Source organism: Brasilonema angustatum, assembly GCF_059505445.1.
The window spans coordinates 46,129-103,799 of sequence record NZ_JCACKO010000154.1 but is presented as its reverse complement, the minus strand read 5'-3'; the positions used below and the strand labels follow the sequence as shown (position 1 = coordinate 103,799).

At 42.1% G+C, this 57,671-nt stretch carries 50 protein-coding genes and 1 riboswitch (1 of these 51 running past the window's edge); of the genes, 26 read left to right on the top strand and 24 right to left on the bottom strand.

The genetic code is table 11. From position 1 onward, the window contains the following. From AC5JM2_RS34100 to AC5JM2_RS34085, 4 genes are all read left to right on the top strand, one after another. Positions 1-161: the 3' portion of a PQQ-dependent sugar dehydrogenase gene (locus AC5JM2_RS34100; protein ID WP_495840358.1), read on the top strand. It extends 1,249 nt beyond the left edge of the window; 161 of the gene's 1,410 nt are visible here — the last part of the coding sequence; its start codon lies beyond the left edge, outside the window; it ends in the stop codon at positions 159-161. A gap of 369 nt (positions 162-530) precedes the next feature. Further along, entirely contained in the window at positions 531-1,472 is a 942-nt protein-coding gene (locus AC5JM2_RS34095; protein ID WP_495840356.1) for an SMP-30/gluconolactonase/LRE family protein, read from the top strand. After that, positions 1,469-2,533: a DUF4380 domain-containing protein gene (locus tag AC5JM2_RS34090; RefSeq protein ID WP_495840354.1), complete on the top strand. Its 1,065-nt coding sequence runs from the start codon at positions 1,469-1,471 to the stop codon at positions 2,531-2,533. The genes AC5JM2_RS34095 and AC5JM2_RS34090 overlap by 4 nt, the downstream gene beginning before the upstream one ends. A gap of 256 nt (positions 2,534-2,789) precedes the next feature. Next, positions 2,790-3,587 (top strand): sulfite exporter TauE/SafE family protein, encoded by a 798-nt coding sequence (locus AC5JM2_RS34085; protein ID WP_495840352.1) that lies wholly within the window; start codon positions 2,790-2,792, stop codon positions 3,585-3,587. Here AC5JM2_RS34085 and AC5JM2_RS34080 read toward each other — a convergent pair. Further along, positions 3,570-4,238 carry a cadmium resistance transporter gene (locus AC5JM2_RS34080; RefSeq protein WP_495840390.1) on the bottom strand — a complete coding sequence of 223 codons (669 nt, stop codon included), beginning with the start codon at positions 4,236-4,238 and terminating at the stop codon, positions 3,570-3,572. The two genes, AC5JM2_RS34085 and AC5JM2_RS34080, sit on opposite strands and share 18 nt — an antisense overlap. A gap of 67 nt (positions 4,239-4,305) precedes the next feature. On the opposite strand from AC5JM2_RS34080, the gene AC5JM2_RS34075 reads away from it, so the two are divergent. Then, complete coding sequence (locus AC5JM2_RS34075; RefSeq protein ID WP_495840350.1) at positions 4,306-4,989, top strand: cadmium resistance transporter; 684 nt, start codon at positions 4,306-4,308, stop codon at positions 4,987-4,989. A 228-nt stretch (positions 4,990-5,217) separates the two neighbouring features. On the opposite strand, the gene AC5JM2_RS34070 is transcribed toward AC5JM2_RS34075, so the two are convergent. The 5 genes from AC5JM2_RS34070 to AC5JM2_RS34050 form a co-directional block, all read right to left on the bottom strand. After that, positions 5,218-6,186 (bottom strand): GNAT family N-acetyltransferase, encoded by a 969-nt coding sequence (locus tag AC5JM2_RS34070; RefSeq protein ID WP_495840348.1) that lies wholly within the window; start codon positions 6,184-6,186, stop codon positions 5,218-5,220. Between the two features lie 19 nt (positions 6,187-6,205). Further along, positions 6,206-6,787, bottom strand: a complete 582-nt coding sequence (locus tag AC5JM2_RS34065) for an aspartyl/asparaginyl beta-hydroxylase domain-containing protein (protein WP_495840347.1) — start codon at positions 6,785-6,787, stop codon at positions 6,206-6,208. Positions 6,788-6,803: 16 nt separating this feature from the next. Further along, the gene (locus AC5JM2_RS34060; RefSeq protein ID WP_495840345.1) at positions 6,804-10,232 is read right to left on the bottom strand and encodes a type 2 lanthipeptide synthetase LanM family protein; all 3,429 of its coding nucleotides are present in this window, start codon (positions 10,230-10,232) and stop codon (positions 6,804-6,806) included. Between the two features lie 419 nt (positions 10,233-10,651). Then, on the bottom strand, positions 10,652-10,987 hold the full coding sequence (locus tag AC5JM2_RS34055) for a hypothetical protein (protein WP_495840343.1): 336 nt from the start codon (positions 10,985-10,987) through the stop codon (positions 10,652-10,654). A 30-nt stretch (positions 10,988-11,017) separates the two neighbouring features. Then, positions 11,018-11,353 (bottom strand): hypothetical protein, encoded by a 336-nt coding sequence (locus AC5JM2_RS34050; protein WP_495840341.1) that lies wholly within the window; start codon positions 11,351-11,353, stop codon positions 11,018-11,020. A gap of 159 nt (positions 11,354-11,512) precedes the next feature. Here AC5JM2_RS34050 and AC5JM2_RS34045 point away from each other — a divergent pair, with 159 nt between their 5' ends. After that, the gene (locus AC5JM2_RS34045) at positions 11,513-11,791 is read left to right on the top strand and encodes a hypothetical protein (protein ID WP_495840339.1); all 279 of its coding nucleotides are present in this window, start codon (positions 11,513-11,515) and stop codon (positions 11,789-11,791) included. Between the two features lie 100 nt (positions 11,792-11,891). On the opposite strand, the gene AC5JM2_RS34040 is transcribed toward AC5JM2_RS34045, so the two are convergent. From AC5JM2_RS34040 to AC5JM2_RS34010, 7 genes are all read right to left on the bottom strand, one after another. Beyond that, entirely contained in the window at positions 11,892-13,625 is a 1,734-nt protein-coding gene (locus tag AC5JM2_RS34040; protein ID WP_495840388.1) for a diflavin flavoprotein, read from the bottom strand. Between the two features lie 49 nt (positions 13,626-13,674). Next, positions 13,675-14,208, bottom strand: a complete 534-nt coding sequence (locus AC5JM2_RS34035) for a phosphate-starvation-inducible PsiE family protein (RefSeq protein WP_210613495.1) — start codon at positions 14,206-14,208, stop codon at positions 13,675-13,677. A 232-nt stretch (positions 14,209-14,440) separates the two neighbouring features. Further along, positions 14,441-16,171, bottom strand: a complete 1,731-nt coding sequence (locus AC5JM2_RS34030; protein ID WP_495840337.1) for a diflavin flavoprotein — start codon at positions 16,169-16,171, stop codon at positions 14,441-14,443. Between the two features lie 385 nt (positions 16,172-16,556). Further along, positions 16,557-16,994 carry an RrF2 family transcriptional regulator gene (locus tag AC5JM2_RS34025; protein ID WP_495840335.1) on the bottom strand — a complete coding sequence of 146 codons (438 nt, stop codon included), beginning with the start codon at positions 16,992-16,994 and terminating at the stop codon, positions 16,557-16,559. A 252-nt stretch (positions 16,995-17,246) separates the two neighbouring features. After that, positions 17,247-18,239, bottom strand: a complete 993-nt coding sequence (locus tag AC5JM2_RS34020) for a LysR family transcriptional regulator (RefSeq protein WP_495840334.1) — start codon at positions 18,237-18,239, stop codon at positions 17,247-17,249. Positions 18,240-18,586: 347 nt separating this feature from the next. Continuing rightward, complete coding sequence (locus AC5JM2_RS34015; protein ID WP_495840332.1) at positions 18,587-21,937, bottom strand: ATP-binding protein; 3,351 nt, start codon at positions 21,935-21,937, stop codon at positions 18,587-18,589. Beyond that, the gene (locus AC5JM2_RS34010) at positions 21,927-22,181 is read right to left on the bottom strand and encodes a helix-turn-helix domain-containing protein (RefSeq protein WP_495840330.1); all 255 of its coding nucleotides are present in this window, start codon (positions 22,179-22,181) and stop codon (positions 21,927-21,929) included. The genes AC5JM2_RS34015 and AC5JM2_RS34010 overlap by 11 nt, the downstream gene beginning before the upstream one ends. Before the next feature lie 431 nt (positions 22,182-22,612). Here AC5JM2_RS34010 and AC5JM2_RS34005 point away from each other — a divergent pair, with 431 nt between their 5' ends. The 3 genes from AC5JM2_RS34005 (at position 22,613) to AC5JM2_RS33995 (ending at position 24,566) form a co-directional block, all read left to right on the top strand. Continuing rightward, entirely contained in the window at positions 22,613-22,735 is a 123-nt protein-coding gene (locus AC5JM2_RS34005) for a hypothetical protein (protein ID WP_495840329.1), read from the top strand. 46 nt (positions 22,736-22,781) lie between these two features. Continuing rightward, a complete protein-coding gene (locus AC5JM2_RS34000; protein WP_495840327.1) occupies positions 22,782-23,507 on the top strand; it encodes a cadmium resistance transporter in 726 nt (241 codons plus the stop codon). A 636-nt stretch (positions 23,508-24,143) separates the two neighbouring features. Further along, positions 24,144-24,566, top strand: a complete 423-nt coding sequence (locus AC5JM2_RS33995) for a YidH family protein (RefSeq protein ID WP_495840325.1) — start codon at positions 24,144-24,146, stop codon at positions 24,564-24,566. A 386-nt stretch (positions 24,567-24,952) separates the two neighbouring features. On the opposite strand, the gene AC5JM2_RS33990 is transcribed toward AC5JM2_RS33995, so the two are convergent. After that, on the bottom strand, positions 24,953-25,423 hold the full coding sequence (locus AC5JM2_RS33990) for an RrF2 family transcriptional regulator (protein ID WP_495840323.1): 471 nt from the start codon (positions 25,421-25,423) through the stop codon (positions 24,953-24,955). A 451-nt stretch (positions 25,424-25,874) separates the two neighbouring features. Between AC5JM2_RS33990 and cysE the strand changes: the two genes are divergently transcribed. Next, a complete protein-coding gene (cysE, locus tag AC5JM2_RS33985; RefSeq protein WP_495840321.1) occupies positions 25,875-26,600 on the top strand; it encodes a serine O-acetyltransferase in 726 nt (241 codons plus the stop codon). Positions 26,601-26,861: 261 nt separating this feature from the next. Beyond that, positions 26,862-27,839: a 50S ribosomal protein L11 methyltransferase gene (locus tag AC5JM2_RS33980; protein WP_495840319.1), complete on the top strand. Its 978-nt coding sequence runs from the start codon at positions 26,862-26,864 to the stop codon at positions 27,837-27,839. A gap of 79 nt (positions 27,840-27,918) precedes the next feature. On the opposite strand, the gene AC5JM2_RS33975 is transcribed toward AC5JM2_RS33980, so the two are convergent. From AC5JM2_RS33975 to AC5JM2_RS33965, 3 genes are all read right to left on the bottom strand, one after another. After that, complete coding sequence (locus tag AC5JM2_RS33975; RefSeq protein WP_495840317.1) at positions 27,919-28,737, bottom strand: hypothetical protein; 819 nt, start codon at positions 28,735-28,737, stop codon at positions 27,919-27,921. A 1,227-nt stretch (positions 28,738-29,964) separates the two neighbouring features. Next, on the bottom strand, positions 29,965-30,234 hold the full coding sequence (locus tag AC5JM2_RS33970) for a peptidoglycan-binding domain-containing protein (RefSeq protein WP_495840315.1): 270 nt from the start codon (positions 30,232-30,234) through the stop codon (positions 29,965-29,967). A 129-nt stretch (positions 30,235-30,363) separates the two neighbouring features. Next, positions 30,364-30,537, bottom strand: coding sequence for a hypothetical protein (locus AC5JM2_RS33965; RefSeq protein ID WP_495840313.1), 174 nt, complete (start codon positions 30,535-30,537; stop codon positions 30,364-30,366). 26 nt (positions 30,538-30,563) lie between these two features. Here AC5JM2_RS33965 and AC5JM2_RS33960 point away from each other — a divergent pair, with 26 nt between their 5' ends. Next, on the top strand, positions 30,564-31,802 hold the full coding sequence (locus AC5JM2_RS33960; RefSeq protein WP_495840312.1) for a protein kinase domain-containing protein: 1,239 nt from the start codon (positions 30,564-30,566) through the stop codon (positions 31,800-31,802). Between the two features lie 41 nt (positions 31,803-31,843). Here AC5JM2_RS33960 and AC5JM2_RS33955 read toward each other — a convergent pair whose 3' ends face one another. Both AC5JM2_RS33955 and AC5JM2_RS33950 read right to left on the bottom strand, forming a co-directional pair. Beyond that, positions 31,844-32,266, bottom strand: a complete 423-nt coding sequence (locus tag AC5JM2_RS33955; RefSeq protein ID WP_495840310.1) for a hypothetical protein — start codon at positions 32,264-32,266, stop codon at positions 31,844-31,846. Continuing rightward, positions 32,259-32,600 carry a hypothetical protein gene (locus tag AC5JM2_RS33950; RefSeq protein WP_495840308.1) on the bottom strand — a complete coding sequence of 114 codons (342 nt, stop codon included), beginning with the start codon at positions 32,598-32,600 and terminating at the stop codon, positions 32,259-32,261. Before AC5JM2_RS33950 ends, AC5JM2_RS33955 begins: the two co-directional genes overlap by 8 nt. A 199-nt stretch (positions 32,601-32,799) precedes the next feature. On the opposite strand from AC5JM2_RS33950, the gene cas10 reads away from it, so the two are divergent. The 8 genes from cas10 to AC5JM2_RS33910 are packed head-to-tail and all read left to right on the top strand — an operon-like array spanning position 32,800 to position 41,655. Then, a complete protein-coding gene (cas10, locus tag AC5JM2_RS33945) occupies positions 32,800-35,139 on the top strand; it encodes a type III-A CRISPR-associated protein Cas10/Csm1 (protein ID WP_495840306.1) in 2,340 nt (779 codons plus the stop codon). Positions 35,140-35,143: 4 nt separating this feature from the next. Beyond that, positions 35,144-35,605, top strand: a complete 462-nt coding sequence (gene csm2, locus AC5JM2_RS33940) for a type III-A CRISPR-associated protein Csm2 (RefSeq protein ID WP_495840304.1) — start codon at positions 35,144-35,146, stop codon at positions 35,603-35,605. Then, entirely contained in the window at positions 35,602-36,669 is a 1,068-nt protein-coding gene (gene csm3 / locus AC5JM2_RS33935; RefSeq protein WP_495840302.1) for a type III-A CRISPR-associated RAMP protein Csm3, read from the top strand. Before csm2 ends, csm3 begins: the two co-directional genes overlap by 4 nt. Then, on the top strand, positions 36,666-37,736 hold the full coding sequence (gene csm4, locus AC5JM2_RS33930) for a type III-A CRISPR-associated RAMP protein Csm4 (RefSeq protein ID WP_495840300.1): 1,071 nt from the start codon (positions 36,666-36,668) through the stop codon (positions 37,734-37,736). The genes csm3 and csm4 overlap by 4 nt, the downstream gene beginning before the upstream one ends. A 13-nt stretch (positions 37,737-37,749) precedes the next feature. Continuing rightward, positions 37,750-39,036, top strand: a complete 1,287-nt coding sequence (gene csm5 / locus AC5JM2_RS33925; protein ID WP_495840298.1) for a type III-A CRISPR-associated RAMP protein Csm5 — start codon at positions 37,750-37,752, stop codon at positions 39,034-39,036. A 15-nt stretch (positions 39,037-39,051) separates the two neighbouring features. Continuing rightward, positions 39,052-39,828 (top strand): CRISPR system precrRNA processing endoribonuclease RAMP protein Cas6, encoded by a 777-nt coding sequence (gene cas6, locus AC5JM2_RS33920; protein ID WP_495840296.1) that lies wholly within the window; start codon positions 39,052-39,054, stop codon positions 39,826-39,828. A gap of 3 nt (positions 39,829-39,831) precedes the next feature. Further along, positions 39,832-41,088: a TIGR02221 family CRISPR-associated protein gene (gene csx2 / locus AC5JM2_RS33915; protein WP_495840294.1), complete on the top strand. Its 1,257-nt coding sequence runs from the start codon at positions 39,832-39,834 to the stop codon at positions 41,086-41,088. A 45-nt stretch (positions 41,089-41,133) separates the two neighbouring features. Continuing rightward, positions 41,134-41,655 carry a hypothetical protein gene (locus tag AC5JM2_RS33910; RefSeq protein WP_495840292.1) on the top strand — a complete coding sequence of 174 codons (522 nt, stop codon included), beginning with the start codon at positions 41,134-41,136 and terminating at the stop codon, positions 41,653-41,655. Here AC5JM2_RS33910 and cas6 (AC5JM2_RS33905) read toward each other — a convergent pair. Together cas6 (AC5JM2_RS33905) and AC5JM2_RS33900 are read right to left on the bottom strand one after the other, a co-directional pair. After that, positions 41,647-42,759: a CRISPR-associated endoribonuclease Cas6 gene (cas6, locus tag AC5JM2_RS33905; protein ID WP_495840290.1), complete on the bottom strand. Its 1,113-nt coding sequence runs from the start codon at positions 42,757-42,759 to the stop codon at positions 41,647-41,649. The genes AC5JM2_RS33910 and cas6 (AC5JM2_RS33905) overlap by 9 nt on opposite strands. Before the next feature lie 242 nt (positions 42,760-43,001). Next, positions 43,002-43,931, bottom strand: a complete 930-nt coding sequence (locus AC5JM2_RS33900) for a Tll0287-like domain-containing protein (RefSeq protein ID WP_495840289.1) — start codon at positions 43,929-43,931, stop codon at positions 43,002-43,004. 300 nt (positions 43,932-44,231) lie between these two features. Here AC5JM2_RS33900 and AC5JM2_RS33895 point away from each other — a divergent pair, with 300 nt between their 5' ends. Continuing rightward, positions 44,232-45,602: an NAD(P)/FAD-dependent oxidoreductase gene (locus AC5JM2_RS33895; protein WP_495840287.1), complete on the top strand. Its 1,371-nt coding sequence runs from the start codon at positions 44,232-44,234 to the stop codon at positions 45,600-45,602. A 400-nt stretch (positions 45,603-46,002) separates the two neighbouring features. Here the strand turns inward: AC5JM2_RS33895 and trpD are convergent, their stop codons facing one another. Both trpD and AC5JM2_RS33885 read right to left on the bottom strand, forming a co-directional pair. Further along, a complete protein-coding gene (gene trpD / locus AC5JM2_RS33890; protein WP_495840285.1) occupies positions 46,003-47,097 on the bottom strand; it encodes an anthranilate phosphoribosyltransferase in 1,095 nt (364 codons plus the stop codon). A 139-nt stretch (positions 47,098-47,236) separates the two neighbouring features. Continuing rightward, positions 47,237-48,802: a cation:proton antiporter gene (locus tag AC5JM2_RS33885; RefSeq protein WP_495840283.1), complete on the bottom strand. Its 1,566-nt coding sequence runs from the start codon at positions 48,800-48,802 to the stop codon at positions 47,237-47,239. A 214-nt stretch (positions 48,803-49,016) separates the two neighbouring features. On the opposite strand from AC5JM2_RS33885, the gene AC5JM2_RS33880 reads away from it, so the two are divergent. The 5 genes from AC5JM2_RS33880 (at position 49,017) to AC5JM2_RS33860 (ending at position 56,628) form a co-directional block, all read left to right on the top strand. After that, positions 49,017-49,394: a hypothetical protein gene (locus AC5JM2_RS33880; protein ID WP_495840282.1), complete on the top strand. Its 378-nt coding sequence runs from the start codon at positions 49,017-49,019 to the stop codon at positions 49,392-49,394. Positions 49,395-50,143: 749 nt separating this feature from the next. After that, positions 50,144-50,263, top strand: a riboswitch (cyclic di-AMP (ydaO/yuaA leader). A 263-nt stretch (positions 50,264-50,526) separates the two neighbouring features. After that, a complete protein-coding gene (locus tag AC5JM2_RS33875) occupies positions 50,527-50,772 on the top strand; it encodes a hypothetical protein (RefSeq protein WP_495840280.1) in 246 nt (81 codons plus the stop codon). A gap of 26 nt (positions 50,773-50,798) precedes the next feature. After that, a complete protein-coding gene (locus AC5JM2_RS33870) occupies positions 50,799-52,100 on the top strand; it encodes an SLC5/6 family protein (RefSeq protein WP_495840278.1) in 1,302 nt (433 codons plus the stop codon). A gap of 250 nt (positions 52,101-52,350) precedes the next feature. Next, positions 52,351-54,846, top strand: a complete 2,496-nt coding sequence (locus AC5JM2_RS33865) for a glycogen/starch/alpha-glucan phosphorylase (RefSeq protein ID WP_495840386.1) — start codon at positions 52,351-52,353, stop codon at positions 54,844-54,846. Between the two features lie 486 nt (positions 54,847-55,332). Further along, positions 55,333-56,628, top strand: coding sequence for an HhoA/HhoB/HtrA family serine endopeptidase (locus AC5JM2_RS33860; protein WP_495840276.1), 1,296 nt, complete (start codon positions 55,333-55,335; stop codon positions 56,626-56,628). A gap of 193 nt (positions 56,629-56,821) precedes the next feature. Here AC5JM2_RS33860 and AC5JM2_RS33855 read toward each other — a convergent pair. Next, positions 56,822-57,671, bottom strand: an 850-nt coding sequence (locus AC5JM2_RS33855) for a hypothetical protein (RefSeq protein ID WP_495840274.1), incomplete at its 5' end; no start/stop codon positions are given.

Genomic DNA, 57,671 nt, shown 5'->3' with positions numbered 1-57,671 from the left:
TAAAAGAACTCAGACTTTTTGACGGCAAACGAGAAACTTCTTTTCTCAAAATCGCTGGCAGTGAACGTTCTGATATCCGGTTTGGCATAGACGAAGCAGGAGAAATCTATGTGACGTCTAAGAGTGATGGTAAAGTAAGAAAACTTGTTCGATCACTATAATCACTTAACAGTGAACAGTAAACAGTAAACAGTAAACAAAGGGTGGACGAGTCCGTTTCCTACCTGATAACTGGTAACTGATAACTGATAACTGATAACTGAGTTGGTCATTATCAAAACCGCTATCAAAGAAGCAAATAACAAATTTTTATGCAAAAGAAACGAATCAAATGTTTGTTGGCTCAGATCTTGCACCTCCGGCTGATACGCCTTGAACTGAAGTTCAAGGCTAATAACCCAAGTCCGTTAAAACGGACTGAAAAACTTACCCAGTCCGTTTTAACGGACTTGGACTTTGAGCCAAGAAATTTATTTCTTGGCGGACGAAAAGTATGGTGCAAGATCTGAGTTGGCTTAAGGTAGGTGATTGTGAAAAAATTTTCTTTACGAATAGCTGCCTACAGTTTATTAGTGAGCATTTTGACCGTACAACAGAGTCAGGGAAAAGCGATCGCTAATTTACAAACCATCATGAGCAGCAACACCAAGCTAGAAAAGTTGGCTGATGGTTTAAAGTTTACAGAAGGACCCGTCTGGCATCCGCTTGGCTTTTTACTCTTCAGTGATATTCCCGCTAATACTATCTATAAGTGGACAACTGACAGTAAAATATCCATCTATCGTCGTCCTGCTGGCAATCCCAACGGCAATACGTTCGATAGGGAAGGACGTTTAATTACTGCTGAACATGACCGCCGGCTTGTACGCACAGAAAAAAACGGTCAAATAACCGTTTTGGCTGAACGCTACCAGGGTAAGCGTCTCAATAGCCCCAACGATGTTGTAGTCAAGTCAGATGGTAGCATTTACTTCACTGACCCGCCCTATGGTATTAGTAAGGAGAAGGAAGAACTTGGCTTTTATGGTATCTATCGCTTGAAACCAGATGGAACCTTGACTTTGCTCAACAAAGATATGGTGCGTCCTAATGGACTCGCGTTCTCTCCTGATGAGAAAAAACTCTACGTTAGTGATTCAGAAAAAGGACACATCCGTGTTTTCGAGGTTAATTCAGATGGCACATTAACTAACACCAGGGTTTTTGCAGAGTTAACTGGACCCAAAGACAAAGGTGTACCCGATGGCATGAAGGTAGATGCCCAAGGCAATATCTACTGTAGCGGTTCAGAAGGGGTGTGGGTTTTCTCGCCAACAGGTCAGCTTCTGGGTAAAATTCTCGTGCCAGAGGTGGTAACAAATTTAGCTTGGGGTAACAAAGACTACAAAACACTTTACATCACAGCAGGTCAGAGTGTTTATCGTATTCGTCTCTTAGTGGCGGGAGTGCAACCGCCCAAGGATGAACGATGAAGGCTAAAACGTGGAATCTATTTTGCTTCGCTTTATTACTAACGGTTTTTATTGTGGGTTGGGGACAAGTCACTGCGAAGATCCCGAACCAAAAAGCTCCATCACAGTATGCAAAAATTACGGTAGTAAAGACTAATTACCAAGGCTGGCGAGACTCCTGGGTTTTGAGTAATGGTCAAGTAGAAGCAATTATAGTACCAGCAATCGGGCGGGTCATGCAGTTTCGATTAATAGATGGAGAAGGTACATTCTGGGAAAATCCGAAAATGTTTGGCAAAGCCCCCAATCCCGCATCAGAAAAATGGGTTAATTTTGGGGGTGATAAAACTTGGCCTGCTCCTCAGTCGGACTGGACAAAAATCATGGGGCGAGATTGGCCTCCACCGACAGGTTTTGATTCCATACCAGTTCAGGCAAAGGTTGACGGCAGCGAAGTGACGCTAATTTCTCCCATAGATCCACTTTACGGCATTCGGACTTACCGCAGGATTCGACTCCATCCACAAAAACCTGTGATGACTATTTCGACAAGTTATGAAAAGGTCAAAGGTGAGCCAAAAAAGATTGCGGTATGGGTGATTACACAGTTGCGTCATCCAGTGGGTGTATACGCTGCCCTACCCCAAGCTTCGATTTTTCCTCAAGGATATAACAGACAATCCGAGGAGTTACCAGCCAACTTAAAGGTGGAAAACGGGATGCTGTCATTGACACGTGATCCGAAAAAATCCCACAAGATAGGCTGTGATGCGAGTACGTTGTTATGGATTGGAGAAAAAGTTGTAGTCCGCATTGACTCACCCAGAGAACCTGGGGTTAGTTATCCCGATCAGGAAAGTAGTACTGAAATTTATACCAATTCAGCTCCAGATGCTTTCGTGGAGCTTGAATTTCTTAGTCCACTAAAAACCCTGCAAATTGGGCAAAGAATCAACCTTACCACTACATATACTTTACTTCGGCGCACAACCCCGAATCCTGAAGAAGAAGCTAGGAAAATTATTGGACAATCTGAAGTAACGGTTCCTAACCCAAGAAATATAGCGAAAGCTACTAAATAACTCTTCCCTCCTACCAACGAGTTTTGACTACATCCCGTTCACACAGCGCAAAAGAACTCAAGCTCTTTTTTATTATTTGTGTAAATAATAATATATTGTTCGTCTGTGCGATTACGCTAGACGTTCGCTCACTTTTTGAGTTAAAGTACGGTAAGGACATAGAATTATTGTATTTATCAAGCGAAAGGGGTTTGCATCTACCAAGCTGACTTCCGGTCAGAGATAAAACACCTTTAACCCTTTCTAGAACAGCAATATGCATTACTCATTACTACCCCTATTGAGCTTCTTTATTGGTATTGTCGTCGGCTTAACAGGCATTGGCGGAGCATCTCTGATTACGCCAATGCTCATTTTTTTCTTCCAGGTTCCTCCTTCGATTGCTGTGAGTTCTGATGTTGTGGCTGCCACGCTGATGAAATTTGTCGGCGGCTATCAGCACTGGCAGCAACGAACCGTCGATGTGCAAGTGGTGAAGTGGCTAGCATTTGGCAGCGTTCCCGGATCGCTTTTTGGGGTAGGAATTTTGCATTTGGTCAAACAAACAGGAGAGCAGAACTTAGACGACATTCTGCTGCACTTGGTTGGAATGATGATTTTATTTGTGACCTTGGCAGCACTCGCACAACTGCTGCTATTGTCGTTTTTCCCTGATTTTAAATTACCAGAACTACCAAAGTTTGACTTGAAAACAAAGCTGGGTCGTGTTTCTGCAATGAGCGTAGGAGCAGTTTTAGGCTGTTTGGTTGGTTTAACAAGTGTCTCCTCCGGTTCGATGTTTGCATTGGTGCTGATTGGCTTTTTCCAGCTAGAGACTCGTAAGTTAGTGGGTACAGATATTTCACAAGCCGCAATTTTATTACTGTTCACTTCCTTAGGACACCTCACCCTTGGGACAGTTGACTGGAGTTTGGTCTTACCAATATGGTTAGGCTCTGTACCTGGGGTACTGCTTGGTGCTAAACTTTGCCAACTTGCGCCTCAACGTCCACTGCGGTTTATCATTTACACAATCTTGCTTATGGCGAGTTACAAGTTAGTTGCCCCAGTTTGAGTGTAATATCAAGCTAAATGTTCCTCTTTCGTACATGATAAAAAGACCAAGGCAAATCAACACAAAAGGAACAACGGCTCTACCGTAGCGGCTTAAAATGTTAGCGATCGCTCTTTGACGAGTCAATAGGTAAGCAACAGCACACCAAACGCCTACCAAGACAAAAAATACGCATAAAGTTACTCCCAAACTAGCAAAGCTCTTACCAGCAAATAAGGGTATGTAAATACTGATATTATCACCGCCATTAGCAAGTGTTACCGCTGCGACTTGATAAGTTTGGGCGTGTAAAAAACTCAAGAAAAAAGACAGTATGGGGTTACTATGTGAGGAGGGCTGAAAATCAGTAGTGACTGTTTGAACTTCTGTAGTTTCTTGTTCTTTATTTACCAATAGCTTTAAACCAATTGCTATGGGTAGTAATCCCAGGAATCCTATCCATTCTCGCGGGATGAACAAGCCACCAAAGAATCCTGGTAAGCTAGCAATGATGATAGCTGTAAAACCAAGGTACTGACCAAATACAATATGTCGTCGCCGAAAATTGGCATTTACTTGTGAGAAAAATAGCAGCAGGATCAGGATATCATCAATATTGGTAGCAACGAAGGCAATGACAGCTTCCGTGAAAGCCGTCCAAAGTTGAGTTATGGTCATTGAGAAGAAAATATGATGTTATCAAGCCTATAAATTATATATAAAAAATAAAATCATATATATGAGTGGGTTAATCTCTGGAATTAGCACGGGAATAGTTGCCTTCACCGCCACGAATATTGATGATATTATTATCCTTTTGCTCTTTTTTTCTCAGGTTAATTCTACCTTCACTCGTAGGCATATTATTGTTGGTCAGTACCTTGGTTTTACAGCACTTGTCATTGCCAGTCTCCCCGGTTTCTTTGGTGGATTCATCTTATCGCCAAACTGGATTGGATTATTAGGTTTAATACCTCTTGCTATAGGCATTAGTAGTTTGGTGAACCCAGAAGAAGATTCAGAAGAAGAAGCAACCGCAAACGAACAATCAGAAGATTCGACTTTTGCTAGTTTTCTTTCCCCTCAGACTTACAGTGTTGCTGCTGTCACCATTGCTAATGGTAGCGATAACATTAGTGTCTACATACCATTATTTGCTAGTAGTGATTTCGGAAGTTTTTTGGTAATTCTAGTCGTATTCTTTATGTTAATAGGAGTTTGGTGCTATTCCGCATACAAATTAACAAATCAACAAGGAATAGCTGAAACTGTCACTCAATACGGTAATTATCTTGTGCCTTTTGTTTTGATGGGATTGGGTGGTTTTATTGTTTTAAAAAGTGGCGCTTTGAATCCAGTAAAACTCTTATTTAGCTGTTTATGTCTGATAGTTCTTGTAAAAGACGACCAGAAAATAAGCTAATGCGCGTCTGGCGTTGCATATTTATTTGTTAAGACCGTCAGCGCCTCCTCATATCTTGCACCTATCCGTATAAAACCGTACAAGCTAAAAAAAATTGCGATAAAGCTACATGATTTTTATTGGCTTTTCTCGCTCAAGAAAGGATTGTTGGTTTAATACTGAGTGACTAATAAAAATCAACTTTTCTTGGTGCAAGATGTGAGCGCTCCACGGGTGGCGCGCCACTCGTTATGAATGAAAGAAACAGCATCCTCCTTCTTCAGTGTTAAGAGTTCCCTGTTCCCTGTTCCCTGTTCCCTGTGTTTCTTGAAAGCTACCACTAAATAATTTAAAGGAACCCCTAGTTTCCTCTAGAGAAGTCAAGTAGGGAGCCATATGTTTTTTCACAAAATGAACCATCGGGGTATAAACCAGAGGAACAGTCCAAATCCCCTTGATAATCTTTTCTTTGGATTGAATTTGAATAGCGTTAGCTATTAGAGAAATATACACGCCCCTTTTTTGCAAATCTGGGTTAACGAAACCGCAGCTATAGCGGATGGTGTCGGTTGCAAGGCGATGAGTGATAATCCAGCCAACAACCTGTCCTTGGTAACGCAAACCCAAACTATTTAAAGGCTCAAAGTTCTCTTCGTATTTAAAAGGATTCAAATCTTTTGGTATCCAGGGAGATACTTCCTGCTGTTGCTGAATGGCAATGCGTTCATCCTGAGTTATTTCTGCCCAAGGAAAGATTGTGTAAGAACTTGGAAGTGTTACTTTTCGCAGCCAGGGAGCCTTCATGAACGGAAAGCTAGCTTTGCACACTAGCATCCGGGCCTGGGGTGATGCCCAATTACACTTTTGCAGCAGACGTTCCAAGGCTGGCGTGGTTGGTTGACCAGTAGTGTAAACCAACTCGGCACTTATGCAACCTCGCGAAAATAACTCTTGTTCCAAACGGGTTAAAAGAGCTAGGCCAATTCCCTGACGACGATGATCTGGTTCCACAAAAATAGAAAGCACCTCTGCCGATTTACCATCGGGTTCAATCTCAGCTAGTGCTAAACCAATCGGCTGATTCGAGTCAGAAGCTGCGATCGCTATTGTCAAGCCTTCTGGTTTCAAGGCTTGTAACCGAGGACGAAATCGCGGAAAGGTAAATGCTTGATAAATCAGCCCTGTAAAAGGACTATCGATGCAAGTCAACGTATACATATACAAAGTGCTAATTGTCCTAGAATACTTCCACACTAAAATTAGTTAAATCGCGAATAAATCTAGCTAGCTCAACCGAAAAACTCTGTTGAAATTGACGATTCAACATCGCCTTTGGCTTTTTTACATCAATGAGTAAAATAGTTCTAATTTTCTCGCTACAATTCCAAGCTTCATGTTCTATCGTATCGTCAAAAATTAAACACTTGCCCTCTTGCCAGTTCCTAGTTTGATTTCCTACGCGGAGCATACACTTGTCTGGGACAATTAAACCCAGATGACAACGCAGCACACTCTTCGAGTAACCAACATGAGGTTTGATATGAGTTCCTGGTGCTAGGGAAGAAAACCCTGCTGTAGTTAATCCTGGTATCATTTCGACTAACCTTGTTGTATTTGGACATAATCGACAGTTATCCTTGAGTTTTGTGCCAAAATGATACAGACCAAAAACTTCCCAGGTGTTTTCGTAAAGAAATTTTTCAGGCCAGGGAACAAAATGACATTGTTGAAGCTGCTCTAATTCCTGGCGGATTAGTAACCAATTCGCTTCTAAAGTTGCTGTAAATTCAAACTCACTTGTATCAAAAAACATTTGCATAACTGTAATAAAGGAATTATTCCCATAACAGTACCGAAGGCAGTACTTCTGGGTACGCTAATCGCAGCAGCCCATAACCAATCCCAGCAGTTCCAGTGAAGAAACTTGGGCTAAAAATATGACTGGGCAAGTTAGGAAATAGTTGATACCCGCCTCTGTGTTCTGCTCTGGCTACTACCCAAGCCGCTCTTTGTAGAGCCATTTCTTGTAACTCTGGACGGGATAGTTTTTGGGCTGCTAGTAGGAGTACCTCAATGCGACCAAAATTGCCGCAGCAGAGATGATCTATCCCTTGTAAACTATACTTTTGAGTAGTCTGTAGCGCCACTTCCACATCTTGATAAATTTCATCCATCTCTAAAATCGACAAACTACCCAACCGTCCCAAGCCAATTCCAGCAGCGCCATGACACCAACTGACGTTAAACGTAGGTAGACCGTTTTGGTTTTGGTTAGCAAAGGAACGGAAGTCGGGCCAGTTACCGGCTGAGGTCGAGAATACGCTGCGTTCGTAGCTGATGCCCTCAAGGGCTGCCTCTTTATAGGCAGGCTCGCGTGTCACTGAATAAAGCCGCAATAGAGCATAGGCAATGCCAGCAGCTCCGTGGGAGAAACCTGTTAATGGTATATGTTCAAAATTTTTCCAAGCTCTAGGGGAACCATCAATGCTAATACGATGTGCTAGCAAATGTTGGCCGCAGGCGATCGCTTTATCTAAAACTGCCTGCTGGGCTGTCTGGTGATAAAGTGATAGAAGCCCTAAAATTGCACCCGCAGATCCGCTAAGCGCGTCCAACTCTTGGTCAATGGCAATGAGTTCGGGCGTAATTAAATCAGCAACTCGCAGAGCATCTTCTTTGAGCGCTGGTTCTTGAAGAAAGTGGCTGATTGTAACTAAAGAATAAATGATCGAACCAAGGCCTGTAGCGCCACCAATACCAATTTTTTTAGCCAGTCTTTGAGTTAACTGGGCGTCGGCTGTCTGCAAAACTTTTCGTATGGATTGTAGAGCGCCTAAAGCAAGCTCGCGAAACTGGCAACTGTCGTTGAGATGATCCAAAGTCGCCAAAAACAGGGCGATACCGCAGTTGCCATCATAGAGATTTTCTTCCAGAGTTTGAAGTTGCAATCGCTCGGCTTTGGGAATATAGCCTAAACCAATCCAGTAGACACTGCCATCTGCTTCCCGGATGGCTTGGGAGCTAATTTTTTCTGCAAGAGCACTTGCAGACGCGAACAACTTTTCACGGGTTAAAGAAGTTTTTGTTGAATAATCGGCAGCTTTTGAAGCTGAGAGTGCACCAACCTGCTCAGTTTCATGCGTTCGCGCCACTCTGGCGTAAAAACTTGCCTGGATAATAGCCACTTGCCGAGCTAAGTCAGTTTCATCAAGTTTTTTTAGCCTGGAGATGACTTGGCAGTAGCTGGGTGCTGTAAAATACCCCTCAATCGGTTGCTCTAGTCCAACGGTGAGGGCATCACTATCGGAGGAAGCCCCAAAATAGGGAACATCTAACTGCTCCATCGCCCTCAGTTCTGAGTGTAAAATCGGCCAAGCTTGTGGCTTATTTACAGTTATGAGAAAAGCACGAGCTAAGATATCCAGTTGAATACTCCGCTCAACCCCATTCTGGAGAAATTCAGGAGCCAGGGTTTTTTGTAAAATGACGCTATAAACTTTGGTATCACGGAAAACAAACCGCACTTGCTGAGCTTGCAGCGCTGCCAAGGGATTTGACTGATTTCGGGTTTTGCCAACCTCTTCAAGATCGGGGAGGTTAAGGGAGGGTGCGTCTACTAATAGTGCCTGCCGATATCCGAGCAGAAAGCGATACATCTGCTCAAAACCGTCAACCAACTCCTCAAGATAATCATTCGGCGACAGGGGAAGCCCATTCAAAATCGGCGAATTTTTGTCTGGCTGCATAGCAACAGTTTCATGAACCCATTGCATATAATCTGTATTGACATACTTGCATTGCCGTACAGTCCAAGGGGATATTGAATCTGCGCCAGCACTACCCAAACCGCTGATATCGTAGGCGATGCGGTTATCCTTGTTAAAATCCCAGCGAGGTAAGAGTCCAGTCCTAAGGACTGAATCCCAAAAAGCTCGCTTGACGACCACCTCTTGCTGTTGTTCGAGGGCGTCTTCCATCTCTGTTGATTCATGATGCATCAGTGTTTCCATATCAACTAGCACTGGGTGTTCGCCGTTGGCGATTAAATTCTCGGAGTGACAGTCAGTCCCGCCTAGAACATACAGCAGGCACAATAGCATCCCGGAGCGCTGATAGAAGCGCTGCGCCGCTGCTATATCCTCACAAGGCAACTGCTCTACGTATTCTGAAAAGCCATAGGTTTGGCGGTTGAGTACCTTGAAGGTTTTGAAAAGTGGATGGGAATTTTGAATGAGGTTTTGGCAAGACTCTTGAGAAAAAGCAAAGTGCTGATTGCACCAGTCTAAAAACTGATTGTAGGCAACTTCTAAGCCTAAGTCCTTGGGTTTGTAGACGAGCTTCAGTCCCGACTCAAAGGTAAGAGCAATTACACAACGTCCTCGCTTATGAGGATCGGATAGATTCGGCGTAATTGCAATAACTTTTCCTAAAACCGAACTTCCTCCCTCTGGTTGAAATATTTGCTGAATTTCAGCTAAATCCGCTTTTAAGTATTGCAAAAACTCTATTGTCGCTTCTACCCAGAAATCAATTTGAGTTGCTATCAATTTTGCCAGCACTGGATATTTCTGGAAAAAAGTCAACAGTCCATCCTGCAAAAGTTTCTGCACGAAAGTCTCGTAATGAGTTTTGTGGAGTGTAAGTTTTATATCTGTTACTAGAAGATTGAGAAAACTGTACTGAGAGGGACGAAAACGAGAAAATTCCAATTCCAGTGTTTTCTTGCACAGATTCACTAGTTCAGATAGTAAGCTGTGTTCCAGTTTTAGGTAAGCTTTTGCTTCAAGTATTTCTAAGGGTAAATAGCTAACAGATAACGATCCAGAACTTAGACAAGTTAGTAATTTTTTCCGTGCTACATATATTGCAGGTAGTAGCAGGTCTTCAAACGGTAGTGGCTTTTCAGAGTCAATGGGAATGAGGGATTGAAATTTTTCAGTTTTGAATTTCCATTCCGAAGCCGTTTGGATAATTTCCTGTAAGGTTACTGCCCAATTGGATAAGATTTGATTCTCAGCAGAAGGCGGCAAGCTCATAGCTAAACGTACTGTATCCAGATCCAACCCATCCCAGTACAATCGCTTCTGAAATTTTTCCCAGTTTCCTTGTGCCACCACCTGACACCAGTGGTCTAGGCGCTCCGAGCTTTCCTTTTGTTCATTGACTTGAGTAGTGTCAACATTAAGTAAACTCTTGCTAAGGCGTTCTGAAAGAGAACTGGCACAAGCGACAATATTTGCTAGATCAAATTCCGTTACCATCATTTTTGTTTTCCTGTTTGTTTCTTTCTTCCGCTTAAAGAAAATGTGTGACTTTGACGATAAAATGACTAAAAAAGCCAAGATATGCCACAATGTATGTGATCATTTTCTGATTCACAATTGTGGCCATTTTTTCGTAAAAGTCACAACATGCTTGACAATTGAAAGTAAGTAAGTCCACGAAGAAGTTCGGGTTGCTTAAGCAACATCAAACAGTCATGAACTAAAACCTCCTCCAACTTAATTAAGCGTCTCAAAATTGTGGTTGGCTACTGATATTGAACGTTTTCTACGACGATGAAACGATACCTCAATGGTTGCGGCAAATACCAGTTGTGGATATTCTGCGCCAAACATTGATATATCAATATTATGTAGAAAACAATCGGGTATGTTGGCGTACTGCTGCGCCTATGGACAGATCAACAGACCATACGACTTGCCGTACGACAGGCGAGGGGCCGCGTTACACCACACCCTTGTGTCTTGCTCGCACCTGCAACGGCCTCCAATTGTTCGTCGGACAACTCGCTTTCCCCGGTGCTTTCGAGACGACTGAGCCACCACTGTTGAACTTCATTTGTGGTGAAATTGTAGCCGTTTGCTTTACCTAACTCCACTACCTTATTCAAAAAGCTCTCCCCAGCTGCTTGAAAGCCTTCCCGCTCCCCTTGAACTCCCTGCTGGATTTGCTGTTGTAGCTCTTGGGATTGAGAAACTTGTTGGACAAACTGGACAAACTGATTATCGCTGTTCATGTGATTTTCTCTCCTTGTGTTGGTTTAGTGTCAAAGACTAGGGGGGCAGGCGACCATACGACCGCCCGTAGGAATACCACACCTTTGTTGTGTCTTGCTCGCACCTGCAACGGCCTCCAATTGTTCGTCGGACAACTCGCTTTCCCCGGTGCTTTCGAGACGACTGAGCCACCACTGTTGAACTTCATTTGTGGTGAAATTGTAGCCGTTTGCTTTACCTAACTCCACTACCTTATTCAAAAAGCTCTCCCCAGCTGCTTGAAAGCCTTCCCGCTCCCCTTGAACTCCCTGCTGGATTTGCTGTTGTAGCTCTTGGGATTGAGAGACTTGTTGGACAAACTGGACAAACTGATTATCGCTGTTCATGCGATTTTCTCTCCTTGTGTTGGTTTAGTGTCAAATACTATTGAAGCTGTAACTTGGACTGACGCATTGACAAAAATTTGATTGTCTGCGTGAATCCTTAGTTGATTTGCAGAACAGAAGTTAAACATGAATTAGCTTTTGTTCTACATTCTTATATAAATGTCAGCACCGATCACCTTATGCACCTTTGGGATAGAAATAGAAAAAATTGCTAGTATTCTGGTCAGGGTAAACGTTGTGTTGCAAAAACTGACAGAGAATATTTTGCTAGTACAGCATGGCAAAGCGCTCCCCGACCGACGAAGAGTCGCATATGCAAGAAATGACCTAGCAAAAATCAACAATAGAGCCAAAAAGTCAAATGGTACGTTATGTCGCTACGTCTTTAACTTTGACCCAAGTCATAGCAATTGGTACTTTTGCAACAGGTCTAAGTAGGTTGGTACTAATTTTCCCGAAGTATGTAACCTTTTGTAAGGGAAAAGGTTTTCCCCCTTTCCCCATTGCAATATAGTTCTGTTTATTTACGCCCATCTACTTAATAGCTACCTGATTTGCGGTGCTCGATCGCACTCACGCCTATCGATTCTAAAACTTTGCCCTCGTCTACAGTTGCGTAGATTAACCAGCGATCGCCACATTCCATCCGCTGTTGGACGGTACATTCCAGATAGGTGAGGGCATCACTGAGAATTAAGCAACCGTTGTTAGCACTTTGAGTCGCCAACTCAGCAAAGGGATTGTCTCCTGGAGTACTGCGATAAGAAAAGTATCGCCGCAGGTTGCGTCCTTCCTTAAGAATGTTGAGGACAAATTGATCACCAGGATGAATAATCGCATCGGCATTTTGATCTTGAGCGATCGCAATCATCAAACCAGGAGGATTAAAGGTAGCTTGAGAAACCCAAGAGGTGAGGATACCACTATGGCTGTCACCGCGTCGAGAACTGAGGACGCACAGAGAACCGATGATGCGCCCAACGGCTTGTTGTGTTCGGTCAATTTGGGCTTCTGTCAAAGCTTGGCGAGGTGTACGCAGCTTCTTTTTCTTTTTCAAGACTTGGGCAAATTCTGCCCCCGCATCCTGACACTGCTGCAAAGTGGACTCAGTGGGACTGAAGCGAACGCGGATAGTTTCAAACCCTAAACGAAAATTGGCATCCAACAATTTGTTTTCAATCAAATCGGTGGCTTCACCACTCCAGCCGTAGGAACCAAAAACTCCTGCTAGTTTAGTTTTCGTCGCTGCTGATAGAATAATTCCCAAGGCAGTTTGAACTTGAGTGGGTGCATGACCTCCTAATGTAGGAGAACCGATAATGAAGCCATTGCAAGCTTCCACTGCACGGGTAATTTCGCTGGGTTCTGCTAGTTCGCAGTTAATAGATTCGACTGCAATCCCATTTTGAATTAACCCTTGAGCGATCGCCTGTGCTAAAGTCGCTGTGTTACCATAAGCTGAGGCATAAAGCAAGGCAACTCGCAATTCCTGGGTTTTCTGTTCCTGGCACCATTGACGGTAATCGTAGGTAAAGCGACTGAGGCTGTAACGGACAATCGGACCATGACCAGGTGCATAAAATTTGGCTTTTAAGGGTGCTAATTTCTCTAAGGCTGCTTCCACTTGTTTTGCCTGGGTGGCGTGCAGACAGTCAAAATAGTAGTGGCGATCCGCATCCAGTTGCTTCCAATCCTCATCAAAAACAACATCGCTACAAACATGAACCCCAAAAAATTTGTCAGTGTAGAGAATACGGGTCGCATAATCGTAAGTACACATTCCATCCGCCCAACGGGGAGTCGGTACAGTCACGAATTGCAGTTGATGTTCTTGTCCCAAATCTAGAGTGTCTTCGGAACGAACCAGGTGAATTTTCGACTCCCACTCAGGGAAAATCGTTTTTAGAACATTTGCACTTGGTTTAGAACAGACAATCTTAACTTGGGGTGCTTGTTCGAGGAGGACTTTGAGGGTAGCCATCCGGTTAGGATTGACGTGATTGAGGATTATGTAATCTAATTGGGTCAATAGAGCGTGTTTGTTAAGTTCTTGTAAGAAAATCTGGGTAAAAGACTCGCCCGGAGGGTCAATTAAAGCAGTCCGATCAGCTTGGATAAGATAGGAATTCGCTGTTGTTCCTTTTTGGCGGGCGTATTCAACTTCAAACTTGAGGCGTTCCCAAGTGCGCGATCGCAAAACCAAAGTATGAGTCGTAATTTCAGCAACTTGAACGTCACGAGGGCGGCTGGTTGTGGGGGCTAGAGTTTGCATTAGTATAGTAATGGGTTGGTTGTTGATGGTTGGATCACAGGATAAATTTTCAGAACTCAACATGAGTCTGAGATTCAGGTATTTCTTCTTGGGCGAGGCGGTTTTTGTATCGCTTTGAGACTTGGTGTTCTGGATCGATACCTTCAAAGGTTGGAGGTAGCCAAACTCTCACAACCAGTAACACCCCTAACACCACTAAGAAAGCACAGGCGGCTAAGACTTGCATAAATGACGTTTCTAATACACCTCGTACAATCATTTCTCGCAACACAGAAACAATTGACACTTCTACGGCGACTCCAATAGAAACTCGTTGCTCTTGCAGGTAAATGATCAACAAACGAAATAACTCTACTAAAATCAGCAACGACAGGATATCTGCTGTGACGCTGTGGAACTGAATCGGGGGGATGAGAGAGAGGAACATGGCGCGGATTTGTAGCACCATAAAGCTAAATAGCCCGATGCACAGCGAAATCACAATCAAGTCCTGAACCAATTCCAGTGCTTGCACAATTCGACCGAGATTTAACCAGCTTTCCCGCTTCACAGGTTTGACTGGTATGTTTTTGAGTAATTGCATTGTCTAAAAACTCCTATGAGAGGGAAAGAGGGAGAAAGGGAGTGAGGGCTACGGTGTACACACAAGTCCTTGAATTACCCGCTTATCCCCGCAAAACCTCACCCTGCCCTGTCGGGCATCCCTCTCCGAACTCCGGAGAGGGAAAGATTTTAGCGCAGCTAAAAGCGAGGGTGAGGTGAAAAGCGAGATGTATGTACATCGTAGGGGAGTGAGGGAGGAAGGTAGTTTGCAGTTAATAGTGGTTGCCAACCTTGCGATGGTGGACGGCGCTGAAGGCATCTAGTTTGGCGACTCTGCCAGTTTGGACGCTGCTGTAAATAATCCAGTGATCGCTGCACTCGATTCGCGTCGTGACTTCACATTCCATATATGCCAGTGCATCTGCCAAAATGGGACAGTTATTGCTGGCGGGGTAGGTTTTGATGTTTGCAAATCGATCTGCACCGGGAGGGAAACGCTTGAGGAAGTGTTTCATTAAGGTTTGGTAGTTGTCTTCCTCTAAGACGTTGAGAACAAAGCGATCGCCTACGTGGAGTAATGATTCAATTGCCCGATCCTTGGCAACTGCAATCGCAACTCCCAAAGGATTCATGCTCGCTTGCATCACCCAAGAAGCTAACATGGCACTGGTGACATCTGTTTTCTGGGCGGTAATAATATAGAGTCCACTGCTTAAGCGTCCCAATGCTCGTTCTAAATCATTATCTATGGCTTTGATTTGTTTGATCGTGCGATCGCGAGTCAACCACTGTCCAATATCAGTCCCCGCTTCATCACACATTTGTTCGGTGATGTGCGTTGGTGGTTCTTTCACCAAAATGGGTGGAAAAGCTTCGGTTAGACCGATTTCTTGAAACTTATTACGCAACGGATAAATTGGTTCATCTTCCCTACCACCACTTTCAAACAGTCCGACTGCTTGCTTACGGTGTGCAGCTGCGAGAATGGTACTTAAAGCTGCATGGGCATTTTGATTCGATTGGGATGGCATACCAATCACCAAACCCGTGGCTTGGTTGACGAATTCCCGGACTTCATGAGGTTCAGCAGTATTTAAATCTACCAGTTCTACCGCTACCCCATTTCTCTGGGCGCCATGAGCGATCGCTCTTGCCAATTGGTCACAAAAGCCGTAATCTTCACAGTAGAACAGGGCAACGAGGGTATCTGTTTTTGCCTGTTCTTGACTCCATTTCTGATAGCAACTCACCCAGTCTGACAAATGATGTTGTAATAAAGGTCCGTGCCCTGTGGCGATTGTGCCGATATCTAATTTTTCCATCCGCTTGATAGCAGACAGCACGGAACGGGCATTTGGAGCCATCAGGCACTCATAGTAATATTTAAAATCGGCTTCGATTAATTCTGGATCTTCATCAAAGGTGTGATCGTCGCAGTAGTGCATCCCAAAAGCATCGCAAGTGAAGAGGATGCGGGTTTTAGCATCGTAGGTAAAAATAGTATCAGGCCAGTGGAGATTGGGGGCACTCACGAATTCTAACTCATGTCCGTTGCCTAAATCGAGGCGGTCGCCATTCTTAACTATCAGCGATTGAAATGGCTGATGTATCATATTTTCCAGGAACTGGATGGCAACTTTTGCTCCTACTACTGTTACCTGAGGAGCTAACTGCAACACCTCTTTAACAAGTCCACTGTGATCCGGTTCAGTATGACTAATAATTAAATAATCCAGCGTTGAGAAGTCAATCAATCCCTTCAAGACATCTAAATACAACTGCTGAAACTTGCGGTGAGAGGTGTCAATTAGAGCTGTCTTCTCACTTTGAATCAAAAACGAATTATAGGTTGTACCATTGTTCAATCCAAACTCGATGTCGAAGCGATCGCGATCCCAATCCAGAGAACGAATAGCGATCGTTTCATCCCCAAGATCGACTATTTGCATAGTCAAGCGATCGTGGGATTGAGTATTTTCAGAACGAGCAGTGAGTGCAACCATACGCTTGTGCCTCCAACAATCTTCTGGCGTGAGTGTTCTTAACTCTCATTCTGCTTGGAAACCACTCTAGTTGTAAAATGTCAATCTTTAAAGCTAAATATTAGTTATTTAAATCATCAAAATCATTCTATTTTTCTATTCTTATCATTATCACTGACACTGATTTTAAGCTTTTCTGCTGCTCCAAAAAGCGGTATAAGGCTTCCCGGAGGGCGTGCAAAATTTTATGCTCCTCCAACGTCGTTGGGTGGGCACTCTGCTACTCACGCCACGCCAATAATATGGGAAGCTAAGCAGTGCCCAACGCCAGATGCCTCTGTCGGGAAAGCCGTCATTCGCACTGGCTCCCCAACAAATCAAGATTTTCCGCGAATCCAACGCAAGGCTAGATGTAGTACATAGATTCCATCTGTCGTCCTTTCGCTCGTTGCTCACAAATGTCATGGATGGTATACTTCTGTAGAACAGAGTAAGCTGCCTCACACCCTTCTTGCCAAACCTCTTGAATAACTTCAGTTTCTGCTGATGTGGGGGTGGAATTCTGCTTGGGCACATCTGCGTCTGCTTGTTCCATACAACGGAAAGCATCTAGAACTGTAATCTTTTGGGGTTCTCGTGCCAGAACATAGCCACCTTTGACGCCGCGTATGCTCTTAATTAAACCTCCACGCCTTAATGTCGCCAGAAGTTCTTCCAAATAGCGGTTTGGTATGTTTTGTCGCGCTGCTATTTCCCGGATTTGTAATGATTCACCGCTAGAATAACAGGCTGCTAGCGCTATCAGGGAAAGAACCGCGTACTCAGTTTTATTAGAGAGTTCCATAGACGAGAATATATAGACCCATTTAGTTATTACCTGTGAGCAAGCTGAGTGTCAGCCTAACCATTAAAATTAGAACCACACAGGCAATATCTCGATAATCTATATGCTGGTAGGTTTACGACAACTATAAAGAAGACCACTAATAAAATCAAATATTTTTCTTTGTCACTTTAATAAAAAAAAGTGATTAATAAGTATAAGTACTTATTTTCCTCCAGCGGATATTTTGTCCAAAGCATTCCAAAAATAGATTTAGTTGAGTTCCGACTCCAAAACTTTTGAGTTTTGACCCTTCGCTTCGCTCAAGGGCATGCTTTTTGACTCTGGACTTTGCACAGCGCTCAAAATCTGTTCAAAGGCGATCGCAACTCGGGTTTGAAAACGTTGTTTGTGTTTGAGCTTCCAAACAGGTTGAACAATGTCTAGCTCGGTGCCAGAGTTTCTATCTACCACACGAACGGCGTGAAGTGTAGATAGCTGTATTTCTTTTTTGACCATCAATTCTGGAATGGCGGCAGCACCAACACCGCTTTCAACCACTGCTTTCACCATCTCGCTACTGCTCAAGACGAGAACAATATCCAACTGAGTCAGTTCAATTCCCCAATTTTGTAAAGCTTGCTCAAACATTTGCTGTGCTCCCGAACCTGGCTCTCGCATCACCCAACTGGTTGCTAGCAGTTCTGCTGGGCAAATTTCTGTCCGCTTAAACCAGGGGTGAGATGTGCCAACCACAATTTGCAGGGGATCGCTCCCCACAACTTCCTGCTCCAAATAGTTCTTCAGTGAGGGTTTAACGTCTCCTGTTACTAAACCAAAATCAAAAAGTCCTGTAGCAGTCCCTTCGCAAATTTCTTCTGCATTACCCAGCGTACAATCGATATGAATACCAGGATATTGGCGTTTGAACTGGCTAATTTTCTCTGGTAACCAGTAGTTACCAATGGTGAGACTTGATCCCAGCTTTAATTCACCGCGTTGCAAATTGTTCAGTTCTTTCAAGCCTCGCTCAGTTAAAGAAACTTGGTCAAGAACTTTCTGCGCCTCCATTTGGAGTAATTTACCCGCATCAGTAATTTCGATATGGCGACCAATCCTATGGAATAGTCTGACTCCATATTCTGCTTCCAAACTTTGAATTGCTGCACTAACAGCTGGTTGAGTGATATAAAGCGTTTCTGCAGCACGGGTAAAGTGCATCAGTTCCGCAACTGCCAAAAAAATTCGCAACTGCTCAAGCGTCATTTTGAACCTTAAGGCTTTTTGGGTGTTGAGTCTGACCACTATGGTTGATGACTTCCTAGTATTGTACGGTAATTAGAGGCAACTACCGTATTTAAAAATAAAATTTTTCTGACATGTTTGCCTTTCACTTGTGTGGATAAATACTACTCAAAAAAATGAGCTGCTTTCGTATAACAAGTCACATGACAGCTTTATTTTGTTTCAATACTGAGTTGTGAAAAAGCTGATAAAGACTTGCATAATAAACATTACCATAAGTATTATCCTAAGAAAAGAACAGCCAAGATAATGATCATTTGTTAACTAGACATCTACAAAATAAATGTATGATAAAAACTTGGTAGATCTTATTTGCTCGCTTTAATCAGATCAACAATAAGCTTTACCAAATCCTCTGGCTCAACTGGTTTGCTAATATGTCTTTGAAATCCTGCTCTGATCGCTTGCTGTTGATTAATTTCTCCGGCATAAGCAGTCAGGGCTAAAGCTAAAACATCTCTGCCTTGTTTGGATGTGATTGCCCGAATTTGTCGCATTAGCATATAGCCGTCCATCTCAGGCATTCCAATGTCTGAGATCAATACATCAAAGTTTGTTTGCTTAAAAGTTTCCAAAGCTTCTATTGCGGAAGTTGCTGACGTAACCAGGGCACCACTTTGCTCTAGTATAAAAGTAATCAAATCTCGTGTGTCTGTATCGTCATCGACTAGCAAAACTCGCAGATCTGCAAGGGGGAGCGATGAGGAATTCCCGATGAGAAATGAAGAAGTTGATTCATCCAAATGTCCGAAGCCTTGATCGTTTAAAACCGGCAGCCTGACGGTGAATGTAGCCCCCTGTCCTACTCCTGGGCTGTCTGCGTGAACGGTTCCCCCGTGCAGTTCCACCAAGTGACGAACGATCGCCAACCCTAACCCTAATCCGCCAAATGTTCGAGTTGTTGTGCTATCGGCTTGGCGGAAGTATTCAAAGACATGGGGAAGGAAGTCTGGAGTAATACCTTTGCCTGTATCCTTAACTTGAATTTGAGCTTGCGATCCCATGCTGTTGAGTTGAATTTCCACGCTTCCACCAGAGGGTGTAAACTTAACAGCGTTAGAAAGTAAGTTCCAGATGATTTGCTGTAAGCGAGCAGAATCCCCAAGGATTTGCCCCACCTCTTTTTCAAACACCGTTTCAACTCGAATCGATTTAGCTTGAGCTGCTAACTGTACGGTTTCCATTGCAGCTTCGATTGTTGATGCCAGGTTAACTCTAGCCATGTTGAGACTGAGTTTGCCACGCAATATGCGAGAGACATCTAACAAATCCTCAATCAGTTGTACCTGTAGCTTAGCGTTGCGTTCGATTGTTTCCAAAGCATAAGCTGTTTTTGCGGCATTTAATTTACCGTTGCGAAGCATACTCGACCAGCCTAAGATTGGGTTGAGGGGCGATCGCAACTCGTGAGACAGTACCGCTAAAAATTCATCTTTAATTTGATTTGCGCGTTCAGCGGCTTCGCGGGCGGCTTGTTCTCGTTGCAGGATTTGTTCTCGTTCGGCTTCGATGCGCTTGCGCTCGGTGATATCCTTGAACAGAATGGCAACTTTGCAGCTGTTTGGCTGTCCAACACGGCAGGCATACACCTCAAACCAACGGTTCATCACTTCAGAACCATTCTCGAAGCGAATTGATTCGCCACTCAGTGCGACTTTGCCGTAAATCTCATACCAGTGAGCTTCAAGATTTGGAATGAGCTGACGCGCCGTTTTGCCAACAGCTTGTATGAGTCCCGTTTGTTTCTCGAATGCCGGATTGGTTTGCAAAAAGCGGTAATCAATCGGCGTATTGTTTTCATCAAACAGCATTTCGATGATGCAGAAGCCATCATCAATGGACTCAAACAGCGTTCGATAGCGTTCTTCCGAACCGCGCAAGGCATCTTCGGCAAGTTTTAGATAGGTAATATCAACTAGTGCGCCAGGAAAAGAAACGGGGTTGCCAGCCGCATCATACTCGACTCGCCCGCATGCCGACAGCCATCGCTCCCCGCCACTGACAGTCCGAACGCGGTATTGGGCGGCATAGCCCTTACCCGATGACATCGCTTGATTAATTGCGGCCGAAACGCTATCGCGGTCTTCTTCGTGGATGGCATCGATAAACAGCTCGATGGGCAATCCTTCTGTGGTCGCGATCGCCGGATCTACGGCAAACAAGTGAGCAAACGCAGTATTAACAATGACGCGATCAGTGGGAATGTTCCAGCGCCAGGTGTAAACTGATCCAGCCGCCAAAGCAGATTCTAATTGCACGTGTGCTTCTCGCAGCGCCATTTCAGCTTGTTGGCGATCAGCTTCAATTCGCTTTGCTGTGGTAATATCCCGTGAAATGCATAAGATTTGGACAACTTGTCCGGACGCATCTAAAATCGGTGTGACGATAACATCCCACCATTTCGGCTGACCCTTTAGAGTGAGACAATACCCTTGAAATCGACCAATATTCCCTATTCTAGCAGCGGCGAGCGCGGCTTGAGCATTTTCATAATCTTCGCCCTGCCAAAAACTAGCCCAGTCAGCATTGAGGACAGATGCAGGATCGTCGATTTCTAAGAGGCACAGCCCATTTTTACTAATGTAGAGGATTTCGCTGTTTAAAGTTAAAACTTTGATGCAGTCTTTACTGCTATCGAGAACACGTTGCTTTAGCTCCTCACTTTCTCGCAGGGCTTGTTCGATTTGTTTGCGATCTGTAATATTTATCAGCCAGCCGTCCCAAACATCTCCGTCTGCGGTTCGTAACCCACTCGACCTGCCTTGAATCCACTTGAGTTTGCCACTAGGCGTAATAATTCTGCCTTGCCAGTCCCAAGCAAGAAAGTTCTCAACGGCTGTAATAACCGACGCTTGAAATGAGGAGCGATCGTTAGGATGAATCTGGTTCCAAATTAAACCAGCGTCTTCTAACGCCGCTGATGGCTCTACTTCAAACAAGTCACAGCAACCCGAATTAACAAAGGTAAAGCGATCTGAACCATCGGCTCCGGAAATATAGCGATAAACCATCCCTGGTATATTTGTGAGCAGGCTCTGCATGTGGGCTTGGCTCTCGTGCAGTGCCTGTTGAGCATCAATAGCCGTTTGACAGGCGCGACTGCTACCTAAAGCAGCAGCAGTAATGTTTGCCAAACTCGTCATCAGCCGCACATCTTCGCTATCGAAGTGCCGTTGCTCATCGTGAGACACGATCCAAATCGTGCCTAGCGGTTGCTCATCAATGACTAAAGGAATGACTAAACTTTCAATAATCGCGGGTTTCGCTTGTTGTAAATAAGTAAAATACCGTTCGGGGTACAAAAAAAGCTGGGGCGATCGCCGTTCTAGACACACCCCACAAGGGCTAAAATCGCCTGGGCATGTCCCCTGCTCATATTCCTCAAACTCTCCAGCCAGTGCTACCCAATGGAAAATTGACTCTCCTGTGGGGGTGAGATCTAGTAAGCTGACCCCAGCAGTTCCCGCTTGACAAAGATCCCTCGCTACACCAACAAGGGTTTTGAGCATAATTTGCGGCGATTGAGCTAGTTGCCGAGCCAGAGTATGCAGGGCTTGGTTCTCGGCTTGCAAGTCAATTGTTTTGGGCAAGCGACGAGACAGTTCTTCCGTAATCAGAATGTCTTCTAGATTAATCTGCTTTTGCTTTTCACAGGTCATCGCCAAGCTCCATCTCTGGGAAATACTGATTCAATAATGCTTTTCCCGACACACCCATCCGCACCAGCTGGTCTTTAATCAACTTAAGTGCCATTGGGGACGGCGTACTATGTCCGTTCTCCCAACGATTCACGGTTTTGAATGAAACACCTAATTGTGCAGCAAACCGTTCTTGAGAAAGATTGAGGTGTTGGCGCAGTTCACGGACTAAATCTGAGGTGGAGCTTGGCTTTGTAATTGGCATCGGCTTTTTCTATGCCTTTTTATTTAATATAGGACAAAAGGGATAATACTTGTCCTATCTATAAAAAAATTATTAAATTTATTAAATTATCTGCCCTAGTTTTGATCAAAAAAAGAATAGAAAAATTAATAAATTCAATCTATGACTTTGACAAAAAAGAATATTTGCTTTTACTGATACGGAGCAATAAAGTGAGACTGTGCCACAGCAGAGGAACCTTGTTAAGGCTAAAGTTTACCAGTTTTACGAAGACATCTACACTGTTGGAAATTTGCTCACATGACCATTACTGACCAAACTCGACACAAAAAGAGTGCTCACAGGTTAAAGCCGAACTGTCTATCATTTGGAGAAGTACTGGCACAATCGTTTGCCGTCATCGCTCCCACTACTTCTTGATCTATCTGCTGGTGACTTGTGGCTGGTTCTTCATGCAAAGACGCCGTTCTCCAGCAATCATTCGCTCAATGCAGAAGGGTATCGATGAAATTCACGACACATTTGCAACTCCTTGCCCAGTGGTGATTTCTTCATCGCTTGATGAGGAAAGGTAAGGTTACCTCAGACAACGCGAACACAAGAATTAAGGATAAACACCAAATGAGCTTATATACCGCAATTCCCACTGGACTGTCTGCCTTCGCTGCTACCAATCTTGACGACATTGTGATTCTGTCTTTGTTTTTCTCTCAGGTCAATGCAATCTTCCGTCGTCGTCACATCGTTACGGGTCAATACCTTGGTTTCAGTGTCCTGGTTATTGCTAGCCTGCCTAGTTTCTTGGGCAGTCTCATCCTACCGCAGTCTTGGATTGGATTGCTAGGAGTTGCTCCTATTGTGATTGGTATCACTCGCTGGTTAAACCAGGAGGATAGCGATAATCCCGAAGCACAGATAGAACAAGAAGAATTAGATAGACCCTGGTTCACTAGCTTTTTGTCCCCCCAAAGCTACAGTGTCGCTGCAGTAACAATAGCTAATGGGAGTGACAACATTGCTATCTACGCACCGTTGTTTGCTAGCAGTACCTGGGAGAGTTTAGCAGTTATCCTTGGAGTCTTTTTCTCCCTGGTGGGAGTTTGGTGTTATGCAGCATACCAGTTAACTCGTATACCAGTTATGGTGGATGCCCTAACGCGCTACGGTCATCAACTCATTCCCTTTGTTCTGATTGGATTGGGTGTTTTGATTCTGGTGGACTGTCACACTTTGGAAAATCCTAGTTTAGCCGTACTCACTTTTATCACAGGTAGTTTTTGTTTGCTAACTCTAAACAGGAACCTTTGGAAAACATCTGAAATAGTATCTGAAGTTGAAAAAAATTGAGTTATTAAGTTAAGAGTCAAAAAATGTCATTTTTTTTGACTTGATATCAATAAAAAAAGATAAACATCATGATACTTTTCCAAGCTGCTCTCAATGCACCAATTAATCACTGAACAGCACTCGTTTGTTGTGTCAACTGGACAGCCAAGAACTTATCTTCTTGGCTGGCTGATAGCGTAAGTCCTCTTGAGATGACTTTTTAGATGTTAATCACAGTGTTTTTCTTTTTTTTTGATTAAGTTGCTCAACCAAATTAAAGATCATATAGCAGTCCTAAATTATTTGTGAACAACAAGATCACAGACTTATTTGATAAGTCGGCAATCTGAACATGCACAATTTTAAAAAATCAAATAGGATTACTATATCAAGTCCGTCTTAACAAGTGAAAGTCATTTCAATTTGTTTTAAATTGTTGTGTGAGCAAATATTTTTAAAAAAAAGTATTGTTGAATACAGTCAAATTTGACTAATTAACCGGTATAATTCACAATTATCAAGATAACACTATTAATTTTTCTTGTCAAATTTTGAATATAGAATAAGACAGAGGAAAAGAAACTTTCACATAAGTAAACTTGATTCCAATTCATCAAAAAGATTAAAAAGTTTTGTATGCAACTACCATTCAAATTTATGAAGGCTAATGCAGAAACTTCAGAAAAAGAAAAGTCAAATAAACCTAGTTCAACAGATAAAGTGCGGGAACATTTAGCAAATGAACGTACTTATCTTGCATGGATGAGGAGTGGAATTTCCTTAATGGGGTTTGGTGTTTTGATTGTCCGCTTGCGTATTCTTCGTCCTCCTCTTGCACCTCAAGCTCCGGGTGATGGTTGGAAGTTAGGTTTAGCCTTTTCATTAGTTGGTTTGTTGACAGTCATGCTTTCAACCCAGCATTATCTTGCTGTACGCCGTGATATTGAGGAGGATACCTACCAACCAGCAGGCCGATTGGTCATCCTCTCTAGCCTTGCTGTTATACTTCTTGGAATTGGGGTTGTCTATTACGTCTTTAGTTTTCCTCTGGAGTCATTAAACACAGTTATAGTTGAGTGATGATACTGAGTGTGGAGTGTTAGGAGTACGGAGTCGTGCTGATTTTTACACGTTTAGTAGACTCAACCCCTGCACGCTGCACCTTTTTACAAGCATTGTTAGAATAAGATGGTAGTCCCTGGTAAATCCGATCATTGAATCTTTGTGATTCCTGTGTGAGGTGGCTGTTGGGTCAACCAGGATGGTTTCTCTGATAAAACTTGAGTCGTCTACTTCTTCTGTTATTTCCTCCATCCTCATTTCAATAGAATCTTTGGCAGAAGTGACTGGTTCGGTGAGGAACGATCTCCAACTGTTTGGGAATCTCTTTGAAACAAACGACAAGAATTCGCCTGCCTAATGCTATAACGTTTTTTGGTATCTGCATATGGTAATTGCGAGAATGTCTAAATATAATACATTGGACCTTGCTGCAAGCGAGCTTCTCTTTGCTGATACAAATCTTGGAGTGTATAGTTCTGTAAAACCTTAATACAGGCGGTGTTGGCTTGATCCCAGATCTCATGAACCAAATCCCTTTCTAAAGTGGAAGTCACAGAGGGTTCTCTGTCTTTACGTTCTCCTTCTACCAAAGTGACAATCTCCAGCAAGGTGATTTGCCAAGGTTCACGAGCTAGAACAAAGCCTCCTCGCGAGCCACGATGACTCTGTATTACACCTGCTCGCCGCAAACTGGTCAAAATTTGTTCCAGATAGCGTTCAGGTATGGGTTGTTTAGCAGTCATTTCACTCATAGTGAGAGGAGTTTTTTTTTCCTTGTTGCTTGCTAGTTCTAAAAGTGCTAGCAGCGCGTATTCAACTTTGGAAGACAGATCCAAAAGAGTATAGTTTTGGCTATTCAAGTCCGTACTCAACATACTACTGTTTATCGATAAGTTTATCGTATTTTTATGACAGATTCATTCTCATGGGAGTGTTAAATGTAATAAAATTGCGCTAGTTATTCATAAATTATCATAATATTATCGATTTGCAGTAGATTATCCAAGACAATTCCTACAAATGATTTCATTGATTACATAACTTACACACTTGACTTGTCTGTTGATATTTGGTGTGGGGGCTTTCATTAAAAGTATGTAAAACTGGGCAACCCAGCCTACGGCTCGCTACGCTAAGGCAAAAAAGGCGGAATAATTCATCAATAAGTTCAATAATTGAGAATGAAGCGCCTTTTTTGCCCTCTCCACGAGTATCTGTAAGGCGCACCACGAGTACTCGTAGAGAGGGTTGCCCAGTTTTACACAGGTTCGACTCAAGGCTGTTGAATTTTGAATTGTTATAAACTTCCCGAGATAGGAACAAATTATGCTGCTAACTGATTTGCGAACGATTTATGAGCGTGATCCAGCAGCCCGTAACTGGCTGGAAGTGTTGTTCTGTTACCCAGGTTTTCAAGCCATGCTCTTGCATCGAGTGGCACACTGGCTTTATCAAACGGGGATTCCCTTCATACCTCGGTTTATCTCCCATATCAGTCGGTTTTTGACTGGGATTGAGATTCACCCAGGAGCAAAGATTGGTACGGGAGTTTTTATTGACCACGGTATGGGAGTGGTGATTGGTGAGACAGCGGTGGTGGGCGACTACAGCTTAATTTACCAAGGAGTTACCCTAGGTGGTACTGGCAAAGAGACAGGAAAGCGCCATCCTACTCTCGGCAATCACGTTGTTGTGGGAGCGGGTGCTAAGGTATTGGGCAACATTAATATTGGGGAGCATGTCCGCATTGGGGCAGGTTCAGTAGTGCTGCGAGATGTGCCTAGCAACACCACAGTCGTAGGGGTTCCAGGGCGCGTGACTCGTCAGGGTAAGGAAATCGCCGATGTTCTGGCTCACAATAAACTCCGGGATGTGGAAGCAGAAGTGATTCGCGCCTTATTTGAACGAGTCAAAGCTTTAGAAAAACAAGTCCAAGAATTACAGGCGCAGTCATCTGTACACGCATTCCAAGTCAGCGACTCACAAACGAACAATGGCAAGTCCAATAGTGATTTGGTGATTTCAGAGTTTTTAGATGGTGCGGGGATTTAAATCAGTGAACAGGGAACAGGGAACAGGGAACAGGGAACAGGGAACAGGGAATAGGGAACAGGGAATAGGGAACAAGGGGTGGACGAGTCCGTTTCCTACCTGATAACTGATAACTGGTAACTGATAACTGGTAACTGATAACTGATAACTGAGTACTAGCATTGGTTAAGATGAAAAGGCTGTCTGCGATCGGTAGCTTCACCGTGCAGTCAGTTTTTGTTTTATGCAATGCAGACTGCACGCTAAGGAAGAAAAGAAAATATGCCGTGGATAGAGTTAAGCCTTGATACAACACACGAGGCTATTGATTGGGTTCGTACGCTGCTTGCAGAGACTATCAATATTAGTGACATTAATATCGTAGAATATACAGAAGCTAACCTACCCCACCCAGATGATCAAGATGTTGCACATCCGATCTGGACATTCACGATTTACTTATATCTACCACTAGATGCCCAGTCGAGGACACGTGTAGAAAAAATTGTTAATTTGCTCTCGCCTTTGCACCGTACTGGACTAACGACTACGATACAGACGACTGTGGTTGAAGACAAACCCACAGACGCAAACGGACTCAACTCCAGAATTCATCGGATTGGGAAACGCTTCGTTGTCCTTACTTCTGATGCATCTTATCAATCCCAAACAGCAGACGAAGTCACTTTGAGACTGAAGACAACCCTCTGTTTTGGCAGTGGTTTACACCCAGCAACCATTCTCAGCCTTCAACTGCTTGAGCATTACATCATCCCCACAATGAATGTCTTAGACTTGGGTTCAGGTTCAGGTATTCTGAGTGTGGCAATGGCGAAGCTTGGGGCAAATGTCTTGGCATTAGACAACGATCGCATTGCTGTAGAAGCCACTCAAGACGCTGTACGTTGTAACGGGGTAGAACAGCAGGTAAAAGTGATCAAAGGAAGCTTGGGATCTGGAAGTGAAATGGGGCATTGGATGGGTGGAGACATTATCGACAATGTGTCAAGCATCAAAGATACAAAAACTTTTGACCTCATTGTCGCGAATATTTTGGCACGAATGCATATTGCTCTTGCTGATGACTTCCAGCGTGCGCTGCGTCAAACTGATGCACACGGGGGACTTTTGATTACAGCTGGTTTTACTGCCTCCCATGAGGATAATGTTGACAAAGCTCTAACAAAAGCAGGATTTGAGATCGTTGATTGTAAACGATTAGACGAGTGGGTTGCATTTGCTCACCGCCCTATTTTGTAACGGGACAGACCCTATTTTCAACGACCTCTTAAACCTGCGCCTTCTAAGTCATTCAAGCTAGTAGAGATAATAGAGTTATTTATGGGTATATAGTGTCAGCAACGAATACAGGCTTATTTTTGTAATCTGCTTCCAACTGTTGTCTCACCCTCTGATCCCAAGTCATGCGGTATTCTCGTTCAATATCTGCAACCACAAAAGGACGAACAACACCCACCATACCTACTGTTTGATTTTTGTTAATCACCCTTTTTGGTGTTGCGATGAATAAAACCAATAAATTTTCTGCACCTAGGGAGTAACTTTCATCGAGTGTGAACAAAACGGGACTTTGAATATTATCAACACTACCCGTAACTGCAACCCTTGTACCATAGTACTTGCGAGGGTTTTGGGTAATTTGTCCAACTCTAGGCGCTAATAGAATTGACTTAGCAATGATCGCAGGTTTATTGATATAATTTTTATAGGATTTGTCCTGCAAATTGAGATTATAATCCCGCTCAATACTTTGAATATTTAAGTTACGGACATCACCCGTCACTTGAACTCTTGTATCATTGTCAGTTGGTAAATCGAAAGCTAGACCCGAAGCGTTCACTACTACTACAGGCTCGCCGCCTAATAATCTTTGATCACTTACCGTGAAAGAAGCTAAACCTACTTTTTTTATCGGTTGGCTTCTCACTGTCACGGTTTCACCTGTAAAATTGTCTGTCTTTTTGCTAAGATCATATGTATTAACAACTTGTGCAGGAGCGAGTCTATTATCGCCATAGCCTATTCTCACCAGCACTGCAATCAATACTAGACATACAATGACTCTTGCGTCCCAAAGCCTTTGCAGTAAATAATCTCTCTCACGACTGATTTTGCTCTTCATCTCTTGGTCATTCATAACTCAGACTTTCTTATTTTAAATTTATTTGTTGTCCAAAAATGCTAAGCTAGTATCATATGGTCACATACCACACAGATTTGTGAAAAGCAATAAGTATGAGACTTTCACGAAAACTCAAAATTCACTTCTTCATGCAGTTATGAATCTCAAGGAAGAGAAATTTTTTGTTTGATGTGATGCAAGTTTATTATTAGCGATGTCGTGTCATTTCCTCTTCCTGCTGAGGTAATATAGTTGATAGAAAGTAAGATTGATTGCCAATACTATAGATAGATTCTTCTGTTCCTATCGGCGACTCTACGTGGCTATCTTAGCTAGTGCGACTATCTGAAGAGAGTGGTAAAAAGCTTTAAATGGTACATATGTACCAAAATGGTAATATACGACGATTGAGCGATCGCCTGCTTGGGGCGGGCGCTATGCATCATTGCCCAAAACGTCAATCAATTTTGGATTTAGGATTTTGCGAAAAGTTTGAGCGGAGGTTTCCTCCGTAGACGCTTTGCGGTGAGGGGGTCGCAGTCTTGGACGCCACTTCCTTCAAGTCGGCAAAGCCGCCCAACGGAGTGGCTCCGCTTCCCGTCGATTGCGAACCCCCGTTAGCGCAGCGAGACCGAAGGTCTTCCCCGAAGGGCTTGCCGCAGGCATCAAAGCTTTTCAAGACGGATTTTGGATTAACTCCACCCTAAAAGTGCAGAGCTTGGAGCGGAGCGAAACAAAACCTAGATTTTTAAATTTACGATTTTGGATTAATTCCGTCAAAGATGGACGGGGCTTGTACCGAAAATCAACGCCAAGTACCAAGTGAGGGAAACAAGGACTATGGCACAAAGTGCCACGCTACGCTATCAGTATTGGCTCCCCAATTTCAAAATCTAAAATTTAAAATCTAAAATTGTTTCGGTCAAATAAATGTTGCACAAAGATACATCTTACAGGCAGCGCGATACGCCAAAAAGCAGGTCGAAAGGAAATTTTCAAAGGGAACTCTAATAGTAAGCCAAAAGCAAAGACAAATAGCAATGAGCAAGCCTGGGATTATAGCCCAGGCTTTTTTTTAGGTTTTACTGATCGCACACCAAAAAGCAGGTCGAAAGGGAATTTTCAAAGGGAACTCTAATAGTAAGCCAAAAGCAAAGACAAATAGCAGTGAGCAAGCCTGGGATTATCCCCCAGGCTTTTTTTAAGTTTTACTCATGGCGCAGTAGCAGTGTGCTAAGGAGCTTAGGCAATATTTAGCCCTAGAGAACGCCAAGTGTTTACACCAACAATTCCATCTGGACTCAGATCATGCTTGCGTTGAAAGTCCTTGACTGCATCCTCTGTTTTATCACCGAAGTTAGCGTCGAAGGTAATTTTGTATTTGTAACGCAGAATCAGAATTTGTTGCAGTAATCTAACTCCTTCTGTTTGTAGACCTTTCTTTAGAGTTGGCAGATCATTAGACAGTTGGGCATCAGCAGCAGTAGTTGCAGCTTTAAGTTCGGATGACATAGTTTTTTCCTGTTTGAATGTTTTTTGGAGAAGACGCACAGTCAAAGTTTTGAGGCTTGTCCTTCCAGATTCTTAGTAAATGTCATCGAATGTAACTTATGCAGTTGGACAATTAACTTTATTGGCGACTTAGCTTTTGCTAGTTAATATAAGACGTTGCCAATATTGCGATAAAACGAGAAGCAATTCTGGGGTTGCACCTGGTGCACCAGGTGTTCCCAATATGGTTCGGTTAACGGTCGTCAGTTGTAATTTGGTGTATCCTGGCAAGTAAGAGACACTAGAATAAAATTCTATTTGCATTTTACTCACCAAACCACAACGCAGTAATGCTACCAGAGCTAAACCCCGGAACTTCGATTAACAGTCGCTATCAGATTCAAAGACTTCTTGGACAGGGAGGCTTTGGAAGAACTTACTTAGCAGTTGACACTCAACGTTTCGGGGATTATTGCGTCCTCAAAGAATTTGTCCCTGCAAACACAGCAGAAGCCGTACTTCTCAAATCCCGTGAGTTATTCGAGCGCGAAGCGAAAACTTTATACCAACTCAATCATCCCCAGATTCCTAAGTTTCTGGCTTGGTTGACCGAGAAAGAGCGGATATTTATAGTCCAGGAATATGTTGAAGGTGATAGTTACTCTCAACTTTTGCGCGAGCGCCTTTCAACAAAACGAAAGCCATTTTCCGAGGCAGAAGTTATTCAGTGGTTATTGGATTTGTTGCCAGTTTTAGAGTATATCCATCAACGCAATATCATTCATCGGGATATTTCACCAGACAATGTGATGCTTTCCCATAAGCTTTCTAAACCTGTACTGATTGACTTTGGAGTGGTTAAGCAAAAATTCACTCAAATTCTGGCGGGTGATTCTTCAAATTCTTTGCACTCTGTTGCTGGTTCAGTAGTTGGAAAAGTAGGTTATTCTCCACCAGAACAGATTCGTATGGGACACTGCTACCCCTGTAGCGACCTTTATGCACTGGGTGTTTCTGCTATTGTTCTTCTGACTGGAAAAATGCCACGTTTGCTGATGGATCAGTCTTTTCAGTGGCAATGGAAATCTTACGTTAAAGTTAGTGATTTACTCACTCAGATATTGGATAAAATGCTGGCAGAAAGACCAGCCGACCGTTATCAATCAGCCAGAGAAATTTTGAATTTGTTTCAGTCACAAAGTTTTTCTGGTGGTATGAATGTGACACAATCACATCAAAACGTACCAATTCATCCTCACCCTGCTCAGGAACTTGAACTACCAGAGACTAAACTGTCTGAAGAAACTAAACAGTTTCACCAAAAATCACAACAACCCAGGCAAAACACACAAAAAGCCAACGAATTCCAAGCCGAAAATACGACTAGCATCAAGCCAGAGTTTGTGGAGTATTGTCGGCGAGAACTAACTAGTTTTGTCGGTCCTTTCGCCAGTTTTGTTCTTGAAGACACTTTGAATAAAAATCCACAATTAACACCAGAGCAATTGGTAGAAGTTTTAGTAGAAAAAATTCCTGATCACCGAAGAGCGCAAGAATTTAAAAAGCGCCTTAACCCCCCTCGCAATTAAAAATTTAACATGAAAATTCCTTTATAGATGGCTATGAAAAATCAAGCAGATTGTGGTTGCGAACTTTGATATATTTGTAGATATTCAAGAATCAGCAAACGCAAATAATCCAGCATGCGAATATAAGCTTTCATTTGTCCGTAGTCTTGATGAATTGTAAAGTAAAATTCAGCAATAACCGGAAGATCAAAAACTCGCATACTCTGTAAGTGCTCAATAGCCTGCTGTTGATTTTCAATCCAACCGCGTGCTTGAATTTGACTAGCATAGCCTCGGATATCCACCGTTAAGAGTTCAATTTCCTCTAAAACAGAAAATTCTTCATCTCCAGTAAGATATAAAGCAGCAATTTCTTTGCGCTCTTGTTTGGTATTTTGATAATCTAGTGTTAACTGCTCTAAAACTTGCGAAATATAATTTCTTTTAATTTCAGGATTTTGAGTGTCAAGAGTTGTCTTAGTCATCGTTTACTTCATAGGTAACTATTTTTTCAATACCAAATTTATCAGGTCGTACAATAAGATATTCATTCCCCTTACGATAAACTGCTGAACCATCCTGACGATATCCAATTTTGGGAATTCGTACTCCTCTTTTTTTATTAAAATTGTAAGCTTTGCGTAGATATTTCAAGGGGTCAAATTCTTTTCTGCTAGCATGGTCTAAAATACTTTGAGCCACACTGATATAAGTACAAGCATCCCACTCAGCCATATACTGCTGTATTTCAACAACTTCGGCCTCCGTGTATCCTTCACAAAGTTGGACTAAAAATGGATCTGGTGGCTCATCGTACACTATTTTTTACTCCTGCTGGTTACTTACGTAAATTCCGCAATTTAAAATTATCTTAAACTTTCAGTATTTTCCGGTACTCAGAACCTAATATAGTTACAGACCTGTGTTGATTTATTTGCTAATTGGTAAATATGGAATACGCTATTTCCACCTATAAGCTACAATCACACGCAGTTCAGGACAATTATCGTGAAGTTTAATGACTGACTTAAAAGCTAGCAACGCTGCGTTGCAAGTCACCCAACAGGCTGTGTGGGTTTTAGCACAAATAGCTGGTGTATTACCTAGTGAGTGTAAGTACCCAGAGGATTCGGAAGTAGTTAAGCAAGCAAAGTGTATTTTATGGTCTAATAACCAAAACATTCTGTGGTCTAAAGAGAAAAACAACACTCTGACTCCCCTGCGCTTGCTGTTTGACCAAGTGCAACTATCGGACAATCAAAATAAACAACATTCGCACAATCAAAATAAACAACATTACTGGGAAGCAACCCACATCAAAGGATTCTATCCACAAATTCCCTATCCACGGAAAGAAAAACCAGCACAAGAAGATATCGAATTACTCAAGGGACATATCCGACGAGATCTGACTTTAGATAAACTTAACGAACAAACTTGGAATAATCTATCGCTACTCACCTTAATTCTAGAGAAATTTGGCTCCTATGTTAGCTTGAATAATTCAGATATTGCCCTGATTGATATGGTAAGGGCAACTGGTGCTGTAGCGGCTGCGCTAGCAAATAATCTTGAAGCTAAACAACTTAGGTTAATTGCTGGAGATTTATCAGGTATTCAAAAATTTATCTACACAATTAGTTCTGCGGGTGCGCTTAAGTCCCTGCGTGCGAGAAGCTTTTACTTAGAATTAGTAACAGAAGAAGTCGTCCAGCAATTGTTGCAAGAACTAGAATTACCACGCACTAATATCATTTATGCTGGTGGCGGTAACTTATATCTGCTTGCGCCTATAGATGAGACAGAAGATAAACTAAAACAAGTGAGTCAGAGGTTAAATAAGTGGTTAGTAGACGATTTTCAGGGTAAAGTCTTTCTAGCCTTAGACCATGTAAACTTTCCCATTGAAGATGTTGCTACTCAAGAATTTGCAACACACTGGTCAAAAGTGACACAACAATTAGCCGAACAAAAATCACGGAAATTTGCAGACCAAATTGTAGAATTCTTCGCACCCCGCGACAGTCACACACCCTGCAAAGTTTGTCATCGAGATGATGTAGAAGAATTACAACCATTAAGTGATGAAATTTCAGTGGAAGCTTGTCCTACTTGTCGTAAGATGTTTGAGTTAGGTGGCAAGCTTTTAAGAGTACAGGCAATTGTGCGATCGCAACACCGAAGTCGTATTCCAGGAACAACCCCCATCAAGTTAAATCTTGAACCTGAACCTGTTTATTATCATATATTTCAAGCGATAAAAAAGTCTCAACTCGTTCAATCTTTAAAACAAATTCCTGACACAGAGACTATTTATCTAGTCAATGATTGGATGATATATGACTATTCTCATGCTACAAATACCATTCCTTTGCTGTTGGGTAATTACGCTCAAAAAAGTGAAGAAGAAGAAGGCTCAATTATCAGATCAGGTGAGATGGCGAGAATTGCCAAAGGGATTGAGAGAGTTGGTTATTTGCGCATGGATGTAGATAGACTGGGACAAATTTTTGCAAAAGGGTTGGGTAATAATCAAACCTTGCCAAACCTAGCTGGTTTATCTCGCCAGATGAGTTATTTCTTTAAAGTCTATCTAAATACTTTAGCAGAGAACCGTCAGGAGAACTTTCTTGAACAGCGACATAAAGTCAAAGTGTTAGAAAACACTAAATATCTCACTCAAGATGAACGAAAAAATTTAGTCTTCATTTACGCGGGTGGAGATGATGTCTTTGTCAGCGGTGCGTGGAATGAAGTTGTAGAATTTGCCTTTGATGTTTATCAGTGCTTCCGCGCTTATACTGGAAATCATCCTGATATTACCTTATCCGCAGGTATTAGTATTGATGATATTAAATTCCCTCTTTACCAAGCTGCAGAATCGTCAGGTAAAGCTGAAGATGCTGCTAAAGGAAATGGTAGAGACAGTTTCGGGTTATTTGGACAAGTCTTTAAGTGGAATGAATGGCTGGGAATAGAAGATATCAATATTCTTGATTGTGAGATGAAACAATATTTACATCCAGAAGCTAAGCCAAACCTATTGGGTGTCTTACCATTTGTCGAAATACTGGAACAGCAAAAAATTGAGGTGAATTATTCCCGTAACTTTGTGCGTAATTTGCTCATTACTGCACAAATACAAGAGCAAGCACTAAAGAAGTTTGAAGATCGTAAGTCAAAGGAGGCTTTAGGAACTCGCTACTATTTGCATTTACCAAAGATAGCTTATACTCTAGCGAGGTTACCCAATAGGGTACTGGATAACAATGATTTTCGCACTTCTTTAAAAAGTCCATATAATGCGCCTTATTTTCGGGCGATCGCGACTTGGATTGAACTCTTAAACCGCTTATAAAACGATGACGCAACAAAACAAACAATATAATTATGGTGATGATATCAGCACAGCAATGGTGAATAAAATCAACACCTTAAATCAAGGGCTACAAGAATATAAAATTCGTGAGTTAGTGGAAGATACCGAAAAACTTGGAAAAGAGCTTGTGCGTAAACAACTCAAAACAAACCAGATACGCAAGTTTTTGGATGCTGTCAATCGACTTAAATCTATCCTAGCTAAAGACGAAAAGAAGGATTTTTCAAAAATTGAACCCGACTTAGTTTTCTTACAACCTAAACTTGCTTATGCTGCAGCTCGACAACAAAAAGATAGTAGAGATCCAGGACCGGTTGCTCCTTTCAAGCGAGTATTAGAGGCAGCAATAAAAAAGGTTAAAACTAAAGAAGACTTTGACAGATTTGTTCAAATGATTGAGGCAGTGATTGCTTATCATAAGGCAGCAGGAGGAAAAGATCAATGACAATATCAACAAGTAACTATGAACAAAAACAATTAGTGGGTAAAGTTAGAGTTACTAGTACTCTTATAGTAAAGACTGGTATTCATATTGGAGGTGGCGGCGAAAGGTTAGATATCGGTGGACTGGATAAACCTGTTATTCGCAACCCTTTGAGTCGCCATCCTTATCTACCAGGCTCATCTATTAAAGGTAAGCTGCGCTCAATTTTAGAACGTTTGTTGGAAAAACCTTTAAATCGTGCGGGAGGTAGCGGTACTTATCGTTATGAAAGTGATGACTTAGTGAATGGCTATACAGAAATAAAAACAGATAATTCGTCAATACTCATTAGGTTTGATGGGGCTAGAAATTGTAAACTTTCCAGAATTTTTGGTTCAACAGGCGTTAATTTTTGGGTAAACAGTGATGTCGCTAATCAAGAACGATTAGAGCGAGTACCCAATGTTGAAGCACAAATGATTCTCAGACCTAGTAGTGAAGAACACAAATTTGCGCGATTTGAAACTCAAGGTGAAAAAATCAGAGAAGAAGAAATCCGAGAGCAATACGTAAAAGTCAAAGGACGAAATGCACCTGCTCGTTTAATTGTAAGAGATTGCCATTTATTGGAGAAGTCGGTTGATTTGCTGGAGCAAGTTGATACTGGTTTATATATGACTGAGTGGAAATTTGAAAACGGTATAGATCGAGTCACAGCAGCAGCGAACCCTAGACAAGTAGAACGTGTACCAGCAGGAGCAGAGTTTCAGTTTGAATTAATTTATACTGTAGAAGATGCAGCGCAAGCTATAGAAGACTTACAAAATATTGCGATTGCTCTCGCCATCCTAGAAGATGATGCACTCGGCGGACATGGTTCCAGAGGTTACGGCAAAGTCAGATTTCAGAACTTCGAGTTTTCCTATCGCAGCTTAGAGCAATACCGTCAGATAACCAGCACTCCTGCTGGAACATCAAGTTTACAGCAATTTGCACCCATCGCCAACACACAAGCACTCTTAGATAACTTCGGAAGCTTACGCGAGTACATTGAACAGCGTTTACTGCCAGGAAATGCATTATGAGTGTCTGGAAATTGGTTAAACTTAAGTTTGGACGCAGCCCTGCTCATTTTGGGGAAGTGGGAATTGGTCTTGAAGAAACGAGCGATCACGTGCGTTCAGATAGTTTATTTAGTGCTTGGGTGAGTGCTTATGCGCGGTTATTTGGTAAAGATGCTGTTGAAGAATTATTACATAAATTTCCCACTGATAAACAACCTCAACTGATATCTCCTTTGCGGATAAGTTCAACATTTATTTATCGACAAGAAAACGAACGCACAATCTACTATCTACCCCGTCCCCTTAAGTTTCCCATCAACTACCCGCAAAGAACTGAAAAAGAGTTAGAGTTTTTTAAAACCTATAAAAAACTCAATTATTTGCCTTTGGAAGTTTGGCAAAGATGGTATCAAGGCGAAGGGTTCATAAATACTGATGCTGAAGAGTTAATTGCTGAAACAAAAGGTAAATCTCAGGAACATCTGCGTCAAGCAGGAACCTTTGACTACAAAAAAGCCTTTGAAATTGACCAATCCCCCAAAATTGCAGTAGACAGAATTACCAGAGCCACTAACCTTTATCATACAGGTTTTGTACAATTCCAGTGGGAGCAAAATGGCAATGGAATTCAAAGTTTATCAGGTTTGTACTTTCTGCTGCAATTCTCACCAGAAGGAGAGAAATTAGCAGATAACTTAAAGGCTGCTTTGCATCTTTTAGGAGAAGAAGGACTTGGGGGAGAACGTTCTAGCGGTGCGGGACGATTTCAAGCTGAGTGGTTAGAGTTACCTGAAAATTGGCAGAAGATAGTGAAATTTTCTGCTGGAACTCACCACACCCTGATGAGTTTATTTTGGGAACCATCCTTCCCGAATGACTTTTTAAATAATGCTAGTTATGAAATTCAAGAACGGGGTGGCTGGATAGCTGAAAATCAGGTGCGTCGCAAAATGGTGCGAATGTTTAGCGAAGGTTCTGTTTTTCCTACACCACCACAAGGAAAGCTGGTAGATGTCACACCCAGAGATTTTAAAAAACATTGCATTTACCGGAGTGGTATTAGCTTAAGTCTTCCTATTCAAGCATAGGATAAATAAAATTATGGTTGTTTCTCCTGAATACGCTCTCAAGAAACCGGATTTATATCAATCAAGAAAGATACAGTTGACCAGTCCTATTTTACATATTGGATCATCTGTATCTAGATTAAATCCATTTGAATATGTGCAGACAGATAAAAAAGTTTATCTCCCCAATCAAGAAGCTTTGGCAAAAGGTCTGATGCACCAAGGAGGGCGATTTTTATATGACTATATCCAGGCAATTGAAGAACGTCAAGACATCACAAGACTTTTAAGACAAGCATTTGGTTCTGAGTGGTGGAATGCGACTAATGCAGATGGACAGGCAATTTTTCCTAAAGACGCAATCAGTCAAAAGTTAACAGACGAGAAAATTACAGATTTGCGTCCGATGATTCGTAATGGTATGGGGCAATTATTCATTCCTGGCTCTTCCATTAAAGGAGCAATGAGAACTGCCATAACATATTATTTACTTAAATATGGCGATCGCTATCAAGTTCCCTCATCAAAGCGAGTTAGCGAGATAGAGAAAACCTTAAGACAAAAACTAGGTCATCTCAACCAATATCAGCAGAAATTTTTAGATGACGACTTATTTATGGAGAGTTTATTCTCAGAATTTTGTCTTACATATCAAGAAAGAAACTTTCCAGGTAAAGGTCCAAATACGGACTTCTTAAGAGCGCTTAAAGTCACAGATTCAGACCCTCTTTTAGAAAGCAAAATCCATAATAAACGAGGTCAAGCAATACCAATTAACTTGCCAGTTGTCGCTGAGGTCATCATTTCTAGTAGATTTCCTGATTATATTGCAAAATATAAAGCGTCAATTTATGCCGAGATGGTGCGAAATGTGCAAACCGGGTTTACTCTCAGCTTAGATACAGAGATGCTCTCATGGTTTAAGCACAAACAGGGCATGAAAATACCATTTAGCAATCTTGATGAACTTTTACAAATCTGTCAGGAGTTTACTCAAGAGCAGTGGGACTATGAACATGATTATTGGCAAGAAATAGAAAATAATCCTAAAGCATCAGGCAAGAATTTAGATTTTAATTATATCCGCGAATTTTATGAACCAGAAAAATCTCCCTATAGCCTAAGACTGGGATGGGGTAGTGGTATGACAGGAACTACAATTGGTTTACTGCTAAAAGATGAACTACGGGAAGAAATTCGGGATACTTGTGGTTTAAAAGCACCAGGTTTTGAAGCACCAAAATCTAGGCGAACTGTGATAAATCCGAACGGCGAAATCAAATTTGTTCCAGGATGGGTTAAGTTTAAAACTTTATATTAAAACTTTATAAGGCTCATGCTAATTCGTTCAACCTGGATATTAAACGTATCCGAATCAACCGTTTTACCCCGTTCCTACGGCTTAGAACTCGTTAAGCAACTACACAAAGAACTAGGGTTAGAAATGGGAGGCGAAACTATCCCTCCAATTGCTTTCTCAGGAATTCTTGGATTATCAACTATTACCAAAGACTTTTTGACTTTCCATCCAGAAGAGTTTTACCGATTATCTTTATGTGGATTACAAGATATTACAGCGAAAACCATTTCCGCTTTAAATTTATCAGAATCTCTAGAATTTCTCGGAGCTAAATTTAACATCATCAACCGTGAAGACGAAATCACCAGCTACGAGGAACTATACACAACTTTAGTGGCAAATGAACCAGAACCAGTCAGACGATTTGACTTGCAATTTCTCACACCAACAGCTTTCGCACAAGGTAGCACACCATTACCCTTACCCGTACCTGCATTGATGTTCCGCAGTTGGTTAGAACGTTGGAATCATTTTGCTCCCGTTTATTTGGGAAGCGATGAATTAATTGCCTATCTTAGCAATGCAATTCTTCTTAAGCATCATAAAATGAAAACCCAAAGTTGGCAATTACATAAGGGTTATGTCAATGGGTTTGTTGGTGATGTGACACTACAAGTTTTCAACCGTGCTGATTCTTTGCTGGCGAATGTGGCTAATTTATTAGTTCAATATGCAAAGTTTTCGGGTACGGGGATGAAGACGCGCTTGGGAATGGGACAAACACAAGTCAAGTTGGAAAAAGAAAGGATGTAAACTATGAAAATTATTTCGTTTCTTGGGTTTAATAATTATGATGAAACTACTTACCTCAATCCACGTGGATCTGGGGGATATAAAACTCCTTTCTTTCAAGAGGCGTTAGTTGAGTTTTATAAGCCTGAAACTCTCTACGTTTTGCTGACCAAAACAGTAGAAACAGTTGCTCTAAAGGGGGCATCAGAACCTAATTGGGATGCTCTCAAAAATCGATTGGATAAGAAGGTAAACTTGCAACCAATCAAAAATATTCCTGAACAAAACAGCCCATCTGATATTTGGTGGATATTTCAGCAGGTAACTAACTGTCTAGAGCATGGAGATACCGTTATATTTGATATCACACACAGCTTTCGCTCTGTACCTGTGGTGGCATTGATTGCCGTCAGTTATCTACGAGTCGTGCGAAGTGTGAATATTGAGGGGCTTCTCTACGGTGCCTTTGAAGCTAAAAATAAGGCAACTAATGAAACGCCCACTTTTGACCTGTTGCCTATTGTTAGCCTCTTGGAGTGGACAACCGCTACGGATCAATTCATTAAAACAGGTAATGGACAGGCGTTAGCAAGCTTGCTGCACAGTAGTAACTCCAAAACCGAAAATTTAGCAACAAGTATAGATGGGATTGCTCAAGGGTTGCAACTGTTGCGACCGATGGATGTTATGCAAAAAGCCGCTAATTTACCACAACATATTGCAGAGGCTGCACCCATTATTTCTCAGTCTGTACCACCATTTGTTAGTTTGCTAGAGCGTGTAAAAAAAGATTACTGTGATTTTGGATTGGCAAACCCAATTGACTATCAGAAAAACGCTCAAGCGTCTCTGTTGCGCCAACTGAAGATGGTGGAATGGTATGCAGCAAAAGGACAAACAGTTCAAGCATTATCTATGGCAAGAGAGTGGCTGCCTTCCTTACTATGCTATCACTTTAACTTAGATCCTTTAGATAAAGAAAGCAGAGAAGAGATGGAACTTTTGCTAAATGGAGGCAAAATTAAGGATAAGGAAGATAACACTATTAAAGAATCAAGATATTTGGACGAATGGTTGAAACTTCCAAAACAAAAGAAAAAGCAATTAAACAAATTATGGGGTGGGGAATTTAATTTAGCTAATCTACGTAATGATGTTCTACATGCAGGATTCCGTAAAAATCCTAAAAATGCAAAAGATATTCTTCATCAAACTGAAGCCATCATTAAAGAACTCCAAACCATTATTACTGTATGGAATTTGAAGGATGAAACTATATAGTCCTTTCTTTGAATAAAAATCAAACCAGCTTATTGAATGTAATATATGCCCAAAATTCTCCTCGTCACTGTCGGCGGTTCCTTCCAACCCATCGTCACCGCAATTCACAGCCTCCAACCCAATCGCATCATCTTCATCGCCTCGGATGGTGACAAAGGAAGCAAGTCCCAAGTCATTGGCGAAGGAACACCTTGCGAAGTCCGACGTGGAAGCGAAGTGATTGACAGATTACCAAATATTCCCACGCAAGTAAAACTGGGAGAAAGCTTTCAACCAGAACGAGATTTAATTCTCATCCAAAACCCCGACGATTTATCAGAATGCTATCTCAAAATTCACAAGTGCATTCACCATCTCCAACAAGAAGCGCCTGATGATGAAATTCTTGCTGACTACACAGGGGGGACAAAAACTCTATCTGCTGCTTTGGTACTGGCGGCGGTTGATAACGGTATTCCTCTGTATCTTACCATTGCCACCTCAAGGGAAAACTTGGTGAAAGTAGAACGAGGAGAAGCGACGCGACTGGTGGACACCAGTTTTAGAAATCATAGGAAACTAGTCTGATTTTAAAGCCCGACGACTTAACTTCGCATAAGTCTTCACCGTCTCATAAGGCATTTCCAAATCTTGGGCGATCGCCTGCAACGACTCCCCCATTTCCCGCCGCGCCAGGATTGTTGCCCATTTCGTTGCTATTTCTTCTGCGCGATCGCCTCCAGTCCGCTTACGTTGTGACTTAAAGATTGCTGTCAGTTCCTCAATACGTTTTGCTAGTAAGCTTTGCACATCAGGTACTTCTGGTGCTGCTTGCGATGACCAACCCAAGCGTGTTTGACCTAATCCAAACGTCGTTTTATGACCAGTACCACAGTAAGGTGCGAACTTTCCCAAAGCATAAAATAGCTTGCAAAAGTCTGGTTGTTTGGAAGCTTCTTTGGTCAAACCAAATTCTATAGTTCCTGTAAATCCCGTTACTGCACCTTTCTTACCTGCTAAGACTTTCATAGATGTGAGTTGGTGACGGGTAATTAAAACGTTATCATCCACCCAAGCCAGAAACGCCTCCTGATCAACAGACATCCCAGAAAAGTCATTCCAACGACGTAAATAACTGTGAAAAACATTCGTTGGCATTGGTAAGGGGAAATGATGACCTTTGCGACGGAAACTAGTCGGGCTGAGAAATTTTAAGCTAACAGTTTCTCCATGTTCAGAGTTTAGCAGTTCAGCATAAGTTGTGGGAGCATGAGCAATCTTGCAAGAGCGAATCTGCAAAAATGCATTTCGCAAGTTAAGTTCTTTTGGTAGATTTTGCACCCATTGTTCCATCCATTGTGAGACTCGACTCGACAACACTGTGACATACCAGTAGTAAGAGTTGTTGGCAGCAAGTTGCACTTGCCTACCACTGCTGACTAATTCTCCATCTAATGCAGAAATCGTAAACGGTTTTTCTGACTCGCCATTGTGGAGGTATGCAGAGAGTTCTGGATCATAGGAACGCACTTGGTCAAGAAACCAAGCGTGCAGTCCAATCGTGTACTGAGGGTAAATAGAAGCATCTGCTTGCGTGACGAACTCAAATACTAACCCGACGAGTTCGGTTTCTGATGACCAGTTTAAGTTAGATTTGTTATCAATTGTTTTGTCTTGTAATTTGGGAGCCATTATCAATTTTTATAGCGATTCTCGTTTCAATCAAATATACAACGGTGTGTAGAGAGCGTACAGTATGGTCTCTACTGTATTGCACGCAATTGAAAACCGCTATAATTTTCAACAATCAGTAAACAATAGACTTCGTGGCAGTTGTAGGGAAAAGGGTAAGGGAGAAAAGAATAAGAAAAAACCTTTCCCCTTTCCCCACAAGAGTGGTAATTGTTACTTTTGCAATCTTGTCTAATAGTTTACTAATTTCCTCCACGATATCGTTCAAAACTTTTGATTGCCATAACTAAACTTATCTTCATCCGTGTGAAAGCTTCCACCAAACTGCCCACCTCATCGTTACCCACTTTCTCAAACTCTGCATCCATATCACCAATACTCACAGCTTCTGCAACACGGACGACACGTTTAATCGGTCGTACAACATATCGCGTCAGCCAGAAGTTAGCCATGTATATGGCGATCGCAAAAATGATAGTCACGATTCCCATCACCAATAAAAACGATTGATTAGCTTTCTGGAAAACTTGGCTAGCAGGAATAGAAACTATCTGAACACCATTAATAAGATTCAATTTCCACCCAAATCCATTTTCTGTTCCATAAGTCGCAATCATGTTCTTGGGTGCAACATCTGGTGTGCTGTGACATCTCAAGCAACTAGATTCAGTTATGGCTAAGGGACGCGCAATGTAATAAAAATCCTCTTGATCAAAAGAACGGAATCCTGACAAATTTTTAAGATTCTTGTCTTGACGGAATTTTTGTATAAGTGCTGTCTCAACACTATCAGCTTTATCTCGGATATTTGTTGGATTCAGCATCGCCTCCTTATAGAAAAAATCTTTATAGGCATCGTCCTCATTTCGTAGCTTTTCAAAAACTTTCCGTGCTGAGTAAGCAGGGATAGTCTGTGCTGCAAATTCATCCTTTCCTAAGCGTGCTTCCAACTCGGGATTGACTTCATCATTTGTGTAATTTCGCACAGAGTTTATAGTCTTGAACAGCAAATTACCATTTGAACTCACTTCCTCTTGAGCTTTGTAATTTAGGATGTGAGACAAAGCTATACCACTCAAAGTAATTCCTGCAATAAATATAACGAGCAGTAATACAGTTAGCTTTCTACCTAATGGAAAATTGTTAAAATTCAAAGAGAATTGTTTCAGCATATTTATTGAAATCCATTCATATAAATCAATGTTCTTTACTTATATTAGTTTGTTGTACGAAATAGTTCTATGGCTTTACTTATGCGATAATTCCAACAATATGCTCGCTGTTGTTTTTACCACAAACACGGCATGAGTGGCTATACTTCAAATCATCACAGCCGCTTGGATTTAGAAGGATTCTCAATAAATTTTGGTACAATACGACACTTTCCAAGCATCCTGTTAGGTTACTTTGACTACGTTTTTTTTAAACCCATAGGAGAAAAATCATTTTATGAGCAATCGAGTTTATTAGTTATGAGCAATCCAGTTTCTCAGACAATTATTTTAGGTGGTGGCTTTAGTGGGCTTTTTACAGCGTTGCATCTTGCTAACCAAGACTATCCTCACTCAATCATCTTAATTGATAGCAACGAACGCTTTTGCTTTAAGCCATTACTCTATGAGTATTTTAGTGGTGAAATGGATTCTTTTCAGGTTGTACCACGTTTTACAGAATTACTCAAGGGTAGCGGTGTAACTTTTGTTCAAGATACAGTAGAATCGATTGATTTACATCAACGACAAGTCAAATTAACTTCTGGAACTTCTTACAACTACAGCAACTTAGTTTTAGCTTTAGGTAGCGTCACTGGCTACTTTGACGTTGAGGGCGCAAAAGAGTATGCTCTACCTTTTCGGACGCAAAAAGATGCGATCGCCATTGATCAACATTTGCGTAAGTGTTTGCAAAAAGCCGCACAAACCGAAGATCCAGAACAACGTCGTAAACTACTCACAGTTGCAGTCATTGGTGGTGGTCCTTCAGGTGTGGAAATGGCAGCCACTTTAGCAGATTTTTTACCGGATTGGTATGCAGCACTCAAAGGTAACCCTCAAGAAGTGCGGATCGTACTCATCAACAACAGCAAGGAAATCCTTAAAGGTGACAGGGATTCCATGCGTGAAATTGCACAGAAAAGTTTGCAGAAACGCACTGTGGAAATAGAGGTGCTTTTGGGAGCAAAAGTTACAGCGATAAGTCCCAGCACAGTTGAGTATCAGCGTGATGATAAATCTGAGACACTCCTAACGTGCACCACAATTTGGACCACTGGTACTACTACCCATCCGCTAATTAAAGACTTACCAATTCCAGATGAACATCGAGACAAGCGCGGTCGATTGAAAGTCACTCAAACCTTACAACTACCTGATTTTCCTGAAGTTTTTGTAGGAGGTGATTGTGCTGTTGTAGAAGGTGCTTCATTTCCACCAACTGCACAAGTTGCCTATCAACAAGGAGTAACAATTGCTCAGAATTTAAAAGCTATAGCTTTAGGAAATGACCCCAAACCTGTCAAAGTAAGCTTACGTGGTACTCTCCTCAAACTTGGATTAAATGATGCTGCTGCTAACATTTACGACGTTTTAGAGGTCAAGGGTGAACCTGCTCATTTAATCCGCCAAGCCACTTATTTAAGGTTATTGCCAACACCAATTCATAATTTGAAAGCTACTGCCGAGTGGCTAAATGAGGAGATTTTTCACCACCACATAAATCTCCATGATGTTGGCAAGAAAGTAGTACAGGCTGTGGAAGTTGTTGGTGATAAAGTTATGGGTGCTTTGGGTGCAAAAAAATTACTTCATATCTTAGGAGATGACGATAAAAATAATCAATCATGATTTGATACACTGGCAATAGAAAACTCTACCAAGAGCGCTGATCTCATACTATTTCACTTAAAGGTTGATACATTTGGAAAACAGGGAGATAAGGAGGACAAGGGAGAGGATTTGTATCTAGAATTTCGTGAAATAGTCTCACCGCTAGCAACATAATTACTCCCTTTCCGGTGCAAGATTACCTATCTTCTTTTTGATTTTCTTGGCGTCCTTGGCGACGGACAGTTCGCTCAAGTCGGGAAACCCGCCCACGCGACTGTCCTCGTCTTGTTGCTAATCGTTAAATTAGGTATTCTTCTGGCGGGAAAGGAGTAAGAAACACCATCCTGCTTCTTGCCTGTTAAGCGTTCCCTGTTCCCTCTGTATCTCTACAAATGTTATTGTTCTTGCAGATTATCTTTCACTTCAGAAATTGAGCAAGCTGTTCCAACTTCTTCCAAGCAAGTCCACTTTGGAGAATTTCCTTGGCAACTATAACAGCTTGAGAAAAAGTTTGATAATCATCTGCTTGATCTGGTACTGCTTCACCCACAAACAGTGCAAACGCTGCATTGAGAGCAACCACATCTTGTTGTGGCCCAGTGCCTTTACCTTGAAGCACAGCTTTGAGAATTTCTGCATTTTCTTCGACATCCCCACCCCGTAGTTCACTAATGGGAACGGGGTTTAAGCCTAACTCTTGTGGAGAGATTTCGATCAGGTGTATTTGTTGATTTGACAACACAGCCAAGTCAGTTTTATCTCCCAACCCTGCTTCGTCTAATTTTTCGCGTCCGTGAAGTGTAATTGCTCGGCGAGTCCCTAATTGATTTAGAACTTTAGCAAAAGTTTCTACCAAAACCGGAGAGTTGACACCAATAACCTGTCCTGTTGGTTTTAAGGGGTTGATTAATGGACCTAACAAATTAAAAACTGTGCGTACTTTGAGAGTTTTTCGTAAAGGAGCGATAACTTTGAGAGCGGGATGCCAATCGGGTGCAAACAAGAAAGTCATGCCAACTGCCCTCACAGCTTCTTGAGTTTTCTCCAGACTTGCTTTAAGATTAACACCCAAAGCTTCTAACACGTCTGCTGATCCAGTTTTTCCAGATGCTGAACGATTACCATGTTTAGCCACTTTTACCCCAGCAGCAGCACTCACAAAAGCAACAGCGGTGGAAATATTAAATGTTGAAGCTCCATCTCCCCCAGTACCACAAGTATCAACAAGTGGTGAGGTGCCAACAATCAAATCTCGTTGCGCTGGTTTGTTAGATTGGGAATATAGAACCTCAACCATCCCAAGTAACTCTTCGGCAGACACTCCCTTCGCTTGAATTGCTGCTAAAATAGCACCCGATAATACAGGGGGAATAACTTCTTGTAGCCAACCAGACATTAAGTTAGAAGCTTGAGATACCGAAAGTGATTGACGCTCTAACAGTTGCTGCAACAAGGCAGACCAATTAGAAGAGTCTTGATCTAATAGATTTGTGTCAACATTAGCTGTTATCATAACTTTGATAGATACGACTCTTTTACGAGCGTTATGTTACTTCAGTCGGAGTATGTTTTTACCGTAAGGATTTTATCAGAAACCAACGTCGCAAAGATATCTCGAATCTTCTAAATGTAGAAGAATTTACTTGTGTTTTTCAAATCTGCTCACCATCTTGCAAAACATCTTCCAGTAATGAAGAAAGTTCTTTATTTAACCGACCTGTCCGGGTAAATTCAGCATAAGTATCTGCTTCAATTGCCAGAAGTTCTCCTCGGAGTTGTTGAGCCGGAAAGTTGCGGATATTTGGATACTCATCCTGTAGCTGGTTAATTTCCGCTTCTAAATTTTCAATTCCTCCTTTAACCAGTGCTTCTTGATAGCGATAAAACTCTGGATCTACACCAGGTCTTTGGTCTACTTGAAGGTGTTGCAAAACACGATTGAGAGCAACAATCCGTGCAACTATCTCTAAATATCGCTCACGTAAGGACTGGTCACCCAGAAAATTAAGCTTTTGTAATAAAGGTTTGATACTCAATCCTTGGAACAGTAGGGTAAATAACACTGCACCAAATACTGTGGCAATAATTTTTTCTCGCTCTACTAAAATTGTGGGTACACTCAATGCCAAAGCAATAGAAACAGAACCGCGCACCCCGCCCCACCAGAGTATAGTTTGTTCAGGTAAGGTAACTTTGGATGCTTGTAGAAGATTGCTTAACTGACTTAAAGACAAGATTGCAACTGCCCGAATTAAAATCATTACCCCTACTGTCACTGCAATGATTGTTAAGTTTTCCCCCAAACTCGCAAACCGTATCTGATCGCCAATCAATAAAAAGACAATTGAGTTAACAAAAAACGCTAGAAACTCCCAGAACTCAGTTACGATAACCCGAGTACGCGGGTTCATACCAATCCGAGAACCAAAATTGCCCAAAATCAGCCCTGTCGTCACAACCCCAATGACTCCAGAGCCACCTAAGTCTTCAACAATAAGATATGTAGCGTAGGTAGAAACCAAAGTTAAAGACTGTTCCACAAGTGGTAAATCGAAACGTTGGGTGAGGTAGGAGATCCCAAAGCCAATGAGTCCTCCCACCGCCATACCAATACCAACAACTGCAAAAAGTTGTATCACAATTGGTTTGAACTCTAATTCAGCTGTTCCTAAAGGCAGTTGCACCAAAAAACTAAAAGCAACAACTGCCATGCCATCATTGAATAAGCTTTCACCTTCAATTAATGTTGTCAGACGACTAGGAACGCCCAATTCCCGAAATAAAGCAGTGACTGAAACTGGATCAGTCGCACAAAGACTAGCTCCGATTAGTAAAGCCGTTGTGAGTGAGAGTCCTGCAAATTTATTTAAACCTATTGCTACCCCTAATATTGAAATCACAACCCCAAGGACTGCATATAAAGTAATTGGTAGCAAATCCCGCTTTAAGTTCGACCATTTTAAATTCCATGCTGCTTCAAAAAGTAATGGTGGTAAAAAAATAAACAAAATTAATTTTGGAGAAAGATCCACTAAGTGGACATCGGCAAAAGCCAATCCTAACCCCACAATCACTAAAAGTAGGGTGTAAGGTATTTGCCGAAACCAGCTAAATATCTGTGATATTGTCGCCACCCCTAAAGAAACTGCAAGTACCAAAAGAAACTGCTTTAGGTTTGTAGCAATCACTTCCTCACCAATTACCGAAGCATCCACCATAAGAGCATTCTTAATACAATTCACCGTAAATATTAACCAGATAAGTTGTTAAATAGCACTCATCCTGAGGTGCGAAGTTAATAAGCTTACGAGAGTATTTGTGTGGAACGAACTGTGTAGGCATCCTCTGTGTACAAAACTAAAACATCTGTAGGAAAGCTTATAATTCTATAAAGTTGGTAGCTGACCCGTGTTTTATGTGTTTAACTAAAGAATGGTTAAACTTCGTAAAGCCATCACAACAAAAGGAGTCACAACCAAAGGAGTAACCCCAATGACTGAATATCAAGACTTCATGGCTGTTGCTTCTAAATCGATTGAGCAAGACCCTGACGCTAACTGGATATATCGCTACATCATTGATGGACTCAGCCATCACGGATTCAGTACTAAGATGTCTGAAACTTATGCCGCACTCGTCATCGGGCAAGAGTTATTTCATCCTAGTGAAAGCGATTTTACCTCTTATCTGACTAGCGTAGAGTCAACATTCCCACAGCTAAGTCCTGAAGGTCACGCCTCAATCCTACAAGCGACTAGTAAATGCGTTCAAGACTACTATCACCCACAAGTAGATACACAAGAACTGTAGTCAAAAAGAGCTAGGGAGCACCGGAGCACCGGAGAGGGGGAGAGGAATGCAGTCGGGGCAAGATAAGCGCGACTGATTTAGTGCGCCCAATTTTTGGCGATATGGGCGGAGGTTGATACCCCTGCTCCACTTCGTTTCGCAAGAAGGAGGCAGCAAGTATTCTCCCTTGCTCCCGACTCCCTGCCCCCTTGCTTGTTTTGGTCCTCCGGAGCATCGCCACACAAAGTGGTAACATTGAAAACTTTACATATAGAGGAAATTCCTGCTTTCGCGCGTTGTCTGGGCGTGATAAATACCTAGATAGCAACGGAAATTTTTTAGCTTGAAAGTCTGCTATGGTGCTTGTTGTTAAAATTTGGTTTACAATTTGGTCAATCATATGATTTTTCCTAACTAGTAACAGCCAATTAAGGCTGTTGCTAATTTTTAAACTTGACAAGTACGGCAGTCATGGCGCTTGCAGTTCCCCTAAAAAATAGGTGTTTCACTACCTGAGCAATCTTTTTATTCTTGGGTATAATTTATAAAGATATGAGGTTTTACTCATATACGTTTCCTCACCAATTACTGAAGCATCCATCATAAGAGTATTATTAATACAATTCACCGTAAATATTAACTAGATAAGTTGTTAAATAGCACTCGTCCTGAGGTGGAAAGTTAAGATGCATTGACTGTTTGGACGTTTCAGTATAGTTTTAGTTAATGTATGGGTGAAACTTGCCTAATTCAATCCAGTCTGGTTGTTGAAAAACTTCAAACCTGGGTTAGAAGCGGAGGAACCAATGTATTGGGGCGAATCTTGAATGGAGAGACACCTTCCAGTCTTAGCCCGTCAGCTAACTCCGTCGGCATTGGAAGGAGTACCTATGGCATCTGCTGATTCCAAGCTGTTGTCTCCAGGTTCTCCTTGCTGGCATTGCTATCAAAACTGGCAGTGTAGACATATATCTGTTGATTTAGTTTAGGGAATATCCTGTATCTTTTGTGAATTCAAAAGTCAAAAAATCAAGTAATTGTGTGCATCTATACTAGGAATTCCCTTGACTACGAAGAATCAGCATCTTTCCCAACTAAAGGTTGAGAAGAAATTTTAACCAGTTGCACCAATTCTTAGAACTGAGGAGAAAATATGCCGATAAAAAATCAGACGTTATATACAGATGAAGTCAACTTTTTTCCCGAGCATCAATTCAGATTAATTGGAGAGTGTGCCGGAAAAAAACTTTTATTGATTGGTAGAACGAAAGCATACAATGACCCAATTGTGGCAACAAGTCAGACTGACGAGCCAAGTCAGGAAGATTTATATGCTTATGATCTTTACGAGTTAATGAAGTTTAGCCACGAGCCAGTAAAAATTCACGGGGAAATTTAAAAAAAATTTGTGGAGCAGATGCCAATATGGCTTTAGAGCGCAGACTCGACACCTTCTCGCTAGCAGCCCTGCTAGTATCCGCGCATTACGGTTTGGGGTTTGTTTTGGGAACAGCTGAGAAATCCCTAACTTTAGGGGCTGCTGGCAGTCTTTATACTGTCTCCCTTGGCTTTGGTACAATAGCTCTTTTAGGACTGGCAAAATTTTACTGGAAGCGAACAGAGCCAATTTGGACATTGCTAGGTTCTGCCTATGGAGATGGGGTAAAAGTTTTTGTCAGCCTGATGTCCTGGTTATCGCTGATTGGTATTGAAGCTGTTCAGTTGATTTCTGGAGCTTTTATCCTCAAGGTTTTCGGAATACCCACTCTCCCGACGATGGTTGTTTTGGCTATCCTGTTTGCAATCATTTCCCTACTCCCAATAGAAAAAGCAGGCTGGATATTGCGGGGGTTACTGATTCTGAACTTTTTGGCTTTGCTTTATGGACTGTGGGTGTTACACGCTTTTGGTGATTATGTGCGATCGCCCATAGAATTTGCTAGCTCACTCAAGCATATGAGTTTGCCAACTATAGTGGGCGTCTCATTGTCTACAATTCTGCTGGTACCTATAGATATGAAGTATCAGCAGTTTCTTGTTCAGGCAAAAGATGTACACAGCCTGTATCGAGGATGTACTTTAGCCGCAATTTTGCTGCTACTGCTTGCTTTTTTACCTTCAACAGTTGTTGTCGCAGCACAGAACGCAGGAATTTTGCCTGCTGGTATTGATGGTAAAGAAACTCTCCCGTTTATCCTAGCCTGGGTCGGCGGTGGCATCGACAAGCCTTTGGGTATACTGGTGATTGTGTCTTTACTGGTTCCCGCGCTGGGTATTGGCAGCAGCATCTTGCGAGTGCAAACCAAGACTATTTTGGACTTTAACATTCTGCCGACATCTACCTGGAGTCGTATACTCGTCACTGCTGCAAATGCTCTGTTTGGTCTTGCCGTTGCTTTGAAAGGTGGGGAGATTGTTAATCTGATTGTGTATTTTTATGCAGCATATGTAGGAGCGGTGTTTGCTCCTTTTGTTGCTTATTTAATCGCTCAAACGGAACGCTATAACTTCTCGAAAACAAGCGTTAAGCTGTCTTTAACAATAAGTAGTTTTTCGGCTATTTCATTACTCATTATAACACTTATCAATCCTGATCTTGTAGGAGGATTTGGTAGCGTTGAATTGAACATCATGGGAATAGGAATTCTGAGTGGAATATTCTTTTTGTTGGTTGGGGAGGTATTACAAAAGTACTTCCCAACATCCAAGGTTGAGGAAAAAGCTTAAGAAATGACAAAATATTTCGTTGAAAACAACCTGACACTTCGCTATTGTTTCCTTGGTTAGAGGTAAAAAATATAGCCGTTATTTTAAAGTTGCAATGGTGACTTCACGTCGCTATAACTGTTTGGAAATTGCAACCATGAATAATGGCAACGACTTGAAAAAACACAATGGCAGGCATATTCCTCATTGGAAAAAGCACATTCGTCGTACAGAACACGCCGCCATCCAAGTGCAGGACGATCGCACGGGAATGGACGTTGAAACGCTCAAACGTGCTTTTTTCGATAACCTCTATTACATTCAGGCAAAAGATAAAGGTTGGGCAACAGCACATGACTACTATATGGCACTGGCGTATACTGTACGGGATCGCCTGCTGCAACGTTGGCTGAAGACTGTTGAGCAAACTTACTTTCACAAGGATGTTAAAGTCGTTTGCTACCTGTCTGCCGAATACCTGATTGGACGACAACTCGAAAAAAACTTGACAAATGTCGGACTTCATGATAAAGCCCGTCAAGTGGTGCAAGAGTCAGGGTATGATTTGTACGACCTGATGGAACAGGAAGATGAACCAGGATTAGGCAACGGCGGTTTAGGACGACTGGCTGCTTGCTTTCTGGATTCCCTCTCAACCTTAGAAATTCCTGCCATTGGCTACGGTATTCGCTACGAATATGGCATCTTTCGACAGGAGATTCGCAACGGCGCTCAAGTGGAAGTTCCGGATCGCTGGCTACGTTTTGGCAATCCTTGGGAAATTCCTCGTCCTGATTATACTATGGAAGTCAAATTTGGTGGACACACCGAAGCTTTCACGGATGAGCAGGGACGCTACCAAGTGCGTTGGATTCCAGAAAGAACCGTCTTGGGCACACCCTACGACACGCCAATTGTTGGCTACAACTCCAACACTGTGAACACCCTGCGTTTGTGGAGTGCCAAAGCCAGTGATGAATTTAACTTGCAGATTTTCAACAGTGGGGACTTTGCTAATGCCGTTGCTGATAAAGTCTTCTCTGAGAATATTACCAAAGTCCTCTATCCCAACGACAATAATTACCAAGGCCGAGAACTCCGCTTACAGCAGCAATACTTCTTTGTTTCCTGTTCTCTGCAAGATATCATCCGCAACTTCTTGCAACACGACGACAACTTTGACAATTTCCCCAATAAATTTGCCCTGCAAATTAATGACACCCACCCTACCATTGGTGTAGCCGAACTCATGCGACTACTGCTAGACGAACATCAGCTAGAATGGGACAAAGCTTGGGACATCACCCAAAGAAGCTTTGGTTTCACTAATCATACATTGTTGTCCGAAGCATTAGAACGTTGGCCGTTTAGTTTGTTTGGCAGACTTCTACCTCGACACTTGGAAATTATTTTCGAGATTAACCAACGTTTCCTGGACGAAGTTCGTGCCAAGTATCCCGGAGATAATCAAAAAGCTGCCCGACTGTCGCTGATCGAAGAAGGCGGGGAAAAACAGGTAAGAATGGCTCATCTTGCTTGTGTGGGTAGTCATGCTATCAACGGTGTCGCAGCATTACACACCGAACTCCTGACAAACGACTTGTTTCGAGACTTCTACGAACTGTTTCCCGAAAAATTCAGCAACAAAACCAATGGAGTCACCCCTCGTCGTTGGATTTTGGTAGCCAATCCCAAACTAGCCCTCCACATAACAAATAAAATTGGTAAGGGTTGGATTAAGAATTTGGAAGAACTCAAGCAGTTAGAAGCATTTGTAGATGAGCAAGAATTTCGCGAGCAATGGCGTCAAATTAAGCAGGAGAATAAGCAGGACTTAGCAGAGTACATTCTGCAAACAAATGGTATTCATGTTGATGCCAATTCCTTGTTTGATATACAGGTGAAACGACTGCACGAGTACAAACGTCAGCATTTGAATTTGCTGCACGTAATAACACTTTATAACCAAATCAAACAGAATCCCAATGTGGATGTTGTCCCGCGAACTGTGATTTTTGCTGGTAAGGCTGCACCTGGTTATGCAATGGCAAAGTTGATTATTCAGTTGATCAACTCAGTCGCGGATGTGGTGAATAATGATCCGGATATAGGCGATCGCCTGAAAGTGGTTTTCTTGGCAAACTACAATGTGGCATTAGCACAGCGAATATATCCAGCTGCTGACGTTTCGGAACAAATCTCGACTGCTGGTAAGGAAGCTTCTGGCACGAGTAACATGAAGTTTGCGATGAATGGTACATTGACGATTGGTACACTGGATGGGGCGAATATTGAAATTCGGGACCGCGTCGGACACGAAAATTTCTTTCTCTTTGGACTGACGGCACAGCAAGTTTCACAAATCAGAAGCTCAGGCTACCATCCGTGGGATTATTACAACAGTAATCCTCAGCTTAAACAAGCAATTGACCAGATAGAATCCGGTTACTTTTCCAAAGGTGACAGGGATTTGTTTAAACCACTGGTAGAGTCTCTCAAAAACCGAGACGATTATTTACTGTTTGCTGATTACCAGTCCTACATTGAGTGTCAACAACAGGTGAGTGAGGCATATCGTAATCAAGACAAGTGGTTGTTGATGTCAATTCTCAACACGGCGCGGGCGGGCTACTTTTCTTCTGATCGTACAATTCGCGAATACGCCCGAGATATTTGGCACGTTCAATCGGTACCCATTACTTTAGAAGATGCTCAACAGGAGAATGCAGCCATAAACATTGAAGCACAAGATACATATAGTTCTTAATTTGTCAATTCTCATTCGTCATTGAGGTTATTACGATTTACGAATGACCGCGCTTTTAAAAACATAGATTAGACTTTTTGCAGAAGTAGGGAACGCTTAACAGGGAATTCTGAACATTTAACTCTTAACAGAACCTCGTATAATCTCACTTTTGCAAGAGGTCTATTATAAACCATATGGTGAGGGCACAGCATTCCTGTGCCTTTATAATTAATCTGTGTTCTATCTAATGGAAAAGAAAAATTATTTTTTGTTGAGTAACACAGTAAAATACCCATACTAACAGGCTTGACTGTTATAATAAATCCGCTTTTCTAACTGCCTTTTAACCCAATACGGTTCAGTTAAAGCGAAAAATCAACACCAACTGGTAACTGATAAGTAATAACTTTCTTATGGTAGATGACAATAAGCATCATCAAATATAAATATGAAATAAGGAGATTATTTTCACCAGACACTAAGATATAAGATATATAAAGTCTTATGAACAAAAAACACCCAAATGACAATCAAAAGCTTAGAAAATTAAAGATAGATGGTTTCGATAAAAAAAATAATCTCACAAACATATTCTTTTGTAAAAAACCGATAACTCACTTATTTTTACCACTTCTGGGAGTAGGAATAACATTTTTGAGTGGCTGCTCAATAAACTCATCCAGAAACGTGCAACCTTCACAGGAGACTAATACTGCTAATGCTCAACCAGTCCAACAGTCTGCTACTCCAAATAACCGTCCTCTGACACCAACTCCAGAGGATAATAACTTTGTAGTTGCTGTGGTAAATAAGGTTGAACCTGCGGTAGTGCAAATTAATACTTCCAGAACTGTCAGAAGCCAAGTCCCAGAGATCTTAAATGACCCATTCTATCAACGGTTTTTTGGTCGGCAGATACCAGCACAGCCTCAAGAGAAAGTGGTGCGTGGTGTTGGTTCTGGTTTTGTGATTAATGCTAATGGACAGATTCTCACAAATGCTCACGTTGTCAACGATGCTGATACAGTATCAGTATCATTGTCCGACGGTCGTACTGTTGAAGGAAAAGTCTTGGGACAAGACAAATTGACTGATATTGCGGTTGTGCAAGTTCCACTAAATAACCTGCCAACTGTAGAACTGGCAACATCTCAGCGGGTTCAGCCAGGACAGTGGGCGATCGCAATCGGGAATCCCTTAGGTTTGCAAGAAACGGTAACAGTGGGCGTTGTTAGTGCAACGGATCGTTCTATTAGTGATATCGGTGCATCTGATAACCGCGTTGGTTATATTCAAACTGACGCAGCCATTAATCCTGGAAACTCCGGCGGACCACTGCTAAATGCTCGTGGTCAAGTTATTGGGGTCAACACAGCTATTATCCAGGGGGCTCAAGGAATAGGCTTTGCGATTCCCATCGACACAGCCGAGCGAATTGCCCAACAATTAATTACTCAGGGCAAAGTTGAACATCCCTTCATAGGGATTCAGATGGTATCCCTGACACCTGAACTTAAGCAACGGATTAACAGCCTTTCTAATAGTAACGTCCGCGTGCAAGCAAACCAAGGCATTCTGATTGTCCGCGTTCTTCCTGGTTCTCCGGCTGATAGAGCCGGAATACGTCCAGGAGATGTCATCCAACAAATCAACAATCAATCTGTTACCACTGCGGATACAGTGCAGCAGATAATTGATAAAAGTGGCGTTGGGGCAAACGTGCAAATGCAACTGCAACGTAATAACACAACCGTGCAAGTCACAGTACAACCTGGGTCGAGACCAGCAAATGCGCAGTAACTTTGGGAGGATGCTTGGAGTAAGAAAGCTCCGTGACGTTATCCAGAACATTAAGGCAACGCTTGCAGAAGTCATTTGGAGTCGCCCTGTATTTGCAACTCAGCTAAAAGAAGCTGAGTTAAAATTTGTGAATTTTGGATTTGCCATTCCACAGTGCAAACCCCTTTTGACTTCTCAAGTTGCGAGCACGAGGCTATTTTTTCCGGATTTTACTTAAATCCCAAGTATAATAACCAGTTTTTTCTGGAACTCTAGAGAATCTTCCTATCCGATGACCTCTAGAAAGCTCATTATGCACCGCAGTTTTTATCTCTGCTAGTTGTTCAGCATTGAGTTCTCCATAAAGTCCTGTAATGACATCAGCTACACTGAAGATTTTCCCGGAATTTTTCTGCAAGAGTATGCAGATGGCATCAATCAAAAACTTACCTTCATATTCAGGTAGCATTGATGCCCTTTTTGCCTTGGGGAGTAGGAAGGGTTTCTTCTTTTTAGGTTTGATTATCTTGGATTTGACTTTACCATTTGGTGGTGTTATCAAGCTTAAATCCAGGGTATAACACCCTGGCTCATCCGGAACGGCAGCCCAGTAACTCTTTTCTTTGCCGTGTGTCAGAGAGGATTGGATGCGACTTTTGACAATTTTGAACACACTTGGCTCTAAATCGCCAAAAAGTGAGCGCACAACGAAGTCTATATGACAGACACTTCCAGCATTCTCTCGCAATATTTTCTCTATCGCTTGCATTCGCGTGAGAACTTGGAACTGGGGCAGCATTGGAACATCCCCAGGCATAGAGTAATCGTTATTCTGGGTTGGTATCTCCTTTTGTGGGGATGGAGTGGGTGATATAACTACTGTGTTTTCTTCGTCGGATGACTCCTCATCTAAATCATCTATCTGCGGATCCTCATCGTCTGGGAGTTCTGAGTCGATCGCTTGTTGTTGTTCAACATCATCCAAATCTACGTCGGATGAGGACTGCGAGTCTGGGAGTTCTGAGTCGATCGCTTGTTGTTGTTCAACATCATCCAAATCTACG

Excerpts from the sequence above, each read along its gene's own strand:
- AC5JM2_RS34090 (WP_495840354.1), top strand. The coding sequence starts at position 1,469 with ATGAAGGCTAAAACGTGGAATCTATTTTGCTTCGCTTTATTACTAACG.
- AC5JM2_RS34085 (WP_495840352.1), top strand. The coding sequence starts at position 2,790 with ATGCATTACTCATTACTACCCCTATTGAGCTTCTTTATTGGTATTGTC.
- AC5JM2_RS34075 (WP_495840350.1), top strand. The coding sequence starts at position 4,306 with ATGAGTGGGTTAATCTCTGGAATTAGCACGGGAATAGTTGCCTTCACC.
- AC5JM2_RS34070 (WP_495840348.1), bottom strand. The coding sequence starts at position 6,186 with ATGTATACGTTGACTTGCATCGATAGTCCTTTTACAGGGCTGATTTAT.
- AC5JM2_RS34065 (WP_495840347.1), bottom strand. The coding sequence starts at position 6,787 with ATGCAAATGTTTTTTGATACAAGTGAGTTTGAATTTACAGCAACTTTA.
- AC5JM2_RS34060 (WP_495840345.1), bottom strand. The coding sequence starts at position 10,232 with ATGATGGTAACGGAATTTGATCTAGCAAATATTGTCGCTTGTGCCAGT.
- AC5JM2_RS34055 (WP_495840343.1), bottom strand. The coding sequence starts at position 10,987 with ATGAACAGCGATAATCAGTTTGTCCAGTTTGTCCAACAAGTTTCTCAA.
- AC5JM2_RS34050 (WP_495840341.1), bottom strand. The coding sequence starts at position 11,353 with ATGAACAGCGATAATCAGTTTGTCCAGTTTGTCCAACAAGTCTCTCAA.
- AC5JM2_RS34045 (WP_495840339.1), top strand. The coding sequence starts at position 11,513 with ATGTCAGCACCGATCACCTTATGCACCTTTGGGATAGAAATAGAAAAA.
- AC5JM2_RS34040 (WP_495840388.1), bottom strand. The coding sequence starts at position 13,625 with ATGCAAACTCTAGCCCCCACAACCAGCCGCCCTCGTGACGTTCAAGTT.
- AC5JM2_RS34035 (WP_210613495.1), bottom strand. The coding sequence starts at position 14,208 with ATGCAATTACTCAAAAACATACCAGTCAAACCTGTGAAGCGGGAAAGC.
- AC5JM2_RS34030 (WP_495840337.1), bottom strand. The coding sequence starts at position 16,171 with ATGGTTGCACTCACTGCTCGTTCTGAAAATACTCAATCCCACGATCGC.
- AC5JM2_RS34025 (WP_495840335.1), bottom strand. The coding sequence starts at position 16,994 with ATGGAACTCTCTAATAAAACTGAGTACGCGGTTCTTTCCCTGATAGCG.
- AC5JM2_RS34020 (WP_495840334.1), bottom strand. The coding sequence starts at position 18,239 with ATGACGCTTGAGCAGTTGCGAATTTTTTTGGCAGTTGCGGAACTGATG.
- AC5JM2_RS34015 (WP_495840332.1), bottom strand. The coding sequence starts at position 21,937 with ATGACCTGTGAAAAGCAAAAGCAGATTAATCTAGAAGACATTCTGATT.
- AC5JM2_RS34010 (WP_495840330.1), bottom strand. The coding sequence starts at position 22,181 with ATGCCAATTACAAAGCCAAGCTCCACCTCAGATTTAGTCCGTGAACTG.
- AC5JM2_RS34005 (WP_495840329.1), top strand. The coding sequence starts at position 22,613 with ATGCAAAGACGCCGTTCTCCAGCAATCATTCGCTCAATGCAGAAGGGT.
- AC5JM2_RS34000 (WP_495840327.1), top strand. The coding sequence starts at position 22,782 with ATGAGCTTATATACCGCAATTCCCACTGGACTGTCTGCCTTCGCTGCT.
- AC5JM2_RS33995 (WP_495840325.1), top strand. The coding sequence starts at position 24,144 with ATGAAGGCTAATGCAGAAACTTCAGAAAAAGAAAAGTCAAATAAACCT.
- AC5JM2_RS33990 (WP_495840323.1), bottom strand. The coding sequence starts at position 25,423 with ATGTTGAGTACGGACTTGAATAGCCAAAACTATACTCTTTTGGATCTG.
- cysE (WP_495840321.1), top strand. The coding sequence starts at position 25,875 with ATGCTGCTAACTGATTTGCGAACGATTTATGAGCGTGATCCAGCAGCC.
- AC5JM2_RS33980 (WP_495840319.1), top strand. The coding sequence starts at position 26,862 with ATGCCGTGGATAGAGTTAAGCCTTGATACAACACACGAGGCTATTGAT.
- AC5JM2_RS33975 (WP_495840317.1), bottom strand. The coding sequence starts at position 28,737 with ATGAATGACCAAGAGATGAAGAGCAAAATCAGTCGTGAGAGAGATTAT.
- AC5JM2_RS33970 (WP_495840315.1), bottom strand. The coding sequence starts at position 30,234 with ATGTCATCCGAACTTAAAGCTGCAACTACTGCTGCTGATGCCCAACTG.
- AC5JM2_RS33965 (WP_495840313.1), bottom strand. The coding sequence starts at position 30,537 with ATGCAAATAGAATTTTATTCTAGTGTCTCTTACTTGCCAGGATACACC.
- AC5JM2_RS33960 (WP_495840312.1), top strand. The coding sequence starts at position 30,564 with ATGCTACCAGAGCTAAACCCCGGAACTTCGATTAACAGTCGCTATCAG.
- AC5JM2_RS33955 (WP_495840310.1), bottom strand. The coding sequence starts at position 32,266 with ATGACTAAGACAACTCTTGACACTCAAAATCCTGAAATTAAAAGAAAT.
- cas10 (WP_495840306.1), top strand. The coding sequence starts at position 32,800 with ATGACTGACTTAAAAGCTAGCAACGCTGCGTTGCAAGTCACCCAACAG.
- csm2 (WP_495840304.1), top strand. The coding sequence starts at position 35,144 with ATGACGCAACAAAACAAACAATATAATTATGGTGATGATATCAGCACA.
- csm3 (WP_495840302.1), top strand. The coding sequence starts at position 35,602 with ATGACAATATCAACAAGTAACTATGAACAAAAACAATTAGTGGGTAAA.
- csm4 (WP_495840300.1), top strand. The coding sequence starts at position 36,666 with ATGAGTGTCTGGAAATTGGTTAAACTTAAGTTTGGACGCAGCCCTGCT.
- csm5 (WP_495840298.1), top strand. The coding sequence starts at position 37,750 with ATGGTTGTTTCTCCTGAATACGCTCTCAAGAAACCGGATTTATATCAA.
- cas6 (WP_495840296.1), top strand. The coding sequence starts at position 39,052 with ATGCTAATTCGTTCAACCTGGATATTAAACGTATCCGAATCAACCGTT.
- csx2 (WP_495840294.1), top strand. The coding sequence starts at position 39,832 with ATGAAAATTATTTCGTTTCTTGGGTTTAATAATTATGATGAAACTACT.
- AC5JM2_RS33910 (WP_495840292.1), top strand. The coding sequence starts at position 41,134 with ATGCCCAAAATTCTCCTCGTCACTGTCGGCGGTTCCTTCCAACCCATC.
- cas6 (WP_495840290.1), bottom strand. The coding sequence starts at position 42,759 with ATGGCTCCCAAATTACAAGACAAAACAATTGATAACAAATCTAACTTA.
- AC5JM2_RS33900 (WP_495840289.1), bottom strand. The coding sequence starts at position 43,931 with ATGCTGAAACAATTCTCTTTGAATTTTAACAATTTTCCATTAGGTAGA.
- AC5JM2_RS33895 (WP_495840287.1), top strand. The coding sequence starts at position 44,232 with ATGAGCAATCCAGTTTCTCAGACAATTATTTTAGGTGGTGGCTTTAGT.
- trpD (WP_495840285.1), bottom strand. The coding sequence starts at position 47,097 with ATGATAACAGCTAATGTTGACACAAATCTATTAGATCAAGACTCTTCT.
- AC5JM2_RS33885 (WP_495840283.1), bottom strand. The coding sequence starts at position 48,802 with ATGGTGGATGCTTCGGTAATTGGTGAGGAAGTGATTGCTACAAACCTA.
- AC5JM2_RS33880 (WP_495840282.1), top strand. The coding sequence starts at position 49,017 with ATGGTTAAACTTCGTAAAGCCATCACAACAAAAGGAGTCACAACCAAA.
- AC5JM2_RS33875 (WP_495840280.1), top strand. The coding sequence starts at position 50,527 with ATGCCGATAAAAAATCAGACGTTATATACAGATGAAGTCAACTTTTTT.
- AC5JM2_RS33870 (WP_495840278.1), top strand. The coding sequence starts at position 50,799 with ATGGCTTTAGAGCGCAGACTCGACACCTTCTCGCTAGCAGCCCTGCTA.
- AC5JM2_RS33865 (WP_495840386.1), top strand. The coding sequence starts at position 52,351 with ATGGACGTTGAAACGCTCAAACGTGCTTTTTTCGATAACCTCTATTAC.
- AC5JM2_RS33860 (WP_495840276.1), top strand. The coding sequence starts at position 55,333 with ATGAACAAAAAACACCCAAATGACAATCAAAAGCTTAGAAAATTAAAG.